The following is a 56,167-nucleotide window of genomic DNA, read 5'->3' on the forward strand; positions in this document are numbered from 1 at the left end:
CTCCCGCATTCAGGAGCAGCTCCAGCACCTGGAAGAACGTAGGCAGCGTCCGCAGGGTTAGCTCGTCGCCCGGCGCGGCGACGAACTTACCGGTTGCGTGGACCATGCCCTCCTTGATCTCGTCCCGGCAGATCGCCGGACAACCGATCCCGCGCGCCAGGCGATGAGCGAGGGTGGTCTTTCCGGCGCCAGGCGGTCCGCTGACGACGACAAGGGTTGGTTTCTGCACCAGGCCGTTATAGCCGGGGAACCTCAGCTGGCCACCAACAACCTTGCCCACGAGTAACGGACGGCGCTCGATCAAAGGCCTAGGGCAATAGCTTTTGCAACGGTATGCCTCCAGCCGACAGCTTCCATGTCGTCGGATTCCACACCGATAGTTCCCACGTCGACGGGTTTCACACTGGCGGGTCCGTAACCTCGGGTCCCACAGCGGCAGGCCCCTGCAACCGCAGGCCCGCCGACCTCGGGCCGCTACTCCAGGCCCCGTAACCGCAGGCGCCGCGGTGCCTGCTGGCTGGGTCGCCGCAGTTGCCGAAGTCGCAGGTTTCGCAGCCGTGGTCGGTACCACCGATGCTGACGGGCCAGTTCCGGCGCACCGGCTCGTTGGCGTGACGCGTCCGTGGCCGTGCGGCGCCGCGTGACCTGCCCGGAGGTGTCCGCGGCGGCGTCCCGGCCCGCCGAGACGGCCGGAGCGGGCCGAGGGCGGCCGTTGGACCCCTTTGCTCAGGTCGGCGGGGCGGCGGCCGATCAGGGTCCCGAGGAGGGGCCGCATGGACAACACGCTCGCCATGGTCATCGACGACTCGCGCGCGATGAGGGGCATCCTGAAACGGATCCTGCTGCCGCTCGGCTTCGAGGTCCGCGAGGCCACGAACGGCAAGGACGCCCTCGACCAGATCTGGGACGACGACCTCAAGCCCGCGCTCGCGCTCATCGACTGGAACATGCCGGAGATGAACGGCCTGGAGTTCGTCATGGCGGTACGCAAGCAGAAGCATCTGCGGCAGATGACGCTCATGATGGTCACCACCGAGAGCGAACACGGACAGATCGTGCGAGCCCTCGCCGCCGGGGCGCACGAGTATGTGATCAAACCGTTCACAGGGGAAGCAATCGTCGACAAGCTGACGTATCTGGGACTGGTACCGCTCGCCGGCGCGCAGCCCGCTGTGCGTGCCTGATCAGCGAACCTGACCCGAAACGCAATGTTCTTGGTCCGATAGGCGACGGAAGAACCCCAGACGTCGAACTACCGTGCGACCCATGACGATCGACTTTCCGAACGGTTGGTGGGGTACGGACCTGGGCGCCGCCCGGGCGAGCATGGGTACCTACGAGCTCTACCCCACCGAGAGCCTGCCGGTAGTGGACGAGTCACGCTTCGACGGCTCCTTCTCCTGGCTGGTCCCCGACGCACCGCACGACCCGCTGCGGGTGATGGAGGTCGGCGCCCTCGCCGAGCACGTCGCACTGCCGGCCCCGTTCAAGCGGTTCCTGAGCAGCCAGGTGCTGATGGACGCCATCCCGTCGTGCACCGGCTGCGACTTCGACCTGGCCCCGCGCCCGGTCCCTAGCCCGGTGGAGCCCGGCGCCCAGCTCGTGCGGTTCCTGCGCGATCAGCAGGATGCCGTCATCTGGTACCTCTACCTGCGCCCCGGCGGTCAGCCGTTCGTGATCGCCTCGCCCTGGCTGCTGGAGATCATCGGCCTGGAGGAGGTCGACCGCGACACGCTGATCGCCAACATGGTCCGTGCCGCCGACGGATTCGAGCAGTTCATCCACCGCTTCTGGCTGGAGAATTCGCTGTGGTTCAGCGTCAACGAGGGCGACGAGCCGACCGACGAGATGAACGTCTACCTCGCGCATTACACGGCCGCTATTTAATCTCTTGCGCCCCCTGCGCGGCGCGCCTATCTTTGAATACGTCAAGGCGGCAACGAAGGGATCGGACGATGAACGGGCACCGCGAGTCACGACGGGACGCGCTGGGCACGCCAAGCGCGCGCCGTCGCGCCGTGCTGCCCGCCGGCGCCTGGTCCTGGCTGCTCGGCGGCTTGTCGGAGTCCTCGGGTAGGTGGCGAGGCTAGGGGATTCCCAGCCACGCCAGCCGCCCGGGCCTCGTCTGGGCGGCTTTTTCGTGTCCTCGAATCACATACGGGTGTAGCTCAATCGGAAGAGCACCGGCCTCCAAATCCGGCGGTTGTGGGTTCGATTCCTACCGCCCGTGCATTCCCATGCCCAGTGCATTGGACCTGTTCGTTGAAAAATGCATATCAGTACCACGCCGTGGTAGCCCAAAGGCAGAGGCGCCTCCCTCAAAAAGGGGTCAGTGCGGGTTCGACTCCCGCTCGCGGCACGCAAGATCGTTTGGTTCCGTATGTCGGTTTCACCGTATGTGCAGATGAAGGGAGGAGGCCCGGTGACCGCGGTTCTCGTACTCAACGCCGACCTCGGACCCCTGCACCGGGTCACTCTCCGCCACGCCATCCGCATGATCCTGCGCGAGGTGGCCGTCATTCATGAGGCGGAGCCGGACCGGTCGATCGGGGTCTACCCGCTCCCGCGGGTCGTGCGGCTCGTGTCCTACGTCGTCACCCGCTGGCGCTTCACCGGCGGGCCGGCCTGGTCGCGCGCCGGCGTCCACGCCCGCGACGGCCGCGGCTGCGGCTACTGCGGGGCCGAGGCCACGACCATCGATCACATCCTGCCCCGCTCGCGCGGCGGCCGGAACACGTGGAAGAACACCGTTGCGGCCTGCACCGGCTGCAACCAGCGCAAGGGTGACCGCACCCCCGCCGAGGCGGGCATGGTGCTGCGCGTCCGGCCGTCGATTCCGACCTGGGGCGCGCTCGTCCAGCGCTGAGATAGGGCCCCGGCGGCCGGCTCCTCGCTACCGCCCGCCGCCGGGGCCCCACGGGCCCGTAGCTCATCTGGTAGAGCGCCGCTCTTGCAAAGCGGAGGTGGCCGGTTCAAGTCCGGCCGGGTCCACGCCCGGGTAGCCCAACGGAAGAGGCGCTTGATTCAGGGTCAGGAGGTTGGAGGTTCGAATCCTCTCCCGGGTACGCACGGCGCCGGCCCACCGGCCGGTTGTCAGAAGTCAGGATCATGGAAAGTTGGCCGAGAGGTAAGGCTGCGGCTTGCTAAGCCGTCGACGGGGGACGACCCCGCGGGGGTTCGATCCCCTCACTTTCCGCGCCCTTGTAGCTCAGTGGAGAGAGCGCCTGGCTACGAACCAGGAGGTCGGAGGTTCGAATCCTTCCAGGGGCACGATCAATTGGGAAGGCCAGCCGATCGGTGCCGGCACCCGTCTCGAAAACGGCGTTGGGTTCACGCCCGTGTGGGTTCGACTCCCACCCTTCCCGCACTCTGCCCCACACCCGCCGGCACCGTTGCGCCAGGCGGCCCAGGCTCGCCTCCGCGGCCAGCCGCTCCGAGCCGCTCGGCGGCATCTCCTGCCACATCGGCAGCATCATCGCGCCTCCCCTCGCCGATCGTTCATCGTCGCGGCTACGACGAACGACGGGCGCGGATCCGGACGCGCCTACCGCGGGCGGGGGCTACCGAAGGCGTACCGGGTCAGCACCCCCACGCCCCCGGCGCTGCGCTGCCGCGCGGCCGCCGGCAACATCGTGAGCGCGTGGATGCGCGACGACAGGTGCCAGCGCGCGGCGCGCCCCGCCCGCGGCCAGCCACGGGTGTCCATGCGCGCCGCGACGCCGAGGAAGAACTCGCGAGCCTCGCTGAACCGGTCGCCCGCCACCGCCGAGGACGCCGACAGGCTCTCGCCGTGCCGGCGGTACTGGAACACCACGTCGTCGTCGGCGACCAGCGTGCCGCCCCGGGTCACCAGCTGCAGGATGAGGTTGAGATCCTGGATCACCTTCAGGTCCGGGTCGAAGCCCACCGCCTTGATCTCCTCGGCGCGCCACACCAGCGAGGGGAAGTACAGCCAGTTGCCCCGCAGGAGGCTCACCGCGAGCTCCTCGCCCGCCATGGTGAGCGTCCCGGCGAAGCGCGGCGCGTACACCCTCCGCTTCGTCGTGTCCGCCAGCGTCCGCACCACGGCCCCGTCGGCCCCGATGACCTCGACCCCGGGCTGCACCAGCACCGCCTCGGGGTGCGCGTCGATGAGGGCGTGGACGCGCTCGACGTACCGGGGGAGCATCACGTCGTCGCAGCCCATGATGACCATGAACGGCGCCGTGGCTAGGTCGACCCCCTGCTGGAAGTTGCCGGTGACCCCGAGATTGCGGGGATTGCGCGCGTACCGCACGCGCGGGTGCCCGAGCGCCGCGAAGTACTCGGGGATGCCGGTGTCCCGCTCGGCCGGATTGTCGTCCATCACCGTCAACCGCCACCGCTCGTCGCTCTGCGCCACGATGCTCTCTACGGCGATCTTGAGCAGGGTCAGCTCGCCGTAGTGCGGCAGCATGATGTCGAGCACCGTGCGATCGTAACGGCCCGCGCGCACCCCCGGAGCTGCCTGCCGCGACGCCGCCCTCTGATCCGCCCGACAGGGGGACGGAGAAGGAGCACCGAAAAGAACCGGCCCACCCGTGTCAACGGATGGGCCGGTTCGGTGCGTCCAATCAGTGCCGGGCTCGCCGCGGACCGGCCGGGGGCTGGCCCGCCGCGGCGCGCTTGGCGGCCTGCGCCTCCGGGGAACTCGGGTCTTCGTCCCACGCCTTCGCCCGGCGGATCTCGTCGAAGAACCCGAGCAGCCGGTCGAGCTCCTGCGTGCTCGTCTTGTCGTCGGCCCGGCTGGTCTTGCCCTTCTTGTTGTGCGAGCGGATCTCCCGGCCCGTGTTGATCGAGGAGGTCTCCTCGCCCGGATCGGTCTGCTCATCCATCGGCGGCCGCTGCGCCGGCATGCGGCCCGTGGGCTCCTCGTGGTGCCGGCTCGGCTGCGTGGCCGGGTCGAAGTGGTGCTCGTCGTAGTCGGGCGCGTCGAAGCTGTACCCGTGTGGCGCGTTCGGCCCGGCCGGGGGCAGCGGCCGGTCCTCCCGGTGGAACGCGCGCGGCGGGGCGACGTGCAGGTCCGGGTGCATCCCGCCGTAGCCGTTGCCGTTGCGCCCGTTCGGGCCGTGGCCGTTGGGGCCCGGACCGCTGTGGCCGTTGGGCGCGACGCCGGGGTGGCCGTTGACGCCGGGGGCGCCGTTGTGGCCGTTGCCGCTGTGGTCCGGGCTACCCGGGCCGTTGAAGCCGTTGTACGCCGCGGCGTGCCCGGCAGCGCCGTGAACGTTGCCGTTGACGCCGTTCGGGGGCGGGCCGGGCACGACGGGGACCATCGGGGCGGTCGGGTCCGGGTTGCGGAACCCGCCCGCCGGGAACGCGCCCGTGGTGTCGGCCGGGCGCTGCCGCGGCTGCTGCATCGGTGGCTCGGCCGGGTAGCCGCCCGGGCGCGGGGGTCGCTGCGTGCCGCTCGGGGCCGGTGGTGCGAAAGACCCCGTCGCCGGATCCGGCTGGGCCGGGAAGGCGCCGGTGTGCTGGCCGCGCTCGTCGAAGCCGTTCGCCGGGTCGGCCACCGGGAAGCCGCCGGTGCGGGGGGCGCGGTCGTCGAAGCCGTTGGTCCGTGGCGTGTCGAACGCGTTCGTCGTCGGATCGACGGCCGGGTAGGCGCCGGTGCGGGGGGCGCGGTCGTCGAAGCCGTTGGTCCGTGGCGTGTCGAACGCGTTCGTCGTCGGGTCGGCCGCCGGGAGGGCGCCGGTGCGCGGTGCGCGGTCGTCGAAGCCGTTCGTCGGATCGACGGCCGGGTAGGCGCCGGTGCGGGGGGCGCGGTCGTCGAAGCCGTTGGTCCGCGGCGTGTCGAACGAGGACCTGCGCGGCTCGGCGTGGCCGCCGTGCGCCGCGGCGCCGTAGTCGGGGCGTGCCTCGTACCCGCGCTCGTCATAGTCCGACTCGTACGCGGCCGGGCGCGACACCGTCGGGTGCGCGCCGGAGGGGTGACCGTTGGCGGGGCGGCCGTCGACGAGGTAGGGCCCGTTCGCGTCGCCGCGGCGGTCGCCGGCCGAGTGGCTCGCGTGCCGCGGCCCGTCCTGCACCGCCGGGAACGAGCCGGTCGTGGTCGTCGCCGCGGAGGCCGACGGGGCCACCAGCTCCACCTCGCCGGGCTCGGGCAGCGAGTCGCGCAGCTCCGTGGCGAGCATGAAGGCGTTGGGTGTGGCGCCGCGCGGCACGGTCAGGTATGCGCGCTTGCGGGCGTCGATCGGCAGTCTCTCGAGCACCTCGGCGATCGTGTGCGCCGGCGGCGGCACCTCGGCCGCGTTGGGCGCGCCGACGATGACGGCGCAGCGGTTGACGTCGACCGGCAGCCCGCGTATCCAGTCCGTCGGGTCGTTGAGGTGCTCCGGGCGGATCCACAGGCCCGCCTGCACGACCTCCAGGACCCAGCCCGAGCCGAGCGAGAACGTCGCCTGGCCGGCCGGGGTGTCGAGCACGTCAGGGCACGGGTTGACCCAGTCGACCGGGCGCGGCGCGCCGGTGCGGGGCGCGTGCCACAGCTCGCGGGCGAACGTACGCCAGCGGGGCAGGCCCTTCGCGTCGATGGTGACCACGGCACGCTGGCCGGCGGGCGCGCACAGCGGCAGGCCGGTGCGCACGTGGACCGCGCGGCCGAGGACGTCGGCCACGACGGGGCCGACCGGGCCGTCGGCGATGGGATTCTGCCCGTACGGCGTGAAGACGCAACGATCGGCGGCGAGCGTCGGGACGGCGGAGACCGCGTGCGCGAGCTCGTCGCGGTGCAGCGGCTGGTCGCTCGGGTGCCCCAGGATGAGCGCCGGGTTGGCGTGGTCGGTCGGCACCGAGTAGGCCAGGTCGGTCACGCTGCCGACCCGGCGGCGGTGCAGCCACAGGCCGGCCGGGATCTGGTCGAGCACGAGGTCGCCGGGCAGCTCCGGCATCTCGGTGCAGAGGTCGGACTCCCAGGCCGGGGCGGGGAAGCGCCAGCCGACGCGGACCGGCTGCACGCCGGTGCGGAACCGCCAGAAGCCGCCGGGCCGGTGCTCGCCGCGCCCGACGGGGGCGAACAGCGAGCCGCCGGGCACGCCCAGCAGCGGCCCGGCCGCGGCGATCACGTCGATGCCGAGGCGCATGGCGATCATGTGGGCCGCGGCGGGGCGCTCGTTGGTGGCGCAGGCGCCGTCCCAGGCGACGAACCGCATCGCGGTGAACCCGCGGGGCAGGCCGTTGGCGAGCACCTCGGCCAGTTCCTCGATCATCGCCGGCTGCAGCTTGACCGTGTGAGAACTGATCACCACCGCGCACTCGGTGGAACCGTGGGGCGAGACGACCAGCGCCGCCGAGCCCGGGCTCGGTTCCTCGCCGGAGTGGACGACCGCACCGGCACCGAGCCAGGACACCTTCATCCCGGGCCAGTGCCGCAGCCGCACCTGCATCGCCGTGCTCATGCGGACCTCTCAGCACTATGGAGCCCTGCCCCGACGAGGGCGGCTGCCGGCCGCGCGGCCGCCGTCCCGGCTGGCGGCCGCGAACGGCCCAGCGTGATCGGCGTGCGAGCTGCAAGCGGGCAGCAACGAGTCAAGATCGCCCTCCGTCGGGTGTGCCACAAGCGGTGCGATGTGGAGGGGGTTCCACATCGATCACCGCAGGGCGGCTCTGCCGGATCGTACCGCGCTGAGTGACGGACGCAACCATCCCGTTTGTCGGCGGACCCGTCAGATATGACCGACCGGGGAGCCGATTGCGCCCGATTAGCTAGGATTGATGACGAGTTTTCCGGAGAGTTGCGCATGCATCGAACTGCAGTCCGACGAATACTGGCTGTCACCTTCGGGCCCGAACGGCGCCTCGCCGTCATGGTCATGGGGATCGTGCTGGTCGTCGCCGCCGCGTTCTCGCTGAGCGCCTGCAAAACCTCTCCAATCGGTACATCACGGTCCGGGCCGTCGCCGGGTCGTTCTCCTGCATACCCGGCGAGTGGGGTCCTCGTCCTGTATGACACCTCCGGGCAATACGGGTCGCTGGGCGAGTTGTACGCGGTGCAGGCAGGGAATCTGGCGTCGCACTTCGGTCGATGGGAGGCCGTGCCAGTGACGAAGTACACGTCCGGATCGGCACAGAAACACCTGCTGACGATCTATATCGGATCGACGTATGACGAGCCTTTGCCGCCGGAGTTCCTGGCCGACGTCGCCGCCGGCGCGCCCGTGCTGTGGCTGGGGGGCAACGTGTGGCAGCTGATCTCGAAGTACCCCGGAATCGGCTTTCAGACAGCGATGATCGACGATGCGGTCGCCGCGGAGGTCAGGTATCGCGGCGTCGCTCTCACGAGAAACCCGGCGGCGGGCGGCCTGGTCCACGCCGTGCCCTCCCCGGGCGTGCGTTCGACGACCCTGGCCGAGGCGGTGCGCGCGGACGGCACGCCGGTGCCGTGGGCGACGCGGGTCGGCGCGCTCACCTACGTGGCCGAGGTGCCGTTCCCGTATGCCGGATTCGACGATCGGTACCTGGCCTTCGCCGACCTGCTCTACGACCTGCTCGCCCCGGATACGCAGGTGCGACACCGGGCGCTCGTGCGCATCGAGGACGTCGGCCCGCACTCCGATCCCGCCCAGCTGCGCCAGATCGCCGATTATCTGCGGTCCCGTAATGTTCCGTTCGCCGTGGCGGTATTCCCCGTTTACGACGACGCCGCTGGCGTCTATTCCGGTGGTGTGTCCGTCCACCGCACGCTGAGCGGATCGCCGCAGGTCGTCGAGGCTCTGCGGTACATGACGGCGCACGGCGGAACGCTGATCATGCACGGCTTTACGCACGGATTCACGGGCGCGCCCAATCCGTACGGCGTCAGTGCCGAGGATTATGAGTTCTACCGTGCCCACGTGGACGCCGCCGGTGCGGTGGTGCTCGACGGCCCCGTCCCCGGCGACTCGGCCGAATGGGCGCTCGGCCGCCTGGAGTCCGCCCGGCAGGAGTGGGTGAAGGCCGGCCTCGCGGTCCCGGACATCTGGGAGTTTCCGCACTACACGGCCAGCGCGACGGACTATCGCGCGATCACCTCGGCGCCCGGCATCCGCGCCCGCTACGAGCATGCCCTGTACTTCAACGGCATCCTGGGTGGGACCGGAACACGCTCCGTGAGCCAGTTCTTCCCATACCTCGTAAAAGACGCATACGGAGCGCCGGTCATCCCCGAAACACTTGGCAACGTTGCAATACAAAGATTTAACCAGCACGGCGTCCGGCTGGTCCCGGATCTGCTCGCCTCCGCGAAGCGGCAGCTGGTGGTCCGGGACAACGTGGCGAGCTTCTTCTACCACCCGTTCCTGGGCCTGGACTACTTACCGCAGTTGATCGAAGGCATACAGTCATTGGGTTATACGTTCGTCGCGGCCCCGTCGTTGCTGTGAGCGGATGAGGCGACCCCAAAGACTGGAACTCGTCCAGTCTTTCAGTATTAACTGACGAGTCCCCTGATCGGGGGTCGCCGGCAGTCGGCGGTAGGCGTGCGGTGTCCTATGCGGCGGTGGCGGCGGTGCCCGGGGTGACGGCCGGCGGTGCGGCGACGGCGGTGGCCGTCGCGGTGTTCGACGGGGCGGTGGCGTCTTCGGCGGCGGGGGTCGAGGGCCGGTCCAGGTGGCGGAACGTCAGCAGTGATGCGGCGATCACGGCGCCGAACGCGCCGACGGCGGCGAAGCCCCACGACGGGGAGCCGTGGTCGATCGCCCAGCCGGCCAGCGGGGAGCCGATCGCCAGGCCCACGGTCAGGGACGAGCCGTGCCAGCCCATGGCCTCGCCCCGGGCCGCGGCCGGGACCAGGCGGCTGACCAGGTCGGCGGTCGCGGTGAGCGTGGGGGCGCACAGGACGCCGGCCGGCAGCAGGGTGAGGAACAGCAGGGGCCAGGCGTCGCCGAACACGCCCGCCGGCACGGTGAACAGGCTCAGGCCACCCAGCAGGACCACGAGCGGGACGGCGCGGGGCAGCGCGCCGTAGACGAAGCCGCCCACCAGGGAGTAGACGCCCCACGCGGCCAGCAGGGCGCCGATCAGGCCGACCTGGCCCGCGTCGCGCAGCATCGCGACGATGCCCAGGTCGGTGCCGGCCAGCACGACCGTCGTGGCGGACGCGGCGGCGCACACAGCCAGGAAGCGCGGGGTCAGCCAGTCGCGGCGGCGCACGGTGGCCGCGCCGGGGCCGGCCGGCTCGGCCGAGGCCTCGCGGACGGGTGGGTTGACGAGGTAGAGGGCGGCGCCGGCGAGGACCATCGCCGCGCCGAGCGACCACATCGCGGAGCGGCCGGATAGGGTGCTGGTGAGCAGCACGGCCAGCGGCGGGCCGGCCATGAAGGACAGCTCCACGGACATGGAGTCCAGCGCATACGCCTGGCGGCGCTGCTCGGCCGGGACCAGTGCGGCGAGCGACTGGCGGATCACGGAGAACACCGGCAGCGAGAACACCCCGGCGACGAACGCGCCGGCCAGCAGCGCCGAATAGGACAGGAACGGCGCGGCGGACCAGAAGGCGGCCTCGGCGATCGTGGTGACCAGCAGCATCGGTCGCAGGCCGCGGCGATCCACGAAGCGGCCGTTGAGCGGAGCGCCCAGCGCCGCGCCGACGGTCAGTGCCGCGCCGACGAGCCCCGCGGCGCCCCAACCCCGGTTGAGGTTCTGGGCGACGTGGAGGGTCATGGTCACCCCGACCGCGGTGATCGGGATGCGGGCCAGCAGGGCCAGAACCATGAGGGGCCGCACGCCCGGTAGGGCGAGGACGCGGCGGTAGGGGTCGAGACGCATGGGGGTCATCATGTCGCGGGGGTACGACAAAAGCGCTGGAATATTCCGTGTGACTGTGCCTCACGTCACTGGGGAACCGGAGGCGCCGGACCGTAGTCCAATCACCAATACCTATGGATGGAGCTGAACACGATGAAGTCTCGGATCCTCGCCGCCGCCCTGCTCACACTCGCGCTCGCCGCCTGCTCGGACAACACCGGCGACGCGGGCGCGATGGCCACCGGCGGCGCGTCCAGCGGTGCTCCGCCCGCCACCAGCGGCGCGAGCGGCGGCGCCGGCACCGGGGCCGGCCCCGGTTCGAGCCCGCAGACCGGCCCGAGCTCCTCGGCGAGCACCGGCGGCAACACGACCGCTGTCGACGCCCTGATCGCGTTCAGCCGCACCGGCGGCCTGGCCGGCGTCAGCGACTCGCTGGTCGTGCGCCCCGACGGCTCGTACACCATCCAGACCCGCCAGGGCACCCGCACCGGCAAGCTCGCCGCCGGCGAGCTCAGCGCGCTCAAGGCGGCGCTCGCCTCGACCGACTTCAACAAGATGCCGACCGTGAACGACAACGGCGCGGTGGCCGACGGCTACACCTACATGATCACGTACGCCGGCCGGCAGATCACGGCGAAGGACGGTGCGATCCCGCCCGCCCTTCAGCCGGTGATCAGCGCGCTAAGCGGCTTCCTGGGCAAGTAGCTCGTCGATGCGGGTCAGCTCCTCGGGGGAGAGGTCCGCGTTGCGCAGCGCGCCGAGGTTGTCGGACAGCTGCCGCACGCTCGACGCCCCGACGATCAGCGAGGTGACCCGCGCGTCGCGCAGCGCCCAGGCGAGCGCGAGCTGGGCCAGGCTCTGGCCGCGCTCGCGGGCCACCTCGTCCAGCGCCCGGATCAGCCGCAGCCGCGAGTCGGTCAGTTCGCTCTCCTTGAGGGACCGGCTGGTGCGTAGCCGCGAGTCGTCCGGGATGCCGTCGAGGTACCGGTTGGTCAGCAGCCCCTGCGCCAGCGGCGAGAACGGGATGCAGCCGGCTCCCTCGTCTGCCAGGACGTCGAGCAACTCCGGCTCGATCCAGCGGTTGAGCATCGAGTACGACGGCTGGTGGATCAGCAGCGGCGTGCCGAGGTCGCGCAGGATGCGGGCCGCCTCCCGGGACTGCTGCGGGCTGTAGTTGGAGATGCCGACGTAGAGCGCCTTGCCGGCCCGCACCGCCGAGTCCAGGGCGCCCATCGTCTCCTCGAGCGGCGTGTCCGGGTCGGGCCGGTGCGAGTAGAAGATGTCGACGTACTCGAGCCCCATGCGCGCCAGCGACTGGTCGAGCGAGGCCAGCACGTACTTGCGCGAGCCCCACTCACCGTACGGCCCCGGCCACATGTCGTAGCCGGCCTTCGTGGAGATGATGAGCTCGTCGCGGTACGGGCGCAGGTCCTCGGCGAGGATCCGCCCGAAGGTCTCCTCCGCCGAGCCCGGCGGCGGCCCGTAGTTGTTGGCCAGGTCGAAGTGGGTCACGCCGGCGTCGAAGGCGTGCCGCACGATCTGGCGCTGCGTCTCGAACGCTCGGTCGGGCCCGAAGTTGTGCCAGAGCCCGAGCGAGATGGCCGGCAGCTTGAGCCCGCTTCGCCCGCTGCGCCGGTAGAGCATGTTCTGGTATCGGCCCGGGGCCGCCTCGTACGCCACGACCATGATCTTAGGTCAGACGTCTGGGACGGCCCCGGACCGGCCCGAATTAGCGGTGCTCCCACCAGGCGTGCGCGGTGACGGCGGCGTAGGCGTCGACGATGCCGAAGCCGTAGAAGCCGTTGAACGCCTTCGTGCCCTCGCAGAGCGCGTCGAACTCGGCCGGACGTCCGACATCGACGTACGACACCAGCGGTGGGTTCGGGCAGGCGTGCTGGGCCGCCGTGGTGTAGAGCAGGTACTCGACCTTCCACGGCTCCAGGCCGAAGTCGTTGCCGCGCTTGCTGCCGTGCGCGCTGACGATCAGCGCGGCCACGCCGGCCGCGTGCGGCGAGGCCATGGAGGTGCCCTGCAGGTAGGTGTAGTACCCGCACTGCCCGGACGCGGTGCACTGCTTGAACACCGAGTCGGCGAACTCGGGCAGGACGTTGCCGTCCGCGTCGACCGAGCCCTCCTCCTGCAGCACCTTCTTCGGGTACGTGGACAGGATCTCGTTGCCGAAGGTCCGGTAGGTGTCGGTGCCCAGGCCGTCGCGGAACCAGCCGCCCGGCGCCGAGACGCCGATGCGCTCCAGGCCGTAGTCGGAGTAGTCGGCCTTGTTCAGCGACGGGCCGAGCGAGGACACGCCGATGACGAAGGGGCCCTCCGTCGGCAGGTCCCAGCACGAGTTGTTGTCCACCGGGCGTTCGTACGCCGCGCCGCTGGGGTAGTCCGGGCTGGAGATGTCCGTGCGCGGCTTGCCCTTGTCCTCGTGGTTGTTGCCCAGCGCGCTGACCAGGGTCACGCCCCTGAAATGCGCGTAGGTGAGCGCCCGGAACATCGCCTTGATGATCGTGCGCTGCTCCGCCTGCGCGGCCGGGGAGTCGGCCGGGTTGGCGGTGCAGTTGAACAGCCACGGGTCGACGTAGAAGGACATGTTGACCACGTCGATGCCGTTGTTCCCGGCGTGCACGAGCGCGTTGACGACCGGCTCCAGGAAGAAGTAGCCGGAGTCCTGGCCGCCCTTGAGCTCCACCAGCGAGACGTTCGGCGCGACACCGGAGACGCCGATGCCGTTGGCCGCCGCGCCGATCGTGCCGGCGACGTGCGTGCCGTGGCCGCCGTCGTCGGTGCCGACCGGGTCGAGGCAGCTCGCGACCTCGCACGGGCCGTCGATGTCGGGCAGGTCCGGCGCGAAGTTCTTCGACAGCGCCCAGTTGAAGTTCGGCGCGATGTCGGGGTTCGACGCGTCGACGCCGGTGTCGAGGATGCCGACGGTCACCCGCTTGTCACCGGCGTTGACCTTGCGCGCCTTGTCGGACTTGACCGTCGTGAGGCCCCACAGCTTGTCGTCGAGCGGGTCCATCCCGGCGGTCGCCGGCTTGGTCCCGCTCTTCTTGGCGGCCTTCTCGGCGGCGCCGGCCGCCCGCTGGGCCTCGCGTTCGACGTCGCCTGGCCGGTCCTTCTTCGGGGCCTTGCCGATGGCGACCTGGTGCGTCGCGCCGACGAGCTGCGGCGCCGCCGCGGCCTTCGCGACGAAGCCGTTCTGCGGCGCGGCAACGGTGAACATGCCCACCGTGTCGTTGCTGCCGATCACCCGGCCGCCGGCGCGCTTGATGGCGGCGGCCGCGTCGGCGGCGGAGACGTTGTCCGCGGCGACGACCGTGTATTGCGTCGTCGCCGTGGACTCGGCACCGGCCGGGGCCGACACGAGGCCGGCCGCCGTCACCGTCAGCGTCGCGGTGATGACCGCGGCACCGGTGAGCCTCTTGTTGAATCCCACGTAACCTCCCTGTTCGACGGGATGGGGATATGAGAACAAGAGCTCTTGCGGCGGCGAAACCCTTTCCGTTCAAGATCTTCGATTCGAGGGCGGTGAATGCGTCGCCGTTCAGACGGATTGGGCGATCCGCTCCACGGCGACCTTCGACTCGGCCAGGCCGGCGCCGGTCACCTGCCGGTAGATCTTGATGGCGGCGATGAGGTTCTGCTGCCGCAACGCCTCCGTGAACTCCGGCGGCATGTTGCCGGCGCCCGGAAACGCGTCGGCGAGCTGGGGGTCGAGGCCGAAATGGCGGTAGAGGTAGGCGACCTGGCGCTCAAGGCGCAGCAGGCGCGAGCTTTCGTCGGGGTGCATCATCCCGACACGATATTGCGGGGGGACAGGGAAAAAAGTCGCAGAGCCGCCAGTAGGCGGCTCTGCCAAGTGTCGGAAAAACTCAGGCGATCGGCTCGGCGAACGGGTCCTCGGCGGTGTCCACCGGGATCTCCGCGGCCGCGGCCCGGGCCGCGGCCGCGCCGCGCGCCGAGCGCTCTTCGTCGGTGATGGGGAAGTGGCAGGCGACCGTCTGCCCGGGCACGAGCTCGCGCAGCGGCGGCTCCTCCTGGGCGCACAGGTCCTGCGCCTTCCAGCACCGGGTGCGGAAGCGGCAGCCGGACGGCGGGTCGATCGGGCTCGGCACGTCGCCGGTGAGCAGGATCCGCTCCCGCTGCGCCCTGTCCCGGCGGCCCGGGTCGGGCACCGGCACCGCGGAGAGCAGCGCGAAGGTGTACGGGTGCAGCGGCTTGGCGTAGAGCCCGTCGCGCCCGCCGACCTCGACGACCTTGCCGAGGTACATGACCGCGACTCGGTCCGAGATGTGCCGGACGACCGACAGGTCGTGCGCGATGAACACGTACGTCAGGTTGAACTCGCGCTGCAGGTCGTCGAGCAGGTTGACGACCTGCGCCTGGATCGACACGTCCAGCGCGGACACCGGCTCGTCGGCGATGATCAGCTTCGGCTGCAGGGCGAGCGCCCGGGCGATGCCGATGCGCTGGCGCTGGCCGCCGGAGAACTCGTGCGGGTAGCGGTTGTAGTGCTCGGGGTTGAGCCCGACCAGCTCCAGCAGCCGCTGCACCTCCCGCTTCTGCCCCTGCGCCGTCTTGATGCTCTGCACCTGCAGCGGCGCGCCGACGATCGTGCCGACCGTGTGGCGCGGGTTCAGCGACGAGTACGGATCCTGGAAGATCATCTGGACCTCGCGGCGCAGCGGGCGCATCCGGGCCACGCCCAGGTGCGAGATGTCCCGGCCCTCCAGCAGCACCTGGCCCGCGGTCGGCTCCAGCAGGCGGGTCATCAGGCGGCCGGTCGTGGACTTGCCGCAGCCCGACTCGCCGACCAGGCCGAGCGTCTCGCCGGCCTTGACGGCCAGGTCGATGCCGTCGACCGCGCGCACGGAGCCGACCCTCCGCTTGATGAAGGCGCCCCGCATGATCGGGAAGTGCTTCTCCAGGCCCCGCACCTCGAGGAGGTTCTCGCCGCTGTGCTGCGACGCCGCCGCAGGCTGGGGTTGGGTGCTCGTCGACACTGTCGTGCTCCTCAGAGGTTCGGGGCGATGTCCGACTTGAAGATGGCCGTGCGGTCCGCCGGCGGGATGTGGCAGGCGACGCCGTGTTCGGGCGTGCCCTCCGCCAGGGTCGGCTCGACCGTCTTGCAAGGGATGCCGTTGCGCTGCGTGTAGGGGCAGCGCGGGTGGAAGGAGCAGCCGCTCGGGAGGTTGATGAGCGACGGCGGGTTGCCCTTGATCGGCACCAGCCGTTCGCGCACCTCCCGGTCGACGCGGGGCATCGATGAGAGCAGGCCCCAGGCGTACGGGTGCTCGGGGCGGCGGAAGATGGTCTCCGCGGTCGCCTGCTCGACGCACCTGCCGCCGTACATCACCAGGATGTCGTCGGCGACCTCGGCCACGACGCCGAGGTCGTGGGTGATGAGGATGACCGCGGAGTTGAACTCCGACTGCAGGTCGCGGATCAGGTCCAGGATCTGCGCCTGGACCGTCACGTCGAGCGCCGTGGTGGGCTCGTCGGCGATGAGCAGCTGCGGGTTGTTGACCAGCGACATGGCGATCATCGCGCGCTGGCGCATGCCGCCGGAGAACTGGTGCGGGTAGTCGTCCACGCGCCGCTGCGGCTGCGGGATGCCGACCCGGTCGAGCATCTCGATCGCCCGCTTGCGGGCCTCGGCCTTGCTGACCTTGTGGTGCACGCGGTACGCCTCGATGATCTGCGCGCCGATCGTGTAGTACGGGTGCATCGCGGTCAGCGGATCCTGGAAGATCATCGACATCTTCGCGCCGCGTAGCAGGCGGACCCGCTCGGGCGAGGCGCCGATGAGCTCCTCGCCATCGAGCCAGACCTCACCGGAGATCTTGGCGGAGCCGCGCCGGTGCAGGCCCAGGATGCCCAGGCTGGTGACGCTCTTGCCGGAGCCGGACTCGCCCACGATGCCGAGGGTCTGGCCGCGCTCCAGCTGGAACGTCAGGCCGTCGACGGCCTTGACCACGCCGTCGTCGGTGTTGAAGTGGATCCGCAGGTCGCGCACGTCGAGGAAGGACTCGGCGGGCTGCGAGCCGGAGCCGCCCGGGCTCGGGTCGACGTCGGTGAGCAGGCTGCTGGACATGCTCACTCCTTTCCAGGGGTGCCGTGCAGCGGAGACCGGAGCGCAGGAATGGTCATGCCGAAACCTCCGCTTCGCTCCGGCTGCGGCATAACTGAGGGCCTGAGCCGATGATGACCGGCCCCTACGCTTCGCTTCGGGCCGGTCATGAGAGCCGGACCCGCGGGTCGATCACGGCGTAGAGCAGGTCCACGATCAAGTTGGCCATGACGATGAAGAACGAGGCGAACAGCGTCGCGCCGAGGATGATCGGCAGGTCCTTCTGGGTCACGGCGTCGACGCTGAGCTTGCCGATGCCGGGCAGGCTGAACACCCGCTCGGTGAGGATCGCCCCGCCGAGCACGGTGCCGAGGTCGAGGCCGAAGATCGTGACGATCGGGGTCAGCACCGCGCGCATGGCGTGCCTGCCGATCACGACCCGCTCCTTCAGACCCTTCGCGCGGGCGGTGCGGATGTAGTCCTCGCCGAGGGTCTCGAGCATCGTGGCCCGCGTCAGCCGCGCGTAACTCGCGGCGAACAGCAGCGCGAGGCTCACCCAGGCGAGGAAGAGCTTGTTGGCCCAGCTCAGCGGGTCGTCGACGAAGTTGACGTACTCGCCGCCCTTGAAGATCTTCCACTGGTGGACGAACAGCGACTGGAAGACGAGACCGGTGAAGTACACCGGTAGCGACACGCCGGCGAGCGCGATGATCATCACGGCCCGGTCGATGAGCTTCCCGCGTCTCAGCGCGGATATGACGCCGCCGGCCACGCCGCCGGCCAGCCAGAGCACGGCGGCGCCGAGGGCGAGGGAGATGGTGACCGGAAGCCGGTCGAGCAGCAGCGGCCAAACCTCGCGGTCGGTGCGGAAGGAATAGCCGAAGCACGGCGCCGAGCAGTGCGTGACGCTCGGGCCGCTGTCGTAGTCCCGCCCGGCGACGAGACCCTTCACGAATTGCCCGTACTGGACGTAGATGGGCTTGTCCAGACCCAGCTTGATCCGGGTCGCCTCCACCTCGCGCGCGGTCGCCGTCTTCCCGACGTACATCTCAGCGGGATCGGCATTCGCCGCCTTCGGGATCAGGAAGAAGATCGCGAAGGTGACCATCGATACGGCCACGATGAGCAGTGCCGCGGTGACCAGGCGGCGCAGGATGTAGTTGATCACGTGTGCGGCCTGACGCCGGCCGGTTCGACGGGGTTGCCGTCGCACCGGCCGGCGCCGTGGCCCTCACCTGCCTTCTGTACTCGTGAAGGGCGGGTTAGCGGCTGTTCAGGCTTGCTGCTTCGCAGCTTGGGGCTGGTGCCGACCCGAGGGTCAGCTCACGACGCCCAGGCTGCCGAAGTCGTACATGCCGTAGTACTCCGTCACGTACACGTTCGTGACGCGGGGGTTGCGGTAGTTGAGCGCCTTGTCGTAGACGAACGGCGTCATGACCGCCGCGTCCATGACCTTGTGGTTGATCTTGGTCCAGATCTCGGCGGACTTCTTCGGGTCGCTCTCCGCCTTGGCGTCGTCGATCAGCTTGTTGATCTCCGGGTCGTTCAGCTCGCCGTAGTTGTTGTTGCCCGACTCCAGGATCTGGCGGCCGTCGACCAGCACGGACAGGAAGCCGTACGCGGTCGGGAAGTCGGCGCCCCAGCCGGCCATCATCAGGCCGTAGCCCTTGGTGTGGACGTTCGACGGCACACCGATGGCCGAGCGGAAGTACAGCGACGGCTCGATCGGGTCGAGGCGGGCTTTGATGCCCACGTTCGTCAGCGCCGCCTGCAGGGCCTCGGCCGACTTCAGCTCCTTGCCCGCGTTGCGGGTGGCGATCACCGTTTCGAAGCCGTTCGGCTTGCCACAGGCCGCGAGCTCTTCCTTCGCCTTGTCGATCTGCGGCTTGCCCGACTTGGTGTTGTACGGGTCGTAGTCGTCGTGACCCGCGATGTTCGGGGGCAGCATGTTGGTGGCGATGTCACCGCCGGCCTCGGCGCCACCACGAGCGGTCTGCATCGTGCTCTTGTCCGTCGCGTACTGCACGGCCTTGCGGCAGTGGATGTTGTCGAACGGGGCGACCTTGCTGCTGATCGAGAAGTAGCGGATGAAGCCCGTGTTCGGGGTGTCCGCGTTCTTCTTCTTCTCGGGGTCGAGCAGGACCTTCGGCTGGGCACCCTGCTGGACGCCGGTCTGTCCGGTGTCGATGTCGACGTCACCGGACAGCAGCTGGTTGTCGATCTCCTCCGGCGCCGTGCCGATGGTGAGGTCGATCTGGTCCGGCAGCGCCTTGCGGACGCTGTCGGTCTTCGGGTCCCACTGGTCGTTGCGGACCAGCACGGCCTTCTTGCCCTGGTCGTACGACTGGAACTTGTACGGGCCGCTCGAGACGGGCTTCTGGGCGTACTTGTCGCCGGTGTCCTTGGCCTGCGGAACGGGGCTGGAGGCGGGCATCGCGAGCAGGCTGGCGAAGTCGGCCAGCGGCGCGGCCAGCTTGAAGACGATCGTGTTGTCGTCCGGGGTCTGGACGGACTTGAGGCCCGTCTTCTCGGTGTCCTTGTACGGGCCAGGGTAATTCTGGCCCTGGTCGAGAACCTCCACCAGGAACGGCGGGCCACCGGAGAGGACATCGGCGAACGTGCGCTCGATGCCGTACTTGATGTCCTTCGAGGTGATCGGCGAGCCGTCCTCGAACTTCACGCCCGCCTTGAGCTTGAACGTGTAGGTCTTGCCGCCGTCGGTGATTTCCGGCAGCGACTGGGCCAGGTCGGGAACCAGCGTGAGGCCGTCCTTGCCGGGCTTCGCCTCGTTCGTGAGCAGCGTGCGGACGTAGTAACCCTTCATGAAGTTCCACACGAACGCGTAGTAGGCGCGCGCCGGGTCGAACGAGTCCGGGTCGGCTTGGTTGACGAGCTTGAGCGTGCCGCCCTTCTTGTTGGACGGGTTCACGACGCCCTTGGTCGCGGCGTTGAAGCCGGACTCACCCTTCGGGGTCGAGCTGTCGTTGGCCTTGTCGCCGCCCGATCCACAGGCGGACAGCACCAGGGCGACGGCGGCCGAGCCGGCCACCAATGCCCCTGTCCTCATTCTCACTGGGTTTCCCTCCTTGTTTGGCGCGACCCGCCGAGGGACGGGCCGTCCGAGCTGTGCGGCTGTGCGAGTGGAGATCGGGTACGCACAGGGTTCGACCGGGCTGGCGGCGGGGCCGGACGTGGTGGTGCGAGGGTTGCGCGACGGCCCGAAGCTCGCCGGCGGCCCTTGCGGGCTTACCGGTTGGACTTCGGGTCGAGGGCGTCACGCAGGCCGTCGCCGAACAGGTTGAAGGCGAGGACCATGAGGAAGATCGCGGAACCGGGCACGAACATGTACATCGGGTCGTACGTGTAGTACTGCACGGCGTCCGACAGCAGGCGGCCCCACGAGGGGGTGGGGGGCAGCACGCCGACGCCGAGGAACGACAGCGCGGCCTCGAAGAGGATGTTCGTGGGGATGACCAGCGTCGCGTAGACGAGGATCGGCGCGACGAGGTTGGGCAGCAGCTCGCGGAAGAGGATGCGGGCCGGGCCCGCCCCGATGCTGCGCGCGGCCTCGACGAACTCGCGTTCCCGCAGTGAGAGCGTCTGGCCGCGGACGATACGCCCGATGTACGGCCAGCTGAAGAACGCGATGACCGAGATGACCACCCCGATGCGCCAGCCGGTGCTCACCGGCACGACGGAGATCAGCGCGATCGAGAACAGCAGATACGGGAACGCCAGGATCAGGTCCATCATCCGGCTGATCAGGTTGTCGACGACGCCGCCGAAGTAGCCGGAGACGATGCCGAGCACCACGCCGATCGTGACCGCCGCGATCGTGGCGGCCAGCGCCACCAGCAGCGAGACCCGGGCGCCGTAGATGATCTGCGAGAACAGGTCGCGGCCGGTGACCGGCTGGACGCCGAGGAGGAAGTCCTTGCTGATCCCGCCCCAGGTGCCGACCGGCGGGATGCCGCCGAGGCTCGGATCGATCTTGTCCGGGTGGTAATCGTTGACCGGGTGCCCCCAGACCTTGTTGATCAGGGGGGCGAACACCGCGACAAGCACCAGGAAAATGATGAACCCGCCTCCAGTCAGCGCGACCTTGTCGCGCTTGAGCCGGGTCCACGCGATCTGACTGAGCGAGCGGCCTTCGATGGCCTTCGCGGGAACACCGGCAGGCGTTGCGGTCGCCTCTTCGACCGTCGGCACCTGCTCGTCGCTCTTCGACGTGACGGGCCCCATAGTCATGGGCGTGGCGCCCCTCTCCCCGGCCGCCTGCCCGCTTCACGCAACCGCCAGCGTTGGCCGCCGCACAGTGGAGCGCGCATGCGTCGGCCAGACCGGGGCCCGTGGCAGTCAGCAGCCGATCGGCTGTGTCTTCGTGGACTCCTGGTGCCCTATCCGCAGGTTCGGTCCACGGGCAGAGCGTGCACGAAGCCGACGTGGTGGTGTCGCCTTCGTTGGAGGAACCCTGTCTCCCGTTCGGCCGCTCGTCAAGGGTCACCCCCTGTCCTGTAACCAAGTCCACGCCGCGCCGTGATGAGGGCGTGATCCAAGCACAGCGACTTTCGGATCATACACCCCCTAAACGGGCGATTTACCGGCGAATCGTAACGGCACGATTACGCAATGTGAGGGAAACATGGCAGCAAGACCGGCGAGAACGGGCTATCCAGGACGATCGTTGATCGTTTCACACTTAACAGTACGGTCCGGTCAGGGCCATCGTGACACAGTGTGCTCAAATATCGAAATCAATCACGACCGGCGCGTGGTCCGACGGGCCCTTGCCCTTGCGTGCCTCCCGGTCGATATAAGCACCCGTCACCGCGTCCGCAATCGGCGGGCTCGCGTAGACCAGGTCGATCCGCATGCCCTTGTCCTGATGGAACATTCCCGCCCGGTAATCCCAGTACGTGAATGGATTGGGCCCTTTCATCGGTTTCGGCACGATGTCGGCGAGACCGGTGTCCAGCAGGGCGGCGAGCGAGTCGCGCTCGGGCTTCGTGACGTGCGTGGCGCCGGCGAAGGCGGCGGGATCGAAGACGTCGGAGTCGGCCGGGGCGACGTTGAAGTCCCCGCAGACCGCGACCGGGCCGCCGCCCGCGAGGTCCGCCGCGACCGCGGCGCGCAGGGCCTCGAGCCAGGTGAGCTTGTACCCGTAGTGCGCCGACTCCGGCGTGCGCCCGTTGGGCACGTAGACCGACCAGACCCGCACCCCGCCGCACCGCGCCGACACCGCGCGGGCCTCCTGGCGGGGCTGGTCGAACAGGGCCTCGGCGCCGCCCGGCTCGCCGGCCCAGCCGGGATCGCCGGCGAAGCCGCGCCGCACGTCGTCGAGGCCCACCCGGGACAGCAGCGCGACGCCGTTCCAGCGGCCCTCCCCGTGGTGTGCCGTGGTGTATCCCAGATCGCCGACCTCGGCGGCCGGGAACGCGTCGGCCGCCACCTTCGTCTCCTGCACGCACAGCACGTCGGGCCGGGCCTGCTCCAGCCACTCCAGCAGCCGGGGCAGCCGGGCCTTCACCGAGTTCACGTTCCAGGTGGCAAGTCTCACCCCTGCCACAATGCCAGCCTCATGCCGACTCGCGCTTCACCAACTCCGTGGGCAACAGCAAAACGGGCTCGATCTGCTCGCCGCCGGCCATCCGCAGCACCTGGCGGGCCGCCATCCGGCCGAGGTCGGTGATCGGCTGGCGCACGGTGGTCAGCGGCGGCTCGGTGTCGCGCGCGAAGTCCATGTCATCGAAGCCGACCACGGCCACGTCGTCGGGCACCCGACGGCCGGCCTGGCGCAGCGCCCGCAGCGCGCCCTCGGCCATCGCGTCGGAGGCGGCGAAGACCGCGTCGAGGTCCGGGTCGTCGCCGAGCAGCTGGCTCATCGCCAGGGCGCCGGACTGCCGGGTGAAGTCGCCGACCGCCACCAGGGAGCGCCGGCCGCTGTCCTGCATGGCCGAGCGGTACCCCTTGAGCCGGTCGATGCCCGCGCTCATGTCCTGCGGCCCGGCGATCGTGGCCACCCGCCGCCGCCCGGTGTCGAGCAGGTGGTGCACCGCCGTGCGGGCCGCGTCGTCGTTGTCCACGTCGATGTACGGCACGGAGGACTGGATCAGCAGGCGCCCGTTGCACACGACCGGCACGCCGGCCCGGCTGAGCCGCTCGGGCAGCGGGTCGGCGCCGTGCATGGAGAAGATGATCGCGCCGTCGACGTGCCCGCCGGTCGCGTAGCGCTCGACCCGGTCGTGGCTCGGCCCCGAGGGGCCCACCATCATGAGCACGAGCTGCTTGTCGACGGCCTCCAGCTCCAGGCTCACCCCACGGATGATGCTGGAGAAGAACGGGTCGTCGGAGAACACCCGGCTGGCCGTCTCGGAGGCCACGAGCGCGATGGAGTCGGTGCGCTGGGTGACGAGGCTGCGCGCGGCCTGGTTGGGCACGTAACCGAGCGCCTCGACCGCGCTGAGCACCTTGTCGCGGATGTGTGGCGCGACGGAGGTCGACCCGTTGACCACGCGGGAGGCCGTGGCACGCGACACCCCGGCGCGTTGCGCGACATTTTCGAGTGTGGGCCGGTCCCGCCCCGACAGCACCATTCTGGCGTCCCCCATATTCTGTTCCGCGGACCATCATGACTGAAGCTCGGCATTGTGCAGTACACAAAAGGACGGGCGATGGAGCATGTCGCTCCACCGCCCGTCGCACCCTCACACCGGTCACACCCTGAGCCACGATTTCGCCGGTCATACTGTGCCGATCAACCCAAGCCGGTCGCCCGGGCCACCGCTTGGCCGGAGAGCGCTCTCAAGACTGAGATCAGCCTGGCTCATGACTAGCCCAATGTCAATCACAGAATCGGCTGAGAGCGCTCTCTGAAATATGTTGTGGGAAACGCCAAAACCGTCATGACGCCTGGCGGCGCGCGCAGGCCTCCAGATGCGCGGCGAGGACCACGGCGGTGGGGGCGCGCACGCAGGCGTCCGCGCCGGCCTCCAGCACGTCGACGACGGCCTGGTGGTCGCTGTACGCGCTGAGCACGGCCACGATCGAGGCGGCCGGGTGACGCAGGCACGCGGCGGTGACCGTCCTTGGGCCGGGGTCGTCGAGCAGCACGATGTCGGGTTCGCGGCAGCCGGCCGGCAGTTCGTGGCGCCGGGTCACCACCCAGCCCTGGGGCAGGTGCCGCTCGAGGTCGGCGTGGCGGCCGGCCGGGGCGACGAGCAGGACGTCGACGTGCTTGCCGGCGTGGGTGCGCTGGGGGAGGGTCACGATCGTCATGCCTCCTTTATCGCGCGCCGGCCTGATACCGCCCTTGGCCCCGCCTGCGAGAATCCTGGAAGGCCGGACCACAGGGAGGCTGCCCGTGATCGTGTGGATCAACGGCCCGTTCGGCGCGGGCAAGTCGACGCTCACCGCCGAGCTGTGCCGGCGCGAGCCGAGGGCCCGGGCGTTCGACCCCGAGCGCATCGGTTGGGTGCTCAAGCGGACCCTCGGCCTGGTCCGCCCCGGCGACTACCAGGACCTGCCGGCCTGGCGGGCGGCGACCGTGGCCGCCGCGGCCTGGCAGGCGCGCGGTGCCGACCCGCTGCTGGTGCCGATGACCGTGCTGCGCCGCCGCTACCTCGAGGAGATCGTCGCCGGGCTGCGCGGCCGTGGCCATGAGGTGCGCCACGTGCTGCTGGACGTCTCCGCACCGGTCCTGGTGGAGCGGATCGAGGCGGACGAGGACCCCGGCCCGCAGGGCTGGCGGCTGGACAACCTGGGCGCATACCTCACCGCGCGGCGGGAGCTGCGCGCGTTCGGCGCGGTCGTGGACACCGACGACCTGGACCCGGACGAGGTCGCCGACGAGGTCCAGGGGCTCATCGGCGGCTGGCGCGTGACCTGAGGATCGCCACACGCGAGCCGCCCGGCTTCGCCCGGCACGTGCTTGTCGGCACGTGCGTGCGCAGCCGGGCGGGGCAAGACGCGACCTACTTGGAGTACACCTCCATCTCCCACAGCGAATAGCCGTAGCCGGTGGCGCGGGCCACCCCGGCCATGCGCACGTACCGGGCGCTGACCGGCGCGAACGTGACGTTGTCGGTGCCGCCGTTGCCGGCGTCGATCACGGCCGCGGCGCTCCAGCCGCTGCCATCGGCGGAGACCTCGATGCGGTACCGCGACCCGTACGCCGCCTCCCAGCGCAGGATGACCCGCCGCACCTGGCGCGCCGAGCCGAGGTCCACGGTGATCCACTGGTTGTCGCTCCACCCGCTGCTCCACCGCGTGGACGGGCTGCCGTCGACCGCCGCGCCGGCGCTGTAGCCGAGCTGGGTGCTGCTGACGGTGACCGGCCGGCCCTGCGCCAGGTTGGTCAGGTCGTCGCCGCGCCCGGCCGGGAACGACACGACCTGCTGGTACGTCGGCCGGTTCTGCCAGGAGATCTTGTCGTGCGTGATCCCGCCCAGCGGCGACTGGATGATCGTGTCCGCGCACCACTGGTCGCCGGCCGAGCAGTACTTGTCGCCCGGGTACGTGGTGGTCGCGGGCTCCGCGGTGGCCGCCGCGAGGGTCGTGACCAGCACCTGCCGGCACGCCGTCAAGGAGCCGCCGCCGCAGTAGGTGCGGCCCAGGCCGCTGCGCACCGGGTCTCCGAGGACCGAGCGGAGATCCTTGTCGAGGTAGCCCCACCAGCCGTACTGGAATGCGGACCCCTTGTGGGTCTGGGTCTGGTTCAGCGACCCGGCGCTGGTCGGCCCGGTGGCCCCGGAGGGCGACTCGTCGATCTGCAGCGCACTGGTCAGCGCGGCGTAGACGTCGTCGCCGAGCCCGGGCCGGAACGCCCCGTCGACCAGCTTCGGCCACCAGGCGTCGAATGTGCGGATCGCGGCCGCGTGCTGGTAGACGTGCGATCCGGGGGAGGTCTCCACGCGCTTCGCGCCGGCCGCCTGCCAGGCCCGCAGGGCGGCGACGTTCGGGTCGGTGCTCGTCCCGGACGGATCGAGGATGCGCAGCAGCTTCGGCAGCAGGTTCTCGGCCCGAAGGTCGGTGACCGCGGCGTCCTCGACCAGCCGCACGACCCCGGCCCGATCGACCTTGCCCGCGCCGAGCGCGGATTTGACCCGCTTGTCGAGCAGATCCGCGCGATGCACGGCGCCGAAACTGAAGTTTCCGTCCGCCGCGCCGAAGTCCTTACTTTGCTTGTTATTCCAAGAGACGAAATAATCCTGCCCGGTCGACTGCGGATGCTGGTTCACCGGAATGTAGTCGGCCGTATTCGTATCCGCATTCCAGCCGGACCATTCATATGCGGGGTCCGCCTTCGTGGGCAGGTTCGGGTTCGCGCCCGGCTTGCGCACCGGGTTGCTGCCGGAGTTGAAGTACGCGGTGTCCGTGGCGTTGACATAGAACCAGTTGAAGGCGTACCCGACGTCGGAGGCCGCGGCGATGAACTGGGCCGGTGTGCCCATCGCGGCCGGGTCGTTGAACGCCTGGAAGCCGATCGCGGAGTCGGCCTCGTGCCGGTAGGTCGAGCGCAGCTGGGTGAACGCGACCGGCTGCCCGCCGACCGTCCCGCGCCAGGCGACCAGGCCGTACTTCGTGCGGTACGTGATGAGCTGGTAGGAGCCGGCGGGCGTGGAGTCCGCGACGGTCGGCTTCCAGGAGTTGGACTGCACCAGCGCCTCCATGGGCGTGCACACGCCGCGGAAGAGGTACGCCGAGGACTGTGTCGTGGCCGCCGAGCCGTCGGTGTTGCACAGCGGCACCGCGTACGTGTCGGTGATGTCCTGCTCCGCCGAGGTGGCGCTCCAGGCGTAGTCCTGCCCGCGGCCGAGCAGCACGTAGAGGTTGAGCCCGGAGAACGCGACGCCGTGCGCGCTGATCCCCGGCCCCTGCAGCTCCTGCAGCATGAGCAGCTGCGGCGAGAAGTACCCGGTCTGCGGCCCGAACACGGCGATCGGGTGCCCGGTCGCCGAGTGTGCGGCGTCGATCACCACCGCGTTGGACATGCCGCGCTTGGTGGCCGCGCCAGGTGCCAGACCAGCGGTGGTCGTCGCCGAGCCGCTCGGATTGAACACCACGGGCTGCGCGGCGACGCTGCCCAGGTCCGGCAGCGCGACGCCGGGGGCGTTGGGGTCGGCCGCGCCGTACGGGAAGGACTGCCCGTTGTGCAGGGTCAGCACCGCCTCCTCGTCGTTCTGCGCACGGAAGGCGGCCCAGAGCCGGTCGCCCTCGGCGGCGCCGTAGCGGGCCCGGGCGGTGACCCGCACCAGCGCGGACTCGACCTCGCCGCCCCCGCCTCCGCCGAACAGGCCGCCGACCACGCCCGCGATCGCGATCAGGTCGGTCATCTGGAACGGCTCCGGCCCGCCGGCGTTGGTGATCGCGTCGAGGTGGCCGGTGAGGACGTACTCGCCGGGGCAGTTGCGCCCGGCCATGCAGGCGGCGATGTAGGCGTTGATGCCGGCGACGTACTGCTGCACGTCGTCGTAGAGCTGCGCGCCGCGCGTGCCCTTGCTCCGCAGCGCCGCGACCTGGTCCTGCAGGTCGGCCTCGGTGTACGGGGCGTTGCGCCAGATGCTCTGCTCCAGCTCCCGGTTGCCCGGCGCGCCGCCGGCGAACGGGGTCACCTTCCCGCGGCCGACCCGGCGCATCAGGTCCATCACGAACAGCCGGTCCTCCGCGCCGGAGTACCCGGCGCCGAACATCGTCCCGGCCCGCGTCGTGCCGGTCACGTGCGGCACGCCGAGCGCCTTGTCGCGCACGATCCTCACGTCGGAACGCGGGCTGTAGCTGCGCGCCACCTGATCGGCCGGCACGCCGAACGAGGCACTGTTGTAGAAGGAGGAGATCTGCTCATCGGTCAGGCCGGTGTAGGCGGCGACGAGGTTCGCGTACGGGCCGAGCTGGTCGGACGTGTGCGCCGGCCGGGTGCCCAGCGCCTGGTGGGCCAGGATGTCGGCGAGCGTGGCGTTGCCGTTCTGGCCCGGCGGCAGGATGTCGTTGCACTGGTCGAGGCAGTAGTCGTTGGGCGTCAGGACGGCCGCCTGGGCGGGTCCGGCGAGCGCGGGGGCGACGAGGACGGCGGAGGCGAGCAGGAGCGCCCCCAAGGCGCGCTCGAGGACGCGCTTGAGGAGGGGTAGGGACATGGCGGATCCCTTCCGGGGGTTGCGAGTCAATATGAAAATGACTCGGATTACCGGATGGTAACAACGACGCCGGTCACTGAACAGAGGTGTCGCACCATCGATACGCTGGGCCTCCACTACGCTTCCGGGGTGCTCGTGGTCCATGCCCTCTGGGTCGGCGGCCGGGTCGCCCTGTGGGCGGAGGACCCGTCGATCGCTTCGCACCCTGAGCCCGGTCCGGCTCGACGGGGATCCGCGCGGGCCGCCCGCCGGCACCCGTTCGCGGTCGCCGGGCTCGATCTCGACGGCGGCACCGGCATCGCCGCGGTGCGCACGCCGGCCCTGCCCACCCGCGGCGGCCGGCCCGAGCCCTCGCCGGCCGCGTCGATCCCGGTCGAGGGCGGCCGGCCCGTGCTGCGGCGGTGGGCCGTCGACACCGTCGAGTACGACCCCGACGACGCCCTCGGCCTGCTGCGGGGGCTCGCGTCCGCCGCCGGCGACGACATCGTGCTCGGCGACTCCGCCCGTTGGCTCGCCGGCGTCGCCGGGTTCGCCGCCGGGCTCGTCGCCCGCGGCCGCATGCTGCCTGCCCTGGTCGGCGACGCCGCCGGGGGCGAGGCCCGCTGGCTGCCGGTGCTCACCGGCCGCGACGCCGCCTACGCCCGCGCCCTGGCCCTCGCGCTGCCCCAGGCCGTGCTCGCCGCCACCCCGGACACCACCCGCGCCGCCGCGCTGGCCGAGGTCCTCGACGCCTTCGCCGACGCCGCCGCGCGGGCGGCGCTGCCCGCCGACGCGGGGCCGCGGGCCGCCGGGCACCGCCCCGGCGACGCCGCCGGCGCCTGGCTCGCCGCGCTCACCGGCCGGGACCGCCGCATCGCCGGCGTCGCACCCGCCGCGCTCGAGCGGCTGCGCACGCAGCTGGTCGCCTGGGAGGCCGATGCGATCGGCGGCGCGGTGCGGGCCTGTTTCCGCCTCGTCGAGCCGCCGGAGCCCGGCGACGGCGAGGAGCCGCCCGCCGACCCGCGGTGGACCCTCGAGTTCGCGTTGCGGGCCGCCGACGAGCCCACCCTTGTCGTCGACGCCGGCCAGGTCTGGCGCTCCCGCGGCGCGCTCAAGGCCCTGCAGCGGCACATCCCGGCGCCCCAGGAGACGCTGCTGGCCGAGCTCGGCCGGGCCAGCCGGCTGTACCCCGCGATCGAGGACGCGCTGCGCGAGCCCCGCCCGGTCGCGCTGACGCTGGACACCGACGGCGCGCACCGGCTGCTCAGTGAGGCCGCGCCGCTGCTGGCCGCGGCCGGGTTCGGCGTGGTGCTGCCCGGCTGGTGGCGCCGGGCATCCGCGCGCCTCGGCGCCCGGCTCAGGGCCGGCGGCTCCGGCTCGGCCGCGCCCGGCACCGTCGCCACCGACAGCGGGCTGGGCCTCGACGCCGTCGTGGACTACCGGTGGGAGCTCGCCGTCGGCGACGAGGCGCTCACCGAGGACGAGCTGCGCCGCCTCACCGACCTCAAGGCGCCGCTGGTACGGCTGCGCGGCCAGTGGGTCGAGCTCGACCCGCGCCGGCTCGCCGAAGGTCTGTCGTTCCTGGAGCGGCACCGGGCGCAGGAGTCGATGACCGTCGCCGACCTGCTGCACCTGGCCGGCGGCGCGGCCGAGGGGCCCGGCGGCCTGCCGGTCGTCGAGGTCACCGCCGATGGCTGGCTCGGCGACCTGCTCAGCGGGGAGGCGGAGCTGCGCATCGGCGACGCCGGGGTGCCCGCGGCGTTCGAGGGCAGCCTCAGGCCGTACCAGCAGCGGGGTTTGAACTGGCTGCGGTTCCTGGAGGCCGCGGGCCTCGGCGGCATCCTCGCCGACGACATGGGTCTCGGAAAGACGGTGCAGCTGCTCGCCCTCATCGCCGGGGACGCGCGGGGGAGCACCGGCCCGACGCTGCTGGTCTGCCCGATGTCGCTGGTCGGCAACTGGCAGCGCGAGGCGGCCCGCTTCGCGCCGGGGCTGCGCGTGCACGTCCACCACGGCGCCGATCGCGCCCGCGAGCTCGACCCGGCCGCGTTCGAACTCGTCGTCACCACCTACGCCGTCGCGACCCGCGACGCGGAACAGCTGCGGGCCGTGCCGTGGCACCGGGTCGTGCTCGACGAGGCGCAGGCGGTCAAGAACGCCGCGACCAAACAGGCCGCGGCCGTGCGGCGGCTGCCCGCCCGGCACCGCGTCGCGGTCACCGGCACGCCGGTGGAGAACCGCCTCGCCGACCTGTGGTCCATCATGGAGTTCGCCAACCCGGGCCTGCTGGGCAGCGCGACGAAGTTCAAGGAGCGCTACGCCGAACCGATCGAGCGCTTCGGCGACGCCGACGCCGCCGCCCGGCTGCGCCGCATCACCCAGCCGTTCGTGCTGCGCCGCCTCAAGACCGACCGCGCCATCATCTCCGACCTGCCGGAGAAGCTGGAGATGGACGTGGTGTGCAGCCTGACCCGCGAGCAGGCCAGCCTCTATCAGGCCGTGGTCGACGACATGCTGGCCCGCATCGACAGCAGCGAGGGCGTCGAGCGCCGCGGCCTGGTGCTGGCTACGATGACCCGGCTCAAGCAGATCTGCAACCACCCGGCCCTGGCCCTGCGCGACGGCAGCCGCCTGCCCGGCCGCAGCGGCAAGCTCGCCCGGCTGGAGGAGATCGCCGAGGAGATCCTCGCCGCCGGCGAGCGGGCGCTCATCTTCACCCAGTACGCCGAGTTCGGCGCCATGCTGCGCGCCGAGCTCTCCGCCCGCTTCGGCCGCGAGGTCGCGTTCCTGCACGGCGGCCTGCCCAAGGCGTCACGCGACGCGCTCGTGGCCCGCTTTCAGGAGGCGTCCCCGTCCTCGCCGCCGCTGTTCGTGCTCTCGCTCAAGGCGGGCGGCACCGGCTTGACCCTGACCGCCGCCAACCACGTCATCCACGCCGACCGCTGGTGGAACCCGGCAGTGGAGGACCAGGCGACGGACCGCGCGTTCCGCATCGGCCAGCGCCGTGCTGTGCAGGTCCGCAAGTTCGTCACGGCCGGCACGGTCGAGGAGAAGATCGCCGCCCTGATCAAGGACAAGCGCGGCCTCGCCGCGAAGATCGTCGGCACCGGTGAGCAGTGGCTGACCGAGCTGTCCACGGCGGACCTGCGCTCGCTGCTCACCCTGGACCCCGGCGCGGCGGCCGACTGACCGCGCCGGAGTCCGACGGTGTGTCCGGTCAGTCGGTGGCGGAGGGTGACGCGCTCACGTCGTTCGAGATGCGGCCGTTGCTGCACGGCACGCCGGGTTCCAGCGTCGCGGTCTGGCGGTACTGGCGGATGAACGCGTCGATGCGCGAGTCGTCGGCCGAGGTCACCCGCAGCTGGTACCCCCACGCCTGCAGCGAGATCGCCGAGGGCTGCCCGTCGTACGGGCTCATGAGCATGTAGTCGTTGTTGCGCACCCGCTTGGCGAGCCGCTCGACCTCGGCCGGCGCCAGCCCCGTGCGGTAGGTGATCCAGACCGCGCCGTGCTCCAGGCTGTGCACCGCGTTGCCCTCGTCGACCGGCTCGGTGTACACGTCACCGGCGCAGCGCTGCCAAACCGGGTGGTGCGGCCCACCGGCGGCCGGGACCATCGGATACTCGATCTTCTCGCCCTCGGCGCGGTGGTCGCGCTCGAGCCACTCGGGGTGCGTGGTCCGATAGTTGATGAGCCCGACGATGTCCGCCGACGCGTCGCCGCTGAGGTTCCTCTTCGGCATGTACCACACCACGCCCGCGATCCCGGCGACGCACGCGAGCGCCAGGACACCGACGATGCTCACCAGCGCGATGATCAGCCCCCGGTTGCCGCCGGACGACGGCGGCGGCGCGCCGGACGGCGGCGGGTAGGGCGGCGGCGGGTAAGGCGGCGTGCCGGACGACGACGCCGACGGCGTGCCGGGCGACGACGGTGGCGGCGGTGGCGGCGGGCCCGGCGGGTAGGGCGGCGGCGGGTAAGGCGGCGTGCCGGACGACGACGGCGGTGTGCCGGGCGGCGGCAGGTAAGGCGGCGGTGTGCCAGGCTCCGACGGTGGCGTGCTGGGCGGCGGCGGGTAGGGCGGAGTGCCGGATGACGGTGGCGGCGTGCCAGGCGGCGATGGGTAGGGCGGCGTGCCGGACGACGACGGCGGTGTGCCGGGCGGCGGAAGATAAGGCGGCGGTGTGCCAGGCTGCGACGGTGGCATGCTGGGCGGCGGCGGGTAGGGCGGAGTGCCGGACGACGACGGTGGCGGCGGGCCCGGCGTGTCGGGCGGCGGCGGATAGGGCGGCGGCGGATAGGGCGGCGTACCGGATGGCGGCGGTTGGGGGGAGGCGCCGGACATGCCGCCGACACTACCGGCCGTGCGTTTCCGCGACAATTCGGACGCTTCGCACCGCCCGGGCCGTCGCGCGCCGATCACCGCGCCTACCGGGGCCCTCCCAGGGCGCTGAGCGCGTCGAGGTAGCGCGGCGGGACCAGGTTGGGGCCGTCGCCCCGGAACGCGGCGTCGACCTCGGCGTCGGTGGGCAGCGCCGGCACCTCGGCGGCGAGCGCCTTCACGATCGGGGTGTCGCGCCAGTCGGGGTGCTCGGTGAGCAGCCGCAGCGCGACGAGGGACTCCTCGATCTCGCCCACGCACTCGAACGGCTTGTGCGCGGTCAGGCCCATCAGCTCGCGGTACCCCTCGAGCTGCGTGAGATCCGTGAACACGTCGGTGCCGAAGATGTGCACCAGCCGCTCCCGCCCGGTGAACGGCGCCAGGGCCAGGAACACGAACCGGCACTTCGGGCAGTGCCCGCACCAGCGCTCGCTCGCGTCGCGCTGCTTGAACGCGGCGTTGCAGCTCGTGACGACCTCGTCGTACGCGGTGAACTTGGTGAACAGCCCAGCGATGTGCAGCTCGGACAGGCCGCGCAGCAGCGAGAAGTACGCGTCCCGCAGCCCGGCATGGGCCAGCAGCGCGGCGCGCAGGTGCGCCTCGGCCGGCAGCCCCTTCGACCACTGGTGGTTGATGTCCCGGCCGAGCCAGCTCAGGTTCGGCACCGAGGCGGAGCTCTCGTTGGACATGACGACCGGCCCGAGCCCGTGCATCAGCGACGTGGCGACCGCGACCAGCGAGTTGATCGCGGTGACCGGGATGTGCCCGTTGAACGCGCCGGTCTCGTTGAGCTCGCGCATGCGCGGGTCGAGCCGCCGTCGCACGGTGCGCACCGGCTGCGGCGACACCGCCATCACCCCGCGGATGATCGCGTTGGGGTTGACCGCGAACAGCACCGGGTCGAGCCCGGCGCGCTGCAGCGCCTCCATCGTCACGATCGAGTCCTTGCCCCCGCCGACCGCGGCCAGCGGCGGCCCGTCCGGCGTGTGCGGCCGCTCCGGCGGCGCCGCGGTGCGCTCCGCCTCGATCGGCAGGTCCAGCACATACTCGAGCTTGTTGCGGTAGGCGAACTCGCCCAGCCCGTCGTGGAAGAGCGCGCGCACCCACGGCAGCGCCCCCTCGGCCAGGGTCACCCCGCCGAGCTCGACCCGCTTCGGCGCGGCGATCTTGTAGTACGAGGTGGAGGCGGCGACGTACAGCAGGTCGAGCACCCGATCGAGCGCGGGATGCCCGGCGGCGGGCGGCCCGAAGTCGACGGTCTCCGTGAGCACGAGGTCGCCGAGCGCGTAGTGGAAGCGCGCCACCCCGGTCGACGGGTCGAACTCCCGCCCCGGGAACCGCAGCGCCTCGACCTGCTCCCACGCGTTCACGATGTGCTCCGTTCCGTCCGGTACGCGCCGACCCGCAATGGTAGCGTTCGCGCGCCGCTTGCATCCGGTACTCGGGTACGGGTCTACCGTCGTGGCATGGAACACGCGGGCCACGGGCTGCGCACGGGCGAGGTCGCCGGGCGGGCCGGTGTCAACATCCAGACGCTGCGATACTACGAGCGCCGCGGCCTGCTGTCGGAGCCCCTGCGCAGCCCCGGCGGCCACCGCCTGTACCCGCCGGACGCGGTGGGCCTGCTCGTCGCGATCAAGGCCGCGCAGCGGCTCGGGTTCACGCTGAACGAGGTCGCGGAGCTGCTCGACTCCGGCCGCCGCCGGGCACCGGTCGGTCTGCACGACCGGGCGGCGGACAAACTCGCCGAGATCGACCGGCGGATCGCCGACCTGTCCGCCGTGCGCGACACGCTGGCCCGCGTGGTGGCGGCGCGGTGCGACAGCCTGACCGACTGCACCTGCCCGGACTGCCCGATCCCGTCTCCCACCGCGTGACCGCGCGCCGGGCGAGCGCGGTCATCGCCCTGGTTGGGTGCCGGGCATCATGTGAGTCATGATCACGGAGTAAACATGCACAAGGAGCAGCACGTTCGCTCCGTGGCCATGGAGAACAGCGGTCAGCGGTACCAGCGGCGCAGGGTTCGCAGGGTCTCCGCGCCGCCGAGGTCCGGGGGAGGCGTCGGGAGCTGGCGGAGCAGCAGGTCCCGCTCGGTGACGTACGACGGCTCCGGGTCGGTCAACGGGACCGGCGGCAGCCAGAACCGCTCGATCTCCACGTCGGGCTCGGTGAGGCCGGCCAGGGCGCCCGCCGTGCCGATCGGGGAGAGCGCGGGCGCCGGCTCGTGATCGTCGGGCTCCGCGGGGCCGCCGGCGCGCAGGGTGCGCAGCGCCGACAGCAGGGCCTCGCGCGAGCGGCCGCGCCACAGCAGGATCAGGAACGGGTCGCCGTCGAAGCGCTCGGCCAGCAGATAGCACGTCGCCGCGAGATGTTTGCACGGTACGGCCTGGTCGGGGCACGAGCAGCGCATCGCGAGGTCGGCGAAGCGGGCCGGGAACAGCGGCGCCGCCGCGGCGTGGAAGACGTCCTCGACGTGCGGCGGGAGCTCGCCGGCCAGGAGCTTCGCGGCGCCCAGCGCCTCGGCGGCCAGGGCGTGCTCGACGGTCGACCAGACGCTGTCGGGGAAGACCGCGAGGTTGATGGAGACCTTGTACGGCGTGGGGCGCGAGCCCTGCACGGTCGCCGTCACCGCGCCCGGGGCCACGTCCAGCCGCAGCACCTGACCGGCGCGGGCGTAGTTGCGGCCCCGGGTCAGGCGGGTGCCGAGCGCGAAGGACTCGAGCACGGCCAGGAAGCGCTTGGACCACCAGCTCTCGCCGATGGCACCGCGCGTGCTGCGGGCCCGGATGCCACCATCGACGCGGACGGCCCGGGTCCCCCAGTACTCCGGTGTCGTCACGCCCGCGGGCACCCCGGCCCGGCGGCGCCGCGGCGCGGCGCGAACTCGGCGATCATGGCCCCAGTCTACTCAGCCGCCAGAACGCCGCGATGAGCAAGCCCGACGACGTCGACGAGGTCACCGGCCTGAGCATGGCCGACATGGAAGCCGCGGGCGAGGATCTGTACGAGCATCGCGACCAGGCATCCGGTGACGAGGTCCCGAGCGAGCCCGCCACCGACATCCGTTCGGTGGTGTCCGTCCGGTTCAGTCGCGGCGAGCTCGACAGCATCGTCGCCGCGGCGACTGCGGCCGGTCAGCCGGTGTCGACGTACATACGCAACGCCGCGCTCGCGACGTCGGCGGCGATCGATGTCGAGGCCGCGCGGCGAGAACTGCGCACAGCAGCAACGGCACTCGACGAACTGCGCCGGCGACTGGGCTCCGCCGCGTGACCATCGGTCGGGCCCCGTCCGGCCCGTTTATCACCATCGGCGCGGACACCCTGGACGCGCCGACCCTGTCCGCGTACGCCGACGGCACCTGGCTACTACCCATCTGATCCCGGCATGGGCCGGTCACTGCTGCGGTAGCCGCTAGTGATTTCGGTGGCTGAATATAAGCGGATGCGCGAAACGTTCGACCTGCTGCCCGACGACGGAGCCCCCGCGGACCTCCGCCAGTCGCGGGAGGACTTCGCGGCCGGCGACACGTTAGCGATGGACGAGGTTCGCGCCGAGCTGGAGCGGCGTCGAAGCAGGGCGGCAGGCGGGCGGACGATGGCAGCAACGATCGGCAGAGGTCGTGATCGACGGAGTGAGCGTGCGATCGCTCGACGGGAATCCGTCAGTACCGTCCTGAGGATGGGACGCAGCGAGTGCGCCACCGCCCCTTCGCGCGGCTGAGGGTGGCTGAGGCGGATTTATTCCGCCCGCTGGGGAGGCGTAACCCACGTCCCGTGCGGGGCTCTGTCGATTTAGCGTCGAGCCCATGAGGATTGTGTTGACCGGTGGGACCGGTTACATCGGCTCCGCCCTGGTGGAGCGGCTCGTCGCCGGCGGGCACGCCGTCACCGCGCTCGTGCGCGGTGAGGAGGCGGCCGGGAAGGCGCGCAAGGCGGGCGCCGAGGCGGTCGTCGGTGATCTGTTCGACTCCGCGTGGACCGCGGAGCGGTTCGCCGGCGGCGACGCCGTCGTGCACCTCGCCGCCACCGGCGACGGCGACTCCGCGCGCTTCGACCGGGCGGTCGTGGCCGCCGCCGTTCGGGCGCTGGGCGGCACCGGAAAGCCGTATGTGCACACCGGCGGGATCTGGAGCTGGGGCGACAACGCCGACATCACCGAGGAGTCGCCGGCGGCGCCGCCCGCGCTGACGGCGTGGCGCTCGGAGATCGAGCAGTCGGTGCTCGACGCCGACCTGGCGGCCACGGTCGTCGCCCCCGGGATCGTGTTCGGCCACGGCGGCGGGATCCCCGCCGGGGTGCTCGTGGCGGCCCGCGACGAGGACGGGCGTGTCCGGCTCGTCGGCGACGGCTCGCAGCACTGGGCGACCGTGCACGTGGACGACGTCGCCGCGCTGTACACCCTTGTCGTGGAGCGCGGCGAGCGGCTCGGCCGCCTCGTCGCCGCGTCGGGTGTCAATCCCACCGTCCGGGAGCTCGCCGAGGCCGCTTCGGGCGGCGCGGGCGTTGTTTCGGAGACCGCCGAGGCGTCCCGGGCGCGGCTGGGCGCGCCGTTCGCCGACGCGCTGCTGCTGGACCAGCAGGCCACGGGCGCGAAGGCCAGGTCACTGGGCTGGAGCCCGTCCGGACCGGCGCTCGTCGAGGAGTTGCGCGCCGCAGCGTAGGGGGCGTTCGCTTGGGTCGGGGAGCGCGGCTTCGGCCGCGCTCCGTCGTATTTGCGGCGGTCGAAGCGCCGATCAGACCGGCAGCAGCGACGCGTCCGCCTCGGTCAGCACCAGCACGTCGCTGGTCAGCGGCCGGTAGACGCGGCGCAGCAGGGCCGGGTCGCAGACTCCCGCCACCGCGGCGAACACGGCACGCGCCAGGCGCTCCGCGTCGGCCGGCGCGACCGCGGCCCGGGCCGCGACGTCGGACAGGAAGTCGAGGTGTACCTCCTGGTCGTACAGGTGCTGGTAGGACCACAGCGGCTCGGCCAGCGTCGGCGGGAGCTCCGCGGCCAGCTGGTGCACCCAGCCGTCGGGCAGCCGGTTGGCCAGGGCGTGCAGCACGCCGCGCAGGGCCCGGCGGGCGCTTTCGGGATCGGTGAGGCCGGTCTTTTCGCGTACCTCCGCGATGAACACGTCTTCGTACATGTGCCGAACGCTGCCGGGCGCGCAGGTGAGCGGCCATCACTCGGCGGGGACGGAGCTGTCCGGGCAGCGGTGCCGGGTCATCCGCCACGGGTGGGACCGCCTCACCCGCTCCCCGCCCAGCATGGCGGGGTACGTGCAGCCCGCACAATTGGGAGGCGCCACCATGACACTGCTGGTCACCCGTCCCCGCCGGTCGCTTGCCATGTATCCGGCGCTGGGCATGCCCCTGACGAGCGGTGCGCCCGTCGACATCGAGGAGACCGGCGACGCGTTCCGGGTCGAGCTGGACCTGCCGGGCGTCGCGCCCGACGACGTGGAGATCGAGCTGCGCGACAACGAGATCCGGGTCTTCGGCACGTTCGGCGAGCGCCGCCGCGAGGGGACGGTGCGCCACCACGCGCGCAGGACCGGTGAGTTCGAGTACATCGTCGCCCTGCCCGGCGACGTCGACCCCGAGGGCGTCCAGGCGGACCTGGACGCCGGCGTGCTCACGATCGTGGCGCCGAAGGCGCACGGGCAGCAGGCGCGGCGCATCGAGATACATCGCAAGCAGCAGATCGTCGACTCCTCCGTGGTGCCGCCGGAGCCGTCCACGGAACACCTGAAATCGCCGGACAATCCGGCCGCGAAGGCCAAACGGATGAAGGAGGGCCAGTCGCGGCCCGGCCCGGCTAGCCAGCGCGCCGGCTCGTCGGGCACCGGCAGCACCGGCCAGGTCGGCCGCAGCTCGATGGGCTGAGGCGGGGCCACACGGACCCAGGGCGGGTCGTCATGGCGGTCGACTTCCGCGACCCGTACGAGGTGCTCGGCGTCGCGCGGGGCGCGGGGCAGGACGAGGTCCAGCGCGCGTACCGGCGCCTGGCCCGCCGCTACCATCCCGACGTCAGCTCCGAGCCGGGCGCGGAGGAACGGTTCAAGGAGATCACCGCGGCGTACCGCGTGCTGGCCGACCCGAAACGCCGGCGCGAGTACGACGCGGGGCGGCGCGGCCGGCACCAGCGGTACCGCAGCGGCATCGACGTCGATCTGTCCGGCGGCCTGTTCCGCGGTGCGCGCGGCACCGACACCCGGGCCGAGCTCACGATCGGCGTGGAGACCGCTTACACCGGCGGCCGGCGGCGTGTCACGCTGCCGGGCCCGGCGGGACGGCCCAGGCAGTACGACGTGAACGTCCCGGCCGGCATCGTCGACGGCGAACGGCTGCGGCTGCCCGGCCAGGGCGCGCCCGGGACGCGGGGCGGTCCCCCGGGGGATCTGCTCCTCGTCGTACGCCTGGCGCCGCACCCGAGATTCAAGGTGTCCGGTCGCAACGTGATGGTCGAGGTGCCGCTCAGCCCGTGGGAGGCGGCCCTCGGCGCGGTCGTCCCGGTCGGCACGCCCGCCGGGGAGCTGCGCCTGGACGTGCCGGCGGGCTCGTCCTCGGGCCTGCGCCTGCGCCTGCGCGGCCAGGGCCTGCCCAACCCGCGCGGCCCGGCCGGTGACCTGTTCGCGGAGATACGAATCGTGGTGCCGGAGCGGCTCACCCCCGGCGAGCGCGCGCTGTACAGCTCGCTCGCCCGAGAGTCGCCGTTCGACGCCCGGCTCATTTAGGCACAACGCAGAAGGAAGGGGATCACATGCTGAAAAGGGAAGCTTGGCTGCTGGGCATCCGCGGTGCGATCGCGATCGCGTTCGGCATCATCGCGGTGGTCTGGCCCGGGGTGACGGTGATCGCGCTGGCGCTGCTGTTCGGCATCTTCGCCATCGTCAGCGGGGTCGAGCAGCTCGTCCACGCGATCCGCCCGTCGCCCGGGCCGTCGAACGTGGTCACCGGCTTCGCCGACGGCACGGGCCCGCGGATCGCCCGCGGCGTGGCCGGGGTCGTCGGCCTCGTGCTCGGCATCCTGGCCGTCGTGTGGCCCGGGATCACGGCGATCGTGCTGGCCATCATGGTCGGCGTGTGGGCGGTGGTCACGGGCCTGGCCGATCTCTGGCTGGCGACCCGCCAGCACGGGGGCTGGTCGCTGGCGCTGATCGGCGCGCTCGCGATCGTGGCCGGGCTGTTCATCATGGTCCGCCCCGCGGCCGGGGCGCTGGCCATCGCCTGGGCGATCGGCATATACGCGATCATCAGCGGCGTGCTGCTGCTCGTCGCCGCGTATCAGCTGACGCGCCAGCGCACCGGGCGGGGCCGGATGGCGGCGGCGCACTGACCGGCGCCACAGCGGAGGGCGGCGCGGCTTCGGCCTCGCCGCCCTTCGCCCGCTCCCACCTTGTGGGCTTCCCTCGTTATAGCCTGCACGGCATGACGCAGCCACCGTATGGAACCCCCAATCCGTATGGGCAGCAGGATCCGTACGGACAGCCGTCGCCGTACGGCCAGCCGGTGCCGTACCCGCAGTCCGACCCCTACGGTCAGCCCGCGTTGCCGCCGCCGATGTCCTCGCCGCCGGCCTCCAGCCCGCCCGCGTCAGGCCAGCCATATTCGACGGCCTACCAGATGCCGACCTCGGGCGTCCCGACCTCGGGCGGCTTCGACCCCTACGGCCAGGCCGCCTACGCGCAGCCCATCTACGCCCAGGCCGCTTATGCCCAGCCCGGCTACGCTCAGCCCGTCGGCTACGCGGCCGCCTACGACCCGCTGACCGGCCAGCCGTACTCCGACAAGAGCAAGGTCGTCGCGGGCCTGCTGCAGCTGGTGCCCGGCCTGCTCTTCGCCATCGGCGGCATCGGCCGGCTCTACGCCGGCAACATCGCCCTCGGCGTGACCCAGCTGATCCTCAGCTTCGCCGTCGGCTGGGTCGCCTTCATCTGCGGCTTCTTCCTGTTCGTGCCGTTCCTCATCACCGGCGGCCTGTGGTTGTGGTTCATCATCGACGGCATCATGATGTTCGCCGGTCGCCCGGTGGACGGCCAGGGCCGCCCGCTGCGCCCCAACTGACCGGCGGGCTACGGGCGGACGCCGCGGATCGACGCGTCCAGGACCTCCGCCGTGTGGGCCAGGCGGATCGTCGCGCCCGCGCGTTGGACGGCGGCGGCGATCTGCATCAGGCAGCCGGGGTTGGCAGTCACCAGGAGGGACGCGCCCGTGGACAGGACGTCGCGGGCCTTGCGGTCGCCCAGCTCGGCGGCGGGGCCCGGGTTGAGGATGTTCCAGATGCCGGCCGAGCCGCAGCAGATCTCCGGGTCGGGGATCTCCCGCAGGTCCAAGCCCGGCACCGCGCGGAGCAGGGCGCGGGGCTGAGCGTGCACGCCCTGGGCGTGCGCGAGGTGGCACGCGTCGTGGTAGGCGGCCGTCACCGGGACCGGGTGGCGCGGGGCGACCGGGCCCAGCTCGGCCAGGAACTCCGACAGGTCGCGCACCTTCGGGGCCAGGGCCGCGGCGCGCGGGTCGCCGGGGAGCAGCTCGGCGATCTCCTTGAGCGCCGAGCCGCAGCCGGCGGCGTTCACGACCAGGGCGTCGACGCCGGTGAACGCGTCGAGGATCGCGGCGGCGAAGCGGGCGGCCTCGTCGCGGCGGCCGCTGTGCAGGCTCAGCGCGCCGCAGCAGCCCTGCGCCGGCGGGATGACCACGTCGCAGCCCTCGGCGGCCAGGACGCGCGCGGTCGCGGCGTTGACCGACGGGAAGAAGGCATGCTGGACGCAGCCGGTGAGCATGCCGACGCGCGCACGGCGCGGGCCGAGGGCGTGCACGAGCGGCGGCAGCGGGACCGCGCGGCGCAGCGGCGGGGCCAGGTCGACGAGCGTGCGAAGGGGCGCCGGCAGGCGTCGTTTCAAGGGCGTTCCGAGCCATCGGTACCCCACGAGCGGCGCCTTGGCGACCCGCAGCCGGCGGTGGTACGGGAAGAGCGCGAAGACGGCCGCCCGCAGCGCCCGGCCCGACGGCGGGCGGACCTGCTCGACCATCGCGCGGGTCTCGGTGATGAGCGTGTCGTACCGCACCCCGGACGGGCACGCGGCCACGCACGCCATGCAGCCCAGGCACGCGTCGAAGTGGCCGGCCATCGTCTGCGTCAGCGGCTCGCCCTGGCTCTCCTGCAGCATGAGCTGGATGCGCCCGCGCGGGGAGTCCATCTCCTCGCCCCACAGCACGTACGTCGGGCAGGTGGGGAGGCAGAACCCGCAGTGCACGCAGTCGTTGATGAGCTCGGGCCGGTCCCCGGTCATCAGATGCCCCCGACGAAGCGGCCCGGCGCGAGCGTGCCCGCGGGGTCGAACTGGTCCTTGACCCGGCGCATGAGGTCCAGTCCGTCGACGTGGCCCCAGACGTCGATGCGGGCACGGACCGCGGGCGGGGCGGTCACCACCACGCAGTGCCCGGCGCCGGCCCGGGTCGCCGCGCGCAGGTCGCTGACGACGCCGGCCACCACGCCGGGGTCGGTGCCGCTGGGCAGGCCGGCGTGGAGCACGCCGGTGCCGGCCGAGCCGCGCACCCGCAGCGGCACGTCGTGCAGCTGTGCGGTCACGCCGGCGGCGGTGAGCAGGTACGGCACCCTCGAAAGGGCGCAGGTCAGCTTGATGCCGACGTCGCCGGGCGCCCACGGGTACGCGCCCCAGCCCGGCGGCGGCGTCTCGCCCTGCACGGCGCCGTCGCCGAGCAGCTTCTCCAGGTCGGCGGCGCGCCGGTCGACGCCGGCGGGGACGCCCTCGACCAGGGCGGCGACGGTGAGCCGGCCGCCCTCGGCCATGTCGATCTCGAGGGCGCTGGGCACGATCTGCGAGCCGAGGACCGCGGCCACGGCCCGGCCGGCCTCGTCGGGGCCATCGGCGGGCGCCGACACGAAGCGGGCGGCGGCGGGCAGGGGATGCAGCCGGAACGCGCACTCGGTGATCACGCCCAGGGTGCCGTACGAGCCGGCGACGAGCTTGCCCAGGTCGTACCCGGCGACGTTCTTCACCACCTTGCCGCCGGCCCGGGCCACGACGCCGTCGGCGCGCACCACGGTCACGCCGATGAGCAGGTCGCGGACGGTGCCGTAGAGCATCCGGCGCGGGCCGGACGCGTTGACCGCGACGGTGCCGCCGACGGTCGAGCCGGGCAGCGGCTCGTCCAGCGCGAGCTGCTGGCCCACCGGGCGCAGTGCCTCCTGCACGTCGCGCAGCGGCGTGCCGGCCCGCACCACCGCGACGAGGTCGCCGGCGGCGTGCTCGACGAGGCCGCTCACCCCGCCCATCTCCAGGATCAGGTCGAGGCGCTGCGGCGGTAGCGCCCAGCCCTGCCGGGTGCCCGCGCCGCGGGCGACCAGGGCCAGCCCGTCCCGCGCCGCGCCGCGCACCACGTCGGCGACCTCCGCGGTCGACGCGGGCGAGGCCACCGCCGCGGCGGGCACCCCGGCGATCTCAGCGAGCACCGTCACCGTGTTACCACCTCACCTTCGCAACACCAGCCGTCAGAACACCTCAGCCACGCCGGACTCGTGCATAGGATGGACGCCCTTGCGCCGGCCGGGCACCTCGCCGCACAGCCGAGGGGTCGGGAACACCTTGCCGGGATTGGCCAGGCCGCGCGGGTCGAACGCGCACCTGACCAGCTGCATCGTGTCGAGGTCGGCCGGGGAGTACATCCGCGGAAGGTGTTTGGCCTTGTCGACCCCGACCCCGTGCTCGCCGGTGATGGAGCCGCCGTGCTCGACGCAGATGTCGAGGATCGCCCCGGACACCGCCTCGGCCCGCTCGGCCTGCCCCGCGACCGACTCGTCGAACAGCACCAGCGGGTGCAGGTTGCCGTCGCCGGCGTGGAAGACGTTGGCGACCCGCACGCCGTGCTCGCGGGCCAGCTCGCCGATGCGCGTGAGGACCTGCGGCAGCGCGGTGCGGGGGATGACCCCGTCCTGCACGATGTAGTCGGGGGAGATGCGCCCTACCGCGGCGAACGCCGACTTGCGCCCCTTCCAGAACAGCGCCCGCTCCGCGTCGTCGGCGGCGATGCGGATCTCGAACGCGCCGTGCGCGCGGCAGAGGTCCTCGACCGCGGCGAACTGCGCGTCGACCTCCGCGGCCGGGCCGTCGAGCTCGACGATGAGCACCGCGCCGGCCCCGCCCGGGTAGCCGCAGTGCACCGCGGCCTCGGCCGCCTCGATCGCCAGGGCGTCCATCATCTCCACGGCGGCGGGCACCACGCCGGCGGCGATGATCGCCGAGGTCGCAGCGCCGGCCTCGTCGGTGCCGGCGAACGCGGCGAGCAGGGTACGCACGGTCTCGGGCAGGCGCACCAGGCGTACCGTGACCTCGGTCGCGATGCCGAGAGTGCCCTCGGAGCCGACGAACGCGCCGAGCAGGTCGTAGCCGGGCGCGTCGGGTGCCCGCCCGCCGAGCCGGACCAGGTCGCCGTCCGGGGTCACGATCTGCACGCCGGTGACGTGGTTGGCCGTGAAGCCGTACTTCAGGCAGTGCGCCCCGCCCGAGTTCTCCGCGACGTTGCCGCCGATCGAGCAGATCTGCTGGCTGGACGGGTCGGGCGCGTAGTAGTACCCGTGCGGGTTGGCGGCCCGGCTGACCTGCAGGTTGATCACCCCGGGCTCCAGGACGGCCCGCTCGTCCTGTGGCGCCATCTCGCGGATCGCGCGCAGCTGCGAGGTGACGATGAGCGCCCCGTCGGCGTGTGGCAGCGCGCCGCCGGACAGCCCGGTGCCGGAGCCGCGCGCGACGAACGGCACCGCGTTGGCGACGCACGCGCGCACCACGGCCGCGCACTCCTCGGCGGTGCGGGGCAGCAGCACGATGCCCGGCACGACCCGGTAGTGGGTCAGCCCGTCGCACTCGTACGTGCGCAGCCGCTGCCGGTCCGTGATGATCTGCTCCGGCAGCAGCACCTCACGCACCGCCGCGGCGAGCGCATCAACACTCATGCCATACCGCTCATGCCATACGTTCGTACGCCGGAACGGTCAGGAAGTCCACGAAGTCGTCGGCCACGGCCACTTCCATGAACAGCGCGCGGGCCGCGGCCAGGTCCGGCCCCGAGTCCCCGGCGAGCGCCGCGAGCTCCTCGTCGGCGATGCGCTCGACGAGCTCGCGGGTGACCTTCTCGCCGGTGTCGTCCAGCGTGACGTCGTTGTGCAGCCACTGCCACACCTGCGAGCGGGAGATCTCGGCCGTCGCCGCGTCCTCCATCAGGTTGTTGATCGCGACCGCGCCGGTGCCCTTGAGCCACGCGTCGAGGTACTGCACGCCGACGCTGACCGCGTTGCGCAGCCCGGCCTCGGTCCGCCCGCCCGGCGTCTGCCCGATGGCCAGCAGGTCGGCCGCGCCGGCGGAGACGTCCTCGCGGAGCCGGTCGAGCTGGTTCGGCCGGTCGCGCAGCACCGCGTCGAAGACCTCCCGGCAGACCGGCACCAGGTCCGGGTGGGCGACCCACGAGCCGTCGAAGCCGTCGCCGGCCTCGCGCGTCTTGTCCGCGGTGACCTTCTGGATCGCCACCCGGTTGACCTCGGGGTCGCGCCGGCTCGGGATGAACGCCGCCATGCCGCCGATGGCGTGCGCGCCGCGCTTGTGGCAGGTGCGCACCAGCAGCTCGGTGTAGGCGCGCATGAACGGCACCGTCATCGTGACCGAGTTGCGGTCGGGCAGCAGGAACTCCCGGCCGCGGGTGCGAAACTTCTTGATCACGCTGAACATGTAGTCCCAGCGCCCGGCGTTGAGCCCGGCGGAGTGCTCGCGCAACTCGTAGAGGATCTCCTCCATCTCGAACGCGGCCGGGAACGTCTCGATGAGCACCGTGGCGCGGATCGTGCCGGTCGGGCGGCCGAAGCGCTGCTCGGCGAAGGTGAACACGTCGTTCCACAGCCGCGCCTCGAGGTGCGACTCCATCTTCGGCAGGTAGTAGTACGGCCGGGTGGCGAGGTGGTTGTGGAAGAAGTACAGCCCGAAGTCGGTCAACGACCCGGAGGTGCGCTGCCCGTCGACCAGGATGTGCTTCTCCGGCAGGTGCCAGCCGCGGGGCCGCACCACGATGGTCGGCCGCGGGCCGTCGGCCAGCGTGTACCGCTTGCCCTCCGGCGAGGTGTACTCCAGCCGGCCGGCGACCGCGTCGCGCAGGTTGAGCTGCCCCCGCACGACGTTGTCCCACAGCGGGGTGTTGGCGTCCTCGTGGTCGGCGAGCCAGACCTTCGCGCCGGAGTTCAGCGCGTTGATGCTCATCTTCGCGTCGGTCGGCCCGGTGATCTCCACGCGGCGGTCCTCCAGGCCGGGCGCCGGCTCAGCGACCCGCCATTCGCCCTCGCGCACGCCGAGCGTCTCCGGCAGGAAGCCGAAGGTGCCGCCGGCGGCGAGCGCGGCCTCGCGCTGTTTGCGCAGCCCGATCAGCTCCAGGCGCCGCGCGTCGAAGCCGCGATGCAGATCTGCCAGGAAACTCAAAGCCTCCTCGGAGAGGATCTCGGCGAAGCGCTCGCCGAGCGGTCCGGTAACCTCGACGCCCGTAGCGTTGCCCATACGACCGACCTTAGGCCATATCGGGCGGTACCCCGGTGCGTGCCGCGAAGCGTGTGGTATGGGAAGCTCTGCCGAACGAAACTCAGGTCCGTCCGTGTGCTGGGCCGTCCACCAGGGGAGTCGACGAACTGTGAGCGATCGGGGCAGGAACCGCCGCCCGGCAAGGTCGACCAAGGCCACCCCGCCGAACGCGTCGGCGCCGGACGCGTCGGCGGAGGCGGAGGAGTCGTCTGCCGCGGTCACCGACGAGCAGTCTGCCGCCGAGCAGGTCGACTCCAAGCAGATCGATTCAGAGCAGGGCGATTCCGGGCAGAACGCGGACGAGCCCGCCGCCGTCTCGGCGGAGACCGACGCTGACGCCTCCGGCGGGGATGTCCCGGAGGACGGGGATGCCCCGGAGGAGTCGGAAGAGTCCGAGACGACGGACAAGTCTGACAAGTCGGCGAAGTCGAAGAGCAAGACGGCCGCGCCGCTGACGAAGGCCGAGCAGCGCGCCGCCGCCCGGGTCGCCGCCGCGAAGTCCGCCCGGCGCCGCCGCACCGGCCAGGCGATCGCCGGCACGCTCATCGTCCTGCTCGCCATCGGCGGCGCGTTCACCGGCGTGTGGTATTTCGGCAACCGCGCCGAGGAGCAGAAGACCCTGTGCAAGAAGCCGGTGCCGAAGGCCTCGAGCACCTCGAACGCGTCGCCCGCACCGGAGCCGTATCCGCCGATGCTCGGCGGCTTCGACAAGCGGCTGGCCGAGGAGCCCAAGACGGAGGCGGGCAAGGAGTCGAACGTCGGCGTGCGCCACGTTGACGTGCTCATCCAGGGCGATTGCAAGACCGTGAAGCCCGGCGACACCATCGTGGTCAACTATGTCGGCCTGACGTACAAGGACGGCAAGGTGTTCGACTCGTCCTGGCAGCACAAGCAGACCTTCCCGGTCGAGGTCGGCCTGCTCGAGCAGAAGCAGCAGCCCCGGGTCATCGAGGGCTGGGACCGCGGCCTGGTCGGGCTCAAGGTCGGCAGCCGGGTCATCCTCGACATCCCGGCCAGGGAGGGGTACGGCGATGTCGCGCAGCGGCCCGGCGACCCCGTCGGCGACCTGCGCTTCTACGTCGACATCCTGGACATCGAGTCCTCCGACGCCTCGGGCGGCCTCACCATCCCCGGCGCCAACTAAGAGCGCTAGGGCCGGGTCGCGACCCGGCGCAGCCGTTCGACCACGCCCGGGTGGGGCCACTCGCGCAGCCGGTAGCGCTCCGGCGCCACCCCAGGCTCCGGGTCCAGGTCGACCTCGCGGGCGACCGCGTCCCATGCCACGAAGAACGCGTCGGGGCCCTCGGGGCCCTCGGACGGGAACGCCACGAAGTCGGCGCGCGGCAGCAGCGTGTCGACCCCCTCGGCCCAGCTCGCGACCGAGAACACCGAGCCGTCAGGGCGCTGCGCGAGCGTGTACGAGGCCACGAACGCCTCGCTCGCCAGGTGCTCGGCCTGGGCCGAGTACTCCGCCGACGCCATCAGCACCTCGGTGCGGTGCGTGACCTCGTGCATCGGGTCGCCGGGCGGGGCGAGGAACGGCACGACGGCGCCGTCGTCGCCGATCGTGAGCGCTATCGGCGAGACGGGCCGGGCCGCCTCCGCGTACTCCCGCTCGACGAGCTCGAACAGCTTGCGCAGGCTCTCCGGGGTGTCATCGGCGGTCCGGCCGACCAGGAGCACGCCGGTCGTGTCGGGCATGAACAGCAGCGGGGTGCCGCCGACCCGGGCCCGCTGGGCCGCCAGCCAGCCATCGACGAACACGTGCGAGGCCCAGTACGCGTCCCCGGACTCGACCATGCGGATCAGCGACCGGGGGCCGGGGCCGTCGGTCGCCTCGCTCGTGCGCCGGGCGAGCTCGGCCATGTTGCGCCGGGCCCGGTCGTACGCGGTGTGCTCGGTGACGCCCCATTCGACGATCTGCTTCGCCGTCACGTACATGATCGACGTGGGCTGGTCGACCACGACGAACTCGGCCAGGTGGGGCCACGCCGGGCGGTGCAGCGGCCGCGGCGCCGGGGCGGGCATGCCCAGGGCGAAGCTGACCGGGCGCAGCAGCGGCCGCAGCAGCGGGGCGACGTCCTCCCAGCGCCGCGGCGCACCCGGGTTGTAGATCACCGCGGAGAGGAACGTGGCGATGCGCTCCCGGCGCTCGGCGCGGCCGGCGCGGGCGCACTCGCGGAAGAGGTTGCCGAGGTAGGCGATCCCCGGCGAGTCCGTCTTCGAGTCGCGGCGCACCTCGATCGCGAACTGTTCCGGCAGGTAGCGCGCCTGCGCCACGCCGGCGTCGCGCATCGCGGTGAGGACCCGGCGGGCGAAGCGTTCGTGTGGGGTGCCGCGGAGCCGGTCGAGCAGTCCCATGTGGCTGCACGGTACCCGATCACCGCCCGGAGGTTTGGACGCGCCGGATGCGGCAAAGCGCTCCGTATGACGAAGCAGACCGTGGGCGAGGCGATCATCGCGCGACTGGCCGCCTGGGGCGTGGACACCGTGTTCGGTCTGCCGGGCGACGGCATCAACGGCCTGATGGAGGGCTTGCGACGCAACGCCGACCGGGTCCGGTTCGTGCTCGTGCATCACGAGGAGGCGGCCGCGTTCATGGCCGTCGCGCACGCCAAGGCCACGGGCCGGCTCGGCGTGTGCATGGCAACGTCCGGGCCCGGCGGCATCCACCTGGCCAACGGGCTCTACGACGCCAAGCTCGACCACGCCCCGGTGCTGGCGATCACCGGCATGCAGGAGTCGAGCGTGCTCGGGACGGCGTACCAGCAGGAGGTACACCTGGATAGGCTCTTCGCGGACGTGGCCGAGTACAACGAGCCGATCGTCAATCCGGCCCAGGTGCCGTCGCTGGTCGACATCGCGGTGCGCACCGCCCTGGCCCGCCGCGGCGTGGCGCACCTGACCGTCCCCAACGACGTGCAGGTCGCCGCCGCGGGCGACAACCCGTACGAGGACGTGGGGCCGGTCCGCGAGCCCGCGACTAAGCCGGTGTGGGTCCCGCCGCCCGCCCGCCCCGCCGACGACGACCTGCAGGCCGCCGCCGACCTGCTCAACGCGGCCGACCGCCCGGCGATCCTGGCCGGCGTCGGCGCGCGCGGCGCCGGTGCCCTCGTCGAGCTCACCGCCGACGTGATCGGCGCGCCGATCGTCAAGTCGCTGCTGGGCAAGATGGTCGTGCCCGACGACTCGCCGTTCACCCTCGGCGGCCTCGGGCTGCTCGGCTCCGCGCCGAGCGAGGACCTCATGGACGAATGCGACGCGCTGCTCATGGTGGGCACGAACTTCCCGTACACGAAGTTTTTGCCCGAGCCCGGGCAGGCGCACGTCGTGCAGATCGACGCCGAGGCCACCCGCGCCGGGACGCGCATCCCGACCGACGTGCCGCTCATCGGCGACGCCGCGGCCACCCTGGAGTCGCTGCTGCCGCGGCTGCGCCGCCGGGTGGACCGCAGGCACCTGCGCAGGTACCAGGACAAGATGCACGACTGGCGGGAGCGCATGGCGGGGCTGGAAAACGCGGAGCGCTCGCCGATCGCGCCGCAGTACCTCGCCGCGGCCCTGAACCGCGCCGCCTCCACCGACGCGATCCTGTGCTGCGACTCGGGGACGGTGGCCACCTGGGCGGCGCGGCACTGGCAGATCGTCGGGCGGCGCGAGTTCTACATGTCGGGCACGCTCGCCACCATGGCGCCCGGGCTGCCCTACGCGATCTCGCTGCAGCACGAGTACCCGGGCCGGCAGTGCATCGCCTACATCGGCGACGGCGGCTTCGCCATGCTCATGGCCGAGTTCCACACCGCGGCCCGCTACGGCCTGCCGGTCAAGGTCGTCATCAACAACAACAACGCGCTCGGCATGATCGTCTGGGAGCAGATGGTGCTCGGCTTCCCGGAGTACGGCGTCCGCTTCGGCGACCCCGCCCCCGACTACGCCTCGTGGGCGCGCGGCTGCGGTGGCTTCGGCGTCCACGTCAGCGAGCCGGGCGGCCTGCAGCAGGCGCTGCGCGAGGCGCTCGCCCACGACGGCCCGGCCCTCGTCGACGTCGCGGTCGACCCGAACGAGCCGCCGATGCCGGCGAAGGTCACCTACCAGCAGGCCGTGCGCTTCGCCGAGGCGTTCCTGCGCGGCCAGCCGCACCGTGCCGCGATCGCCACCACGATCCTCGAGGACCGGATCACGCAGCTGAAGGGATGATCAAACGATGCGCGCCCAGCCCCGGGGCGCCCGCGGCACCGTCGGGCACCCGTACAGCGCCCTGAACCTCCGCCTGGTCCTCGCCCTCTTCGGCCTCGTCGTCGGCGTGGGGCTCGGCGTCCTCGCGCTGGTCGCCGGGCTGACCTGGCTGGCGGTCGCGCTGTTCGTGCTGGCGGCGACGGCGCTGGTCGACACGGTCGTGGTGGTGCTGCGCCGCCGGGCCCGCTTCCGCGAGGGCGGCGGCCGCGGCTCGCTGTTCGAGTAGCCCGCTCATCGCGACTCGGCGTATCCGCTGGCGCGATGCACGCCGGTGCGGCGAACCGAGCGGTACCACAGCCGCGACCGCGCGACGCCCATCGAGACGCCACCGGGCACGCGCATCCCGCCCAGGCCGACGACGCCGCCGACCAGGACCACGCCGGCGAACGCCAGCAGGCCGGAGCCGGTGAGCACGTGGACGACGCGGTTGTCGGGCCGCGTGACGGCGGTACCGTCCGGATGGATGGTCGTGGCGTTGGACCGCTCGACCATCGGCGGCGGATCCGGCTCGCGTGCCGCCTGCGCCGCGCTCAGCGTGCCCACCATCAGCGCCGCGCCCGCGACGCACTGCCATGCCCTGGTCTTCATCGCGGGGCACGCTAGGCGGCCGCCGGGTGAGCCGTCGCCGCCCATCGCCCACCCGCCGGGGGTGAATCGTGGCAGAGTGGGCGCGTGTCGATCTACAAGATCCTGCTTCCCGCGGAGTGGTCCGCGTTCGAGGCCGCCGGGGTGTCCGGTGTCTTCGAGGGCTCGCCGCTCGACCGGGCCGACGGGTTCGTCCACCTCTCCGGCGGCGACCAGGTGGCGGGCACCGTCGAGCGGTACTTCGCCGACCAGCCCGAACTCGTCGTCCTCGCCGTCGACCCGCGGCCGCTCGGCGAGGCGCTCAGGTGGGAGGAGAGCCCGTCCGGCGGCACGTACCCGCACCTCTACGCGCCGCTGCCGAGATCCGCGGTCGCCGCCGTGCACCGCATCACGGACAGATCCGATCTGTCGGCCCTGTCCTGATCACGTCGATCCGGGGCGTCCGGCTACCTGTACGACCTGTGGCTGCTCGACTGCTCGCCGGGTACGGTGTCGGCATGTCAGACGCGCCGCCGGTGTTCGTCGTGATGGGCGTCGCCGGCGCCGGGAAGACCACCGTTGGCGCGCTGCTGGCCGCCCGGCTCGGCTGGCGCTACGCGGAGGCCGACGACTTCCACCCCGCCGCCAACGTGGCCAAGATGGCCGCCGGCATCCCGCTGACCGACGCCGACCGGGAACCCTGGCTGGCGGCGATCGGGCACTGGATCGACGAGCGCGCCGACGCCGGCGAGCCGGGCGTCGTGACGTGCTCCGGCCTCAAGCGCGCGTACCGCGACCGGCTCCGCCGGGACCGCCCGCAGGTGCGCATGGTGTTCCTGGAAGGCTCCCCCGAGCTGATCACGCGCCGGCTCGCGGCCCGCCACGGCCATTTCATGCGCGTGGAGATGCTCGACAGCCAGTTCGCCGCCCTGGAGCCGCCGGCGCCGGACGAGGCCGCGACCGAGGTCTCGGTCGAGTCGCCGCCGAGCGAGATCGTCGAGGCGATCCTGAAGGCCCACCCCGACGCGACCTGACGCCGGCCCTCGGGGGAGCGGGAGTCAGCGGTCGCCGCGGAGGCGGCCGTAGACGAGGACGTCGCGCCAGGCGCCGTCGCGGAACTCCGCCGAGCGCAGGATGCCCTCGCTGAGGAAGCCCACCTTTTCGAGGGCCTTCTGTTCGGCGATGTTCTCCGGCTGGACGCGCGCCTCGATGCGCTGCGCCGGGGTGCTGGCGAACAGGTAGTCGCACAGCAGCGTCTGAGCCCGCCAGCCGACGCCGCGGCCGCGCCACTCCGGCAGCAGGACGATGCCGATCCCCCAGTACTGCGCCAGGCCCGACCCGATGGCGAACCAGTGGACGAACCCCGCCGCGGTCTCGTCCGCCTCGACCATGAGCCGGCCGTCCTCGACGCCGAGGTACCCGTCCTGCGCGAAGCGCCGCGCCGGGCCGTTCGGCTCTTGGTAGCCGGTCCAGGCCGCTCCCGCCAGGCCCGGCTCGGTGGCGAACCGGCGGAACATCGCCAGGTCACCCTCCATCACCGGCCGCAGCCGCACCCAGGTCTTGTTCACGCGCCCCCACCTCACTCGACCCGCAAGATCGCCCGCCATCTTCGCCGAAGATTGCGGTCGCCGCCATCCGGCGTATCGTCCGTAATCGCGTGACGCTACCGTCTCAGGCCATGGCCGTCGATGTCTTCACCCACTCGTTCGTCGTCGCCGCGGCACCGGGGGCGGTGCGCGCGCACCTGGCCGACCCGGACTCCTACATCGGGCTGTCGCCGCTGGTGGTGGCGGTGCGCGACGTGCGGCGCGACGGGGACGTGGTGCGCTACGTGGCCGTGGAGCGCTTCGGCCTCTACCGCAACGCGATCCGGGTGACGCTGACGGTGGGTGAGGACCGCATCGTCAGCGAGGTGGTCAGCCCGGGCCGGGTGCGGCTGCGCGCCGAGGTGGAGCCGGTGCCCCACGAGGACGCCCCGGGCCACAGCATGGTCACCGAGACGATCACCGTGGAGTCCCCGGCGTTGCTGCGGTGGTTCGTGGTTCGCCAGGCCCGGGGCGTGCAGCAGGCCCGCGCGCGGGAGCTGGCCCGCCGCTTCTCCTGAGCTAACCCTTCGTTGTGCGGAGCGCCGGCGCGACCTCGGCGCGGATCAGCTCGAACGAGCGGGCCCGGGCCTCCAGGTCGTACACCATGCAGGTGAACATGAACTCGTCGGCGCGGGTCGCCTCCAGCAGCTCGGTCAGCTGCTTGCGGACCATGTCCGGGGAACCGAGGGCCTGCCCCTCGCGGCGCTGCAGCACGAATTCGCGCTCGCGCTCGCTGTAGGGATAGGCCGCCGCCTCCTCGGGCGTGGCCAGCGGCTCCGGCCGCCCGGAGCGCAGCCGCAGGAAGGACAGCGCGCTCGGCCCGGACAGGAATTCGGCCTCCTCGTCGGTCGGGGCAGCGATCGCGCTCACCGCGACCATCGCGTAGGGCTCGGCGAGCCACCGCGACGGGCGGAAGTTCGTGCGGTACAGCGCCAGCGCCGGCAGCGTGTTCTGCGCGCTGAAGTGGTGCGCGAACGCGAACGGAAGGCCGAGCACGCCGGCCAGCTGCGCGCTGTAGCCGCTGGAGCCGAGCAGCCACACGTCGGGCTTGTCGCCCTTGCCGGGGGAGGCGAGGATGCGCGCGTCGCCCTCGAAGTAGGCGATGAGGTCCTGCAGCTCCTCGGGGAAGCGCTCCGCCGACAGCCCCTCCATCGTGCGGCGCAGGGCGAGCGCAGTGTACTGGTCGGTGCCGGGTGCCCGGCCGATGCCGAGGTCGATGCGGCCCGGGTGCAGCGCCTCCAGGGTGCCGAACTGCTCGGCCACCACGAGCGGGGCGTGGTTGGGCAGCATCACCCCGCCGGAGCCGACCCGGATCGTGGACGTGGCGGCGGCGAGGTGCGCGAGCAGGACGGCCGGCGAGGAGCTCGCGATGGCCGGCATGTTGTGGTGCTCGGCGACCCAGAACCGGCCGTACCCGAGCGCCTCGACCCGGCGGGCGAGCTCGGTGGTGTTACGCAGGGCCTCGCCGGTGGAGCCGTGGACGGCGACCGGCGCGACGTCGAGGACGGAAAGCGGTAGTTCACTCACAGACCTTGGTCAACACCGGCCGGGCGGCGATATTCCCGTGCCGTGGCAGGGCGCGCCGGCCTGGTAGCGCAGCGCCCTGCTCACGTGACACCCTGCTCACGTGACAGCTGACCCTAGTGTCTGGCGGGTCAAGGGCATGCCGCTGGCGCCGGCCACCGGCCACGGCCCGCTGGACGGACTCCGCCTCGCGGTCAAGGATCTCTTCGCCGTCACCGGCTTCGCGGTCGGCGGCGGCAACCCAGCCTGGCTCGCCGAGGCGCTGCCGGCGGCCGAGGACGCCCCGGCGCTCGCCCGGTTGCGCGCCGCGGGCGCGCATGTGCAGGGCATCGCGCACACCGACGAGCTCGCCTACTCGCTGTCGGGCACCAACCCGCACTACGGCGCGCCGCCCAACCCGGCCGCGCCCGGCCTCGTCACCGGCGGCTCCTCCAGCGGCCCGGCCTCGGCGGTGGCCACCGGCCACGCCGACGTCGGTCTGGGCACCGACACCGGCGGCTCGATCCGCGTGCCGGCGTCGTGCTGCGGCCTGTTCGGGCTGCGGCCCACCCACGGCGCCGTCCCGACGGAGGGCGTGCTGCCGCTCGCGCCGTCGTTCGACACGGTCGGCTGGATCACGCGTGACGCGCGGACCCTGGCCGCGGTGGGCGACGTGCTGCTGCCGCCGGGCCCGCAACGCCCGCCGTCGCGCATTCTCTGCGTCGGCGGTACGGCGCGGGCCGCGGCCCTGTTCGGCCCGCGGGTGACCGAGGTGACGCTGTCCACCTGGGACGAGCCCGACGCGCTGCTGCTGGCCTTCCGGCAGGTCCAAGCGGCGGAGGCGTGGCGGGCGCACGGCGCCTGGATCGAGGCTCACCCGCGCGCCCTCGCCGCCGACGTCGAGGGCCGCTTCCGCTTCGGCGCGCAGGTCTCGGCGCGGGACGAGGCCGACGCCCGGGCGTGGCTGGCCGAGTGGCGGGCCGAACTGCTCGACCTGCTCGGCGACGATGCCTGGCTGGCCCTGCCGGCCGGCGGCCCCGGCCACCCGCGGGAGCTCGGCCCGGCCGGCCGCGACACGTGGCGCCGGGAGACGCAGCGCTGCGCCGTGCCGGCCAGCGCCTGCGGCCTGCCGAGCGTCTCCGTGCCGACCGGCGCCGCACCGCCGGCCGGCATCGCGCTCGTCGGCCCGCCCGGCAGCGACCGTGCCCTGCTGGAGCTCCTCGCCGGACGGGCCTGACAGACGACGCGCGGCGTTGTAACCTACCCACGATGCCTACTTACGAGTGCAGATCGGGGGTCCCGTCCGCCAAAGGTGAGTGCTGATGCGCACTCACGAAGCGAACGGTGAAACCCGGCTTCTCTTCTGGCTGCGGATACGTGAGTTCGCCGTGCCGCCGCCGATGATCGAATCAGCCACCGCCCGGCGCGCCGCCGGGGACTGGGGCGGGGCCTGCGCGGCAGCGCGGGTGGACGTCGACCTCAACCTGCGAATTCTCGCGAAGACCCAGGGGCACGAGCTCGCCGGATCGGTGCGGGCCGACCTGCGGCACCTGGCGCCGGATCTGCTGCGCTGGCACATGCCGCGGATCGCGCCGGACGGGCTGCTGCGGCCGGGGCTGACCGTGGCCCTGGCCCGATACGGGCCGAGCGGCACCGGCGGGCTGCACCTCGTCGCCCGGATGCCGCCCGCCTGGGCCGGCGCCGGTCAGCGGATCAGCCTCGCGCTGTGGGACGGGGGCGGGGCGGGCGAGCACCCGCATCCGAGGCCCGACCGGCACTTCCGGTTCGACCTGCACCGCCACCTCTGGGACGCCCGGCGGGCCGGTGAGCTTCCCGAGCGGTCCGGCGGTCCGGGCCGGTGGGCGGCGGAGGCCGCGATCCTGCGGCGGGCGGACGGTCGGGTGGACGACGAGGCCGTGGTCGTGCGCCTCGGCGGGCGGCACCGGCTGCTGCTGGAGCGCTCCGGCCGGACCCGGCCCGCCCGCCGTGGCGGCGCGGCGCCTCCGGTCCTGCCGCACGCGGCGACGTGGGAACCGCCCGACACCGAACTGCTGCGCGCCGGGCTGATCGACGCCGGCCGGCTGCACCCGCTCGTCGCGCGGGCGCTCGCCCCGCAACGGGCGGCCCGCCACCGCGACGAGCACAACGGCGGTCCGGGCGGCGACGGCGGGACACGGCAGGTCGACTGCCGCGGTGCGCGGCACCGCATCGGGCTCGTGGGCGGGGCGCTGGTCGCCCTCGACCACGACCCCGAGCAGCTGCGCCGGGAGGAGCTGCTCGCCGCGCTCGGCGGGCCGCCGCTGCCCTGCCTGCAGGCCATCGACGAGGTGTACCGGCACCCGGAGTGCCTCGACGACGTCCGCGCCCGGCTCGACCACGGCGACGCCGACGGGGCGCTCGCCGCGGTCGAGGGGC

General features: G+C 72.1%; 50 protein-coding genes and 6 tRNA genes (2 of these 56 cut by a window edge). 28 read left to right on the forward strand and 28 right to left on the reverse strand.

Annotated features, from left to right (window positions below; genetic code table 11):
* A protein-coding gene (locus ABT297_RS02555; protein ID WP_350543774.1) for a P-loop nucleotide/nucleoside kinase family protein crosses the window boundary here: on the reverse strand, positions 1-304 show its beginning. It extends 323 nt beyond the left edge of the window; the window shows 304 of its 627 coding nt (coding positions 1-304); it begins with the start codon at positions 302-304; the stop codon falls past the left edge of the window.
* 469 nt (positions 305-773) lie between these two features.
* Here ABT297_RS02555 and ABT297_RS02560 point away from each other — a divergent pair, with 469 nt between their 5' ends.
* From ABT297_RS02560 to ABT297_RS02600, 9 genes are all read left to right on the forward strand, one after another.
* Positions 774-1,184, forward strand: a complete 411-nt coding sequence (locus ABT297_RS02560; protein ID WP_350543776.1) for a response regulator — start codon at positions 774-776, stop codon at positions 1,182-1,184.
* 82 nt (positions 1,185-1,266) lie between these two features.
* Positions 1,267-1,887: a hypothetical protein gene (locus tag ABT297_RS02565; protein WP_350543778.1), complete on the forward strand. Its 621-nt coding sequence runs from the start codon at positions 1,267-1,269 to the stop codon at positions 1,885-1,887.
* A gap of 270 nt (positions 1,888-2,157) precedes the next feature.
* A tRNA-Trp gene (locus ABT297_RS02570) sits at positions 2,158-2,230 on the forward strand.
* A gap of 192 nt (positions 2,231-2,422) precedes the next feature.
* A complete protein-coding gene (locus ABT297_RS02575) occupies positions 2,423-2,866 on the forward strand; it encodes an HNH endonuclease (protein ID WP_350543780.1) in 444 nt (147 codons plus the stop codon).
* Between the two features lie 52 nt (positions 2,867-2,918).
* Positions 2,919-2,991, forward strand: a tRNA-Ala gene (locus ABT297_RS02580).
* A 1-nt stretch (position 2,992) separates the two neighbouring features.
* Positions 2,993-3,065 (forward strand) — tRNA-Leu (locus ABT297_RS02585).
* 45 nt (positions 3,066-3,110) lie between these two features.
* Positions 3,111-3,196: transfer RNA gene (locus tag ABT297_RS02590), tRNA-Ser, on the forward strand.
* Between the two features lies 1 nt (position 3,197).
* Positions 3,198-3,270: transfer RNA gene (locus tag ABT297_RS02595), tRNA-Arg, on the forward strand.
* A gap of 9 nt (positions 3,271-3,279) precedes the next feature.
* Positions 3,280-3,365 (forward strand) — tRNA-Ser (locus ABT297_RS02600).
* A 179-nt stretch (positions 3,366-3,544) separates the two neighbouring features.
* On the opposite strand, the gene ABT297_RS02605 is transcribed toward ABT297_RS02600, so the two are convergent.
* Positions 3,545-4,447, reverse strand: a complete 903-nt coding sequence (locus ABT297_RS02605; RefSeq protein ID WP_350543782.1) for a glycosyltransferase family 2 protein — start codon at positions 4,445-4,447, stop codon at positions 3,545-3,547.
* Between the two features lie 145 nt (positions 4,448-4,592).
* Positions 4,593-7,412, reverse strand: coding sequence for a hypothetical protein (locus ABT297_RS02610; RefSeq protein ID WP_350543784.1), 2,820 nt, complete (start codon positions 7,410-7,412; stop codon positions 4,593-4,595).
* A 252-nt stretch (positions 7,413-7,664) separates the two neighbouring features.
* Between ABT297_RS02610 and ABT297_RS02615 the strand changes: the two genes are divergently transcribed.
* A complete protein-coding gene (locus tag ABT297_RS02615; RefSeq protein WP_350543786.1) occupies positions 7,665-9,374 on the forward strand; it encodes a DUF2334 domain-containing protein in 1,710 nt (569 codons plus the stop codon).
* A gap of 106 nt (positions 9,375-9,480) precedes the next feature.
* On the opposite strand, the gene ABT297_RS02620 is transcribed toward ABT297_RS02615, so the two are convergent.
* Positions 9,481-10,758 (reverse strand): MFS transporter, encoded by a 1,278-nt coding sequence (locus ABT297_RS02620; protein ID WP_350543788.1) that lies wholly within the window; start codon positions 10,756-10,758, stop codon positions 9,481-9,483.
* A 132-nt stretch (positions 10,759-10,890) separates the two neighbouring features.
* Between ABT297_RS02620 and ABT297_RS02625 the strand changes: the two genes are divergently transcribed.
* The gene (locus ABT297_RS02625) at positions 10,891-11,442 is read left to right on the forward strand and encodes a hypothetical protein (protein WP_350543790.1); all 552 of its coding nucleotides are present in this window, start codon (positions 10,891-10,893) and stop codon (positions 11,440-11,442) included.
* On the opposite strand, the gene mgrA is transcribed toward ABT297_RS02625, so the two are convergent.
* The 11 genes from mgrA to ABT297_RS02680 all read right to left on the reverse strand — a co-directional run bounded on the left by mgrA (position 11,419) and on the right by ABT297_RS02680 (position 24,088).
* The gene (gene mgrA, locus ABT297_RS02630; RefSeq protein ID WP_350543792.1) at positions 11,419-12,423 is read right to left on the reverse strand and encodes an L-glyceraldehyde 3-phosphate reductase; all 1,005 of its coding nucleotides are present in this window, start codon (positions 12,421-12,423) and stop codon (positions 11,419-11,421) included. The two genes, ABT297_RS02625 and mgrA, sit on opposite strands and share 24 nt — an antisense overlap.
* 43 nt (positions 12,424-12,466) lie before the next feature.
* The gene (locus tag ABT297_RS02635) at positions 12,467-14,179 is read right to left on the reverse strand and encodes a S8 family peptidase (protein ID WP_350543794.1); all 1,713 of its coding nucleotides are present in this window, start codon (positions 14,177-14,179) and stop codon (positions 12,467-12,469) included.
* A 108-nt stretch (positions 14,180-14,287) separates the two neighbouring features.
* The gene (locus tag ABT297_RS02640) at positions 14,288-14,536 is read right to left on the reverse strand and encodes a hypothetical protein (protein ID WP_350543796.1); all 249 of its coding nucleotides are present in this window, start codon (positions 14,534-14,536) and stop codon (positions 14,288-14,290) included.
* Positions 14,537-14,615: 79 nt separating this feature from the next.
* Positions 14,616-15,650, reverse strand: coding sequence for an ABC transporter ATP-binding protein (locus ABT297_RS02645; RefSeq protein WP_502885476.1), 1,035 nt, complete (start codon positions 15,648-15,650; stop codon positions 14,616-14,618).
* 107 nt (positions 15,651-15,757) lie between these two features.
* On the reverse strand, positions 15,758-16,837 hold the full coding sequence (locus ABT297_RS02650) for an ABC transporter ATP-binding protein (RefSeq protein WP_350543800.1): 1,080 nt from the start codon (positions 16,835-16,837) through the stop codon (positions 15,758-15,760).
* 142 nt (positions 16,838-16,979) lie between these two features.
* Complete coding sequence (locus tag ABT297_RS02655) at positions 16,980-17,981, reverse strand: ABC transporter permease (protein WP_350543802.1); 1,002 nt, start codon at positions 17,979-17,981, stop codon at positions 16,980-16,982.
* A 150-nt stretch (positions 17,982-18,131) separates the two neighbouring features.
* Entirely contained in the window at positions 18,132-19,880 is a 1,749-nt protein-coding gene (locus tag ABT297_RS02660) for an ABC transporter substrate-binding protein (RefSeq protein WP_350544107.1), read from the reverse strand.
* A 179-nt stretch (positions 19,881-20,059) separates the two neighbouring features.
* Positions 20,060-21,061, reverse strand: coding sequence for an ABC transporter permease (locus ABT297_RS02665; RefSeq protein ID WP_350543804.1), 1,002 nt, complete (start codon positions 21,059-21,061; stop codon positions 20,060-20,062).
* A 493-nt stretch (positions 21,062-21,554) separates the two neighbouring features.
* Complete coding sequence (locus tag ABT297_RS02670) at positions 21,555-22,370, reverse strand: exodeoxyribonuclease III (protein ID WP_350543806.1); 816 nt, start codon at positions 22,368-22,370, stop codon at positions 21,555-21,557.
* A gap of 19 nt (positions 22,371-22,389) precedes the next feature.
* Entirely contained in the window at positions 22,390-23,400 is a 1,011-nt protein-coding gene (locus ABT297_RS02675; protein ID WP_350544110.1) for a LacI family DNA-binding transcriptional regulator, read from the reverse strand.
* A gap of 313 nt (positions 23,401-23,713) precedes the next feature.
* Positions 23,714-24,088, reverse strand: a complete 375-nt coding sequence (locus ABT297_RS02680; RefSeq protein WP_350543808.1) for a response regulator transcription factor KdpE — start codon at positions 24,086-24,088, stop codon at positions 23,714-23,716.
* Between the two features lie 85 nt (positions 24,089-24,173).
* Between ABT297_RS02680 and ABT297_RS02685 the strand changes: the two genes are divergently transcribed.
* Positions 24,174-24,698, forward strand: a complete 525-nt coding sequence (locus ABT297_RS02685) for an AAA family ATPase (RefSeq protein ID WP_350543810.1) — start codon at positions 24,174-24,176, stop codon at positions 24,696-24,698.
* Positions 24,699-24,783: 85 nt separating this feature from the next.
* Here the strand turns inward: ABT297_RS02685 and ABT297_RS02690 are convergent, their stop codons facing one another.
* A complete protein-coding gene (locus tag ABT297_RS02690) occupies positions 24,784-27,942 on the reverse strand; it encodes a penicillin acylase family protein (protein ID WP_350543812.1) in 3,159 nt (1,052 codons plus the stop codon).
* Between the two features lie 129 nt (positions 27,943-28,071).
* Between ABT297_RS02690 and ABT297_RS02695 the strand changes: the two genes are divergently transcribed.
* Positions 28,072-31,110 carry an SNF2-related protein gene (locus ABT297_RS02695; RefSeq protein WP_350543814.1) on the forward strand — a complete coding sequence of 1,013 codons (3,039 nt, stop codon included), beginning with the start codon at positions 28,072-28,074 and terminating at the stop codon, positions 31,108-31,110.
* Positions 31,111-31,138: 28 nt separating this feature from the next.
* Here ABT297_RS02695 and ABT297_RS02700 read toward each other — a convergent pair whose 3' ends face one another.
* Complete coding sequence (locus tag ABT297_RS02700) at positions 31,139-31,726, reverse strand: thioredoxin-like domain-containing protein (RefSeq protein WP_350543816.1); 588 nt, start codon at positions 31,724-31,726, stop codon at positions 31,139-31,141.
* A gap of 623 nt (positions 31,727-32,349) precedes the next feature.
* On the reverse strand, positions 32,350-33,672 hold the full coding sequence (locus tag ABT297_RS02705; protein ID WP_350543818.1) for a MurL-like N-terminal domain-containing: 1,323 nt from the start codon (positions 33,670-33,672) through the stop codon (positions 32,350-32,352).
* A 96-nt stretch (positions 33,673-33,768) separates the two neighbouring features.
* Here ABT297_RS02705 and ABT297_RS02710 point away from each other — a divergent pair, with 96 nt between their 5' ends.
* Positions 33,769-34,179: a MerR family transcriptional regulator gene (locus ABT297_RS02710; RefSeq protein ID WP_350543820.1), complete on the forward strand. Its 411-nt coding sequence runs from the start codon at positions 33,769-33,771 to the stop codon at positions 34,177-34,179.
* A gap of 122 nt (positions 34,180-34,301) precedes the next feature.
* Here ABT297_RS02710 and ABT297_RS02715 read toward each other — a convergent pair whose 3' ends face one another.
* The gene (locus tag ABT297_RS02715; RefSeq protein WP_350543822.1) at positions 34,302-35,141 is read right to left on the reverse strand and encodes an SWIM zinc finger family protein; all 840 of its coding nucleotides are present in this window, start codon (positions 35,139-35,141) and stop codon (positions 34,302-34,304) included.
* A gap of 89 nt (positions 35,142-35,230) precedes the next feature.
* On the opposite strand from ABT297_RS02715, the gene ABT297_RS02720 reads away from it, so the two are divergent.
* Together ABT297_RS02720 and ABT297_RS02725 are read left to right on the forward strand one after the other, a co-directional pair.
* Positions 35,231-35,575, forward strand: coding sequence for a plasmid mobilization protein (locus ABT297_RS02720; RefSeq protein ID WP_350543824.1), 345 nt, complete (start codon positions 35,231-35,233; stop codon positions 35,573-35,575).
* Between the two features lie 535 nt (positions 35,576-36,110).
* Complete coding sequence (locus ABT297_RS02725) at positions 36,111-36,965, forward strand: NAD-dependent epimerase/dehydratase family protein (RefSeq protein WP_350543826.1); 855 nt, start codon at positions 36,111-36,113, stop codon at positions 36,963-36,965.
* Between the two features lie 72 nt (positions 36,966-37,037).
* Here ABT297_RS02725 and ABT297_RS02730 read toward each other — a convergent pair whose 3' ends face one another.
* Positions 37,038-37,433 carry a DUF2267 domain-containing protein gene (locus tag ABT297_RS02730; protein WP_350543828.1) on the reverse strand — a complete coding sequence of 132 codons (396 nt, stop codon included), beginning with the start codon at positions 37,431-37,433 and terminating at the stop codon, positions 37,038-37,040.
* Here ABT297_RS02730 and ABT297_RS02735 point away from each other — a divergent pair.
* From ABT297_RS02735 to ABT297_RS02750, 4 genes are all read left to right on the forward strand, one after another.
* Entirely contained in the window at positions 37,432-38,172 is a 741-nt protein-coding gene (locus ABT297_RS02735) for an Hsp20/alpha crystallin family protein (protein WP_350543830.1), read from the forward strand. The two genes, ABT297_RS02730 and ABT297_RS02735, sit on opposite strands and share 2 nt — an antisense overlap.
* Positions 38,173-38,204: 32 nt before the next feature.
* The gene (locus ABT297_RS02740) at positions 38,205-39,023 is read left to right on the forward strand and encodes a DnaJ C-terminal domain-containing protein (RefSeq protein ID WP_350543832.1); all 819 of its coding nucleotides are present in this window, start codon (positions 38,205-38,207) and stop codon (positions 39,021-39,023) included.
* A gap of 26 nt (positions 39,024-39,049) precedes the next feature.
* Positions 39,050-39,625 carry an HdeD family acid-resistance protein gene (locus ABT297_RS02745; RefSeq protein ID WP_350543834.1) on the forward strand — a complete coding sequence of 192 codons (576 nt, stop codon included), beginning with the start codon at positions 39,050-39,052 and terminating at the stop codon, positions 39,623-39,625.
* A 92-nt stretch (positions 39,626-39,717) separates the two neighbouring features.
* Positions 39,718-40,353, forward strand: a complete 636-nt coding sequence (locus ABT297_RS02750) for a hypothetical protein (RefSeq protein ID WP_350543836.1) — start codon at positions 39,718-39,720, stop codon at positions 40,351-40,353.
* An 8-nt stretch (positions 40,354-40,361) separates the two neighbouring features.
* Here the strand turns inward: ABT297_RS02750 and ABT297_RS02755 are convergent, their stop codons facing one another.
* Genes ABT297_RS02755 through aceB form a run of 4 tightly spaced genes read right to left on the reverse strand, consistent with a single transcriptional unit; the run spans position 40,362 to position 45,842 of the window.
* On the reverse strand, positions 40,362-41,579 hold the full coding sequence (locus ABT297_RS02755) for a (Fe-S)-binding protein (RefSeq protein WP_350543838.1): 1,218 nt from the start codon (positions 41,577-41,579) through the stop codon (positions 40,362-40,364).
* Positions 41,579-42,769, reverse strand: coding sequence for an FAD-binding oxidoreductase (locus ABT297_RS02760; protein ID WP_350543840.1), 1,191 nt, complete (start codon positions 42,767-42,769; stop codon positions 41,579-41,581). The genes ABT297_RS02755 and ABT297_RS02760 overlap by 1 nt, the downstream gene beginning before the upstream one ends.
* A 33-nt stretch (positions 42,770-42,802) precedes the next feature.
* Positions 42,803-44,260, reverse strand: a complete 1,458-nt coding sequence (locus ABT297_RS02765; protein WP_350543842.1) for an FAD-linked oxidase C-terminal domain-containing protein — start codon at positions 44,258-44,260, stop codon at positions 42,803-42,805.
* 10 nt (positions 44,261-44,270) lie between these two features.
* Positions 44,271-45,842 carry a malate synthase A gene (aceB, locus tag ABT297_RS02770; protein ID WP_350543844.1) on the reverse strand — a complete coding sequence of 524 codons (1,572 nt, stop codon included), beginning with the start codon at positions 45,840-45,842 and terminating at the stop codon, positions 44,271-44,273.
* 130 nt (positions 45,843-45,972) lie between these two features.
* Between aceB and ABT297_RS02775 the strand changes: the two genes are divergently transcribed.
* On the forward strand, positions 45,973-47,007 hold the full coding sequence (locus tag ABT297_RS02775; protein ID WP_350543846.1) for an FKBP-type peptidyl-prolyl cis-trans isomerase: 1,035 nt from the start codon (positions 45,973-45,975) through the stop codon (positions 47,005-47,007).
* A gap of 5 nt (positions 47,008-47,012) precedes the next feature.
* Here the strand turns inward: ABT297_RS02775 and ABT297_RS02780 are convergent, their stop codons facing one another.
* Entirely contained in the window at positions 47,013-48,224 is a 1,212-nt protein-coding gene (locus tag ABT297_RS02780) for a hypothetical protein (RefSeq protein ID WP_350543848.1), read from the reverse strand.
* Between the two features lie 66 nt (positions 48,225-48,290).
* Between ABT297_RS02780 and ABT297_RS02785 the strand changes: the two genes are divergently transcribed.
* Both ABT297_RS02785 and ABT297_RS02790 read left to right on the forward strand, forming a co-directional pair.
* Positions 48,291-50,060 (forward strand): thiamine pyrophosphate-dependent enzyme, encoded by a 1,770-nt coding sequence (locus ABT297_RS02785; RefSeq protein ID WP_350543850.1) that lies wholly within the window; start codon positions 48,291-48,293, stop codon positions 50,058-50,060.
* A 7-nt stretch (positions 50,061-50,067) separates the two neighbouring features.
* On the forward strand, positions 50,068-50,325 hold the full coding sequence (locus tag ABT297_RS02790) for a DUF6343 family protein (RefSeq protein ID WP_350543852.1): 258 nt from the start codon (positions 50,068-50,070) through the stop codon (positions 50,323-50,325).
* A 5-nt stretch (positions 50,326-50,330) separates the two neighbouring features.
* Here ABT297_RS02790 and ABT297_RS02795 read toward each other — a convergent pair whose 3' ends face one another.
* Positions 50,331-50,687 carry a hypothetical protein gene (locus tag ABT297_RS02795; RefSeq protein ID WP_350543854.1) on the reverse strand — a complete coding sequence of 119 codons (357 nt, stop codon included), beginning with the start codon at positions 50,685-50,687 and terminating at the stop codon, positions 50,331-50,333.
* A gap of 84 nt (positions 50,688-50,771) precedes the next feature.
* Between ABT297_RS02795 and ABT297_RS02800 the strand changes: the two genes are divergently transcribed.
* A complete protein-coding gene (locus ABT297_RS02800; protein WP_350543856.1) occupies positions 50,772-51,107 on the forward strand; it encodes a DUF952 domain-containing protein in 336 nt (111 codons plus the stop codon).
* Positions 51,108-51,181: 74 nt separating this feature from the next.
* Entirely contained in the window at positions 51,182-51,697 is a 516-nt protein-coding gene (locus ABT297_RS02805; protein ID WP_350543858.1) for a gluconokinase, read from the forward strand.
* 24 nt (positions 51,698-51,721) lie between these two features.
* Here the strand turns inward: ABT297_RS02805 and ABT297_RS02810 are convergent, their stop codons facing one another.
* Positions 51,722-52,231, reverse strand: a complete 510-nt coding sequence (locus ABT297_RS02810) for a GNAT family N-acetyltransferase (protein ID WP_350543860.1) — start codon at positions 52,229-52,231, stop codon at positions 51,722-51,724.
* Positions 52,232-52,341: 110 nt separating this feature from the next.
* Here ABT297_RS02810 and ABT297_RS02815 point away from each other — a divergent pair, with 110 nt between their 5' ends.
* Entirely contained in the window at positions 52,342-52,767 is a 426-nt protein-coding gene (locus tag ABT297_RS02815; RefSeq protein WP_350543862.1) for an SRPBCC family protein, read from the forward strand.
* Position 52,768: 1 nt separating this feature from the next.
* On the opposite strand, the gene ABT297_RS02820 is transcribed toward ABT297_RS02815, so the two are convergent.
* Positions 52,769-53,776: an LLM class flavin-dependent oxidoreductase gene (locus ABT297_RS02820; protein ID WP_350543864.1), complete on the reverse strand. Its 1,008-nt coding sequence runs from the start codon at positions 53,774-53,776 to the stop codon at positions 52,769-52,771.
* Positions 53,777-53,876: 100 nt separating this feature from the next.
* Between ABT297_RS02820 and ABT297_RS02825 the strand changes: the two genes are divergently transcribed.
* Entirely contained in the window at positions 53,877-54,989 is a 1,113-nt protein-coding gene (locus ABT297_RS02825; protein ID WP_350543866.1) for an amidase family protein, read from the forward strand.
* Positions 54,990-55,074: 85 nt separating this feature from the next.
* On the forward strand, positions 55,075-56,167 hold the 5' portion of the coding sequence (locus ABT297_RS02830) for an amino acid adenylation domain-containing protein (RefSeq protein ID WP_350543868.1). Its footprint extends 191 nt past the window's final position; only the first 1,093 of its 1,284 coding nucleotides appear in the window; it begins with the start codon at positions 55,075-55,077; its stop codon lies off the right edge, out of view.

Origin of the sequence: Dactylosporangium sp. NPDC000555 (assembly GCF_040300025.1) — a bacterium.
Taxonomy (GTDB): Bacteria; Actinomycetota; Actinomycetes; order Mycobacteriales; family Micromonosporaceae; genus Dactylosporangium.

What these genes read in the sequence shown, in the direction of transcription:
- ABT297_RS02560 (WP_350543776.1), top strand. Translation starts at nt 774, where the DNA reads ATGGACAACACGCTCGCCATGGTCATCGACGACTCGCGCGCGATGAGG.
- ABT297_RS02565 (WP_350543778.1), top strand. Translation starts at nt 1,267, where the DNA reads ATGACGATCGACTTTCCGAACGGTTGGTGGGGTACGGACCTGGGCGCC.
- ABT297_RS02610 (WP_350543784.1), bottom strand. Translation starts at nt 7,412, where the DNA reads ATGAGCACGGCGATGCAGGTGCGGCTGCGGCACTGGCCCGGGATGAAG.
- ABT297_RS02620 (WP_350543788.1), bottom strand. Translation starts at nt 10,758, where the DNA reads ATGCGTCTCGACCCCTACCGCCGCGTCCTCGCCCTACCGGGCGTGCGG.
- ABT297_RS02625 (WP_350543790.1), top strand. Translation starts at nt 10,891, where the DNA reads ATGAAGTCTCGGATCCTCGCCGCCGCCCTGCTCACACTCGCGCTCGCC.
- mgrA (WP_350543792.1), bottom strand. Translation starts at nt 12,423, where the DNA reads ATGGTCGTGGCGTACGAGGCGGCCCCGGGCCGATACCAGAACATGCTC.
- ABT297_RS02640 (WP_350543796.1), bottom strand. Translation starts at nt 14,536, where the DNA reads ATGATGCACCCCGACGAAAGCTCGCGCCTGCTGCGCCTTGAGCGCCAG.
- ABT297_RS02645 (WP_502885476.1), bottom strand. Translation starts at nt 15,650, where the DNA reads ATGCGGGGCGCCTTCATCAAGCGGAGGGTCGGCTCCGTGCGCGCGGTC.
- ABT297_RS02650 (WP_350543800.1), bottom strand. Translation starts at nt 16,837, where the DNA reads ATGTCCAGCAGCCTGCTCACCGACGTCGACCCGAGCCCGGGCGGCTCC.
- ABT297_RS02660 (WP_350544107.1), bottom strand. Translation starts at nt 19,880, where the DNA reads ATGAGGACAGGGGCATTGGTGGCCGGCTCGGCCGCCGTCGCCCTGGTG.
- ABT297_RS02665 (WP_350543804.1), bottom strand. Translation starts at nt 21,061, where the DNA reads ATGACTATGGGGCCCGTCACGTCGAAGAGCGACGAGCAGGTGCCGACG.
- ABT297_RS02680 (WP_350543808.1), bottom strand. Translation starts at nt 24,088, where the DNA reads ATGACGATCGTGACCCTCCCCCAGCGCACCCACGCCGGCAAGCACGTC.
- ABT297_RS02690 (WP_350543812.1), bottom strand. Translation starts at nt 27,942, where the DNA reads ATGTCCCTACCCCTCCTCAAGCGCGTCCTCGAGCGCGCCTTGGGGGCG.
- ABT297_RS02710 (WP_350543820.1), top strand. Translation starts at nt 33,769, where the DNA reads ATGGAACACGCGGGCCACGGGCTGCGCACGGGCGAGGTCGCCGGGCGG.
- ABT297_RS02720 (WP_350543824.1), top strand. Translation starts at nt 35,231, where the DNA reads ATGAGCAAGCCCGACGACGTCGACGAGGTCACCGGCCTGAGCATGGCC.
- ABT297_RS02725 (WP_350543826.1), top strand. Translation starts at nt 36,111, where the DNA reads ATGAGGATTGTGTTGACCGGTGGGACCGGTTACATCGGCTCCGCCCTG.
- ABT297_RS02735 (WP_350543830.1), top strand. Translation starts at nt 37,432, where the DNA reads ATGTGCCGAACGCTGCCGGGCGCGCAGGTGAGCGGCCATCACTCGGCG.
- ABT297_RS02730 (WP_350543828.1), bottom strand. Translation starts at nt 37,433, where the DNA reads ATGTACGAAGACGTGTTCATCGCGGAGGTACGCGAAAAGACCGGCCTC.
- ABT297_RS02740 (WP_350543832.1), top strand. Translation starts at nt 38,205, where the DNA reads ATGGCGGTCGACTTCCGCGACCCGTACGAGGTGCTCGGCGTCGCGCGG.
- ABT297_RS02745 (WP_350543834.1), top strand. Translation starts at nt 39,050, where the DNA reads ATGCTGAAAAGGGAAGCTTGGCTGCTGGGCATCCGCGGTGCGATCGCG.
- ABT297_RS02750 (WP_350543836.1), top strand. Translation starts at nt 39,718, where the DNA reads ATGACGCAGCCACCGTATGGAACCCCCAATCCGTATGGGCAGCAGGAT.
- ABT297_RS02755 (WP_350543838.1), bottom strand. Translation starts at nt 41,579, where the DNA reads ATGACCGGGGACCGGCCCGAGCTCATCAACGACTGCGTGCACTGCGGG.
- ABT297_RS02765 (WP_350543842.1), bottom strand. Translation starts at nt 44,260, where the DNA reads ATGAGTGTTGATGCGCTCGCCGCGGCGGTGCGTGAGGTGCTGCTGCCG.
- aceB (WP_350543844.1), bottom strand. Translation starts at nt 45,842, where the DNA reads ATGGGCAACGCTACGGGCGTCGAGGTTACCGGACCGCTCGGCGAGCGC.
- ABT297_RS02780 (WP_350543848.1), bottom strand. Translation starts at nt 48,224, where the DNA reads ATGGGACTGCTCGACCGGCTCCGCGGCACCCCACACGAACGCTTCGCC.
- ABT297_RS02785 (WP_350543850.1), top strand. Translation starts at nt 48,291, where the DNA reads ATGACGAAGCAGACCGTGGGCGAGGCGATCATCGCGCGACTGGCCGCC.
- ABT297_RS02790 (WP_350543852.1), top strand. Translation starts at nt 50,068, where the DNA reads ATGCGCGCCCAGCCCCGGGGCGCCCGCGGCACCGTCGGGCACCCGTAC.
- ABT297_RS02795 (WP_350543854.1), bottom strand. Translation starts at nt 50,687, where the DNA reads ATGAAGACCAGGGCATGGCAGTGCGTCGCGGGCGCGGCGCTGATGGTG.
- ABT297_RS02805 (WP_350543858.1), top strand. Translation starts at nt 51,182, where the DNA reads ATGTCAGACGCGCCGCCGGTGTTCGTCGTGATGGGCGTCGCCGGCGCC.
- ABT297_RS02815 (WP_350543862.1), top strand. Translation starts at nt 52,342, where the DNA reads ATGGCCGTCGATGTCTTCACCCACTCGTTCGTCGTCGCCGCGGCACCG.